The organism is Microbacterium sp. HJ5 (assembly GCF_054824025.1).
Genome location: NZ_JSYE01000029.1, coordinates 1 through 57,671 on the forward strand (window position 1 = coordinate 1; position 57,671 = coordinate 57,671).

The window sequence follows — 57,671 nt, forward strand, 5'->3', positions numbered from 1 at the left end:
CCAACGTCCCTGCCAGGTACAGCTAGAGCTGGTACTCGTCCGGGACGTTCGACGGGCCGGCGTCCTCGGAGGCGGGCGCGTCGGCCACCTCGATCTGCGACCACGTCACGGGCATGCCCGGCGAGAAGAGGATGTCGATGCCCGGGCCGCCGCGCAGCGGGGGGATCGTCACGTAGCCGCCGCCGTCCTTGATGGCGTTGAGGATCGACTTCTTGAGCTCGCTGACGGGCTCGGGGAGGAAGTAGTCACGTCCGTCGACGGTGAGCCGGTTCACGATAGCCATTGGCCCAGCGTACCCGCAGAGTCCGCGACCGCCCGTAGGATCTTTCCGTGGGCACACTTCACTATGGCTCGCCGGCCACCGGCTTCCCGCTCGACGACCGCACGCTCGCCCACGTGGAACTGGTCATCATGGCGAAGCTGCGCCGGCAGGAGAGCCTGGCATTCGCGATCACCGACGACAAGACGCAGGTCCGTCAGGCCATCTGGATCTCGCCGGTCTCGGCACTGCGGTTCGAGTACGAGGCGCCGATGCCCGAGATCAACCGGCTCTGGCTTCAGGAGCTGGTCGACACGGCGAACTCGCCGGGCGGCCTCAAGCTGGTTCCCGAGCCGGACCCTGCTGCCTCACGCTGAGACGCGCCCGCCGCCTTCGCGCTTCGAGCGGTACATCGCCGCGTCTGCGGCGTCGAGCAGATCGGATGCCGACATCCCGTCCTCCGCTGCGACCACCCCCGCGCTCGCGCTGACGGTGAGCACGGCGGCATCCACGGCGATGGGCTCGCCCACGGCGGTGATCGCGCGGCGCGCAACGTACTCGGCGTCGCTCTGTCCGGCGCCCACGCAGACGATCACGAACTCGTCGCCACCGAGGCGGACGACCATGTCCGACGACCGCGCCACGCCGGCGAGCCGTTTCCCGATCGCCGCGAGCACCGCGTCGCCGACCTCGTGCCCGCGGGTGTCGTTGATGACCTTGAAGTCGTCGAGGTCGAGGAAGATGACTGCCAGTCGAGGAGTCGGCCCCGCCATCAGGGCGTCGAGGCGGTCGCCGAGGAACCGCCGGTTGTGCAGGCCCGTCAGGGCGTCGCGCAGCGCCAGTTCGGCGAGTTCGGCCTGCCTGCGGGCCGCGAGGGCGGCCTGGATCTCGGCGCCCAGCTCGGCGGCGTCGAGCCGATGGTCGTCCCAGGGCAGGCTCCGGCCCGTGACGCTCTCCCTCCACGCCGAGAAGGAGCGTCGCGGCGAGAGGTCGTCGTCGCGGTTGTCGGCGCGCTGGTCGCCCAGCCACTGCATCTCGCGGGCCACCTCCGACCGCACGAAGACGAGGCGGTCGCCGCCGGAACCCAGCGGCACGTCGAGCAGCCCGGCGACGCCGGGGATCTCCACCGCGAGGTCCGGCCGGTCCAGCGGCAGGGCGTCCCAGTCGGGCCGCTCCGGCGGGAGCTCGTCGACGACGGAGAGCAGCACATCCGCCGGCGGCACGGTGCCGAGCGCATGCACCGCACCGCCGACGCGCAGGAGCACGCCGTCGGCCGGAACGAGGTCGAGAACGGTCCGCTCGCCGCGCAGCAGCACGTCGGCGGCATCTCGACGCCCGTAGAGCGGTGCCACGATGGCCACGCGGCGCTCCCGCGCCTCGAGCCGGCGCCGCAGGGCGTGGATCTCCTGCGCCGCCGTCAGCTGCATCGCGACCTGGCTGGCGAGCACCTCGAGCGCGCGCCGCAGCAGGACGGGCAGTCGCCGAGGCGTGCGGTGCGCGCAGGTGAACATGCCCACGAGACGCCCGTCGGACACGATCGCGAGCGAGAGCGTCGCGGCCTGGCCCATGTTGCGCATGAACTGGAGGTGATGCGGCGAAGCCGCTCGCAGCTCCGACGGCCCGAGATCGAGCGGGACCTGATCGGCGAGCACGGTCGACATCGCGACACCGGGGTCGTCGGTGTCGACGATGACGCGCGAGCGCTTCTCGATGTAGAGCGCGCGAGCCTGGGCCGGGATGTCCGACGCAGGGAAGTGCAGCCCGAGGTACGGCTCCATGCCGGGCTCGCGCTCGTCGGCGACGATCTGCCCGTGGCCGTCGTCGTGGAAGGCGTAGCAGAGCACCCGGTCGTAGCCGGTGACCGCCTTGATCTCGGCCGCCGCCTGCACGCGGAGCGCATCGGGGTCGGTCACCGAGGCGAGACGCTGGATCGCGCTCACCACCCCTGAGCGGGCGTACTCGAGCTCCGGGTCGACGGGCTCGAGCTCCACGAGGAGAGGGGAGCTGCCGCGGTGCACGATGATGTCGTGGATCCCGCCGCCCACGTCCGCGCGGACGGGGTCCACCGCGGCCGCGTGCGTCACGGCCCACGCCAGCGTGTCGCTCCCGATGTCGGCCGCGCTGCGCCCCAGCCAGCCGCTCGCGTTGTCGCTCGCGGCCACGATCCGGCCGTCGGACTCGTCGACGGCGAGCAGGATTCCGTGGGACTGGATGCGCCCGATGAGCCGGATCGGCTCAGCCGCGCACTCCTGCAGTCGGAGGGCCTCGGCGTCGTTCCGCGCGCGGGCGTCGTCGATGGGCAGGACGGAGATTTCGGTCAACGCGCCTCCTCGGGCGTCTCCCTCGATCGATCGGGTGGCGGGGGGCGAGGGGCACCCATCCTACGTCGCCGCCATCCGAGGGACGCACTGCGGCGTGCGCAGGGCGGATCATCGGTGCGTGCCGCGGTCGGCGTACCGGACCGCCGCGGCTCGCGCAAGGGCTTTGCCGGGCGGCATCCGATCGGGTTTCGTGCCTAGTGTGCGCCATGGCACCCCCCCCGCCGGCGCACGGAGGAGGAACGAGCCATGGATACCGCTGTCCTGATCTGGATCATCGTCGGCGTCATCGTCCTGGCGATCATCGTGGTCGTCACGCTCGCGCTCACTGCGAAGGGGCGCACCGAGAAGAGGCGCCGCGCCGAGCATGAGAAGGCCGAGAAGCTGCGGGCCGAGGCCCGCGAGACCGAGCTGGCCGCGCGCGAGAGCGAGGCGCGCGCCGCTCAGACGAGAGCGGATGCCGCGTCCGCCGCCGCTGCCGCGCAGCAGGCGCAGGCGCAGGCCGCACAAGCCGACGTCGATGCCCGACGACTCGCCGACAGCGTGTCGGAGCACGACGCCGAGGCGGCCAAGCGGCGCGAGGAGCAGCAGGAGACGCTGCGCAGGGCCGACGACGTCGACCCGTACGTGACGACGGATGCCGGTCGCGACGAACGCGGGGCGCGGGACGCCGACCGCGACGGCGTGCCCGACCGAGACGAGGCCGCCGCGCACAGCGCGCGCGACACGGACCGCGACGGCGCGCGCGACACGGACCGCGACGGCGTGCCCGACCGAGACGAGCGGGTCGCGGCGAACGAGGTGCCGCCCGCGCCCGACGGCGTCACGGGTCGTGCCGCCGGCACGACCGGCGAGCGGAGCGGACACGACGAGCCCGCGATCACCCGGCCGCGCGCCACGACCGGCGAGGTGCGCACCGACGCCGCGACGGACACGGCACCGCCGCGTCGACGCCCCGACAACGTCTGATCCAGCCCGCCGTCTGCCCGGCGAGACATCCACGCCCTCACGTGAGTGTCGCGCCTGGCGGGCGGCTTTAGGCTTTAGGGCATGGTGACCGACCCTTATCAGGGGGACACCGACCTCACGGCAGCCGGCGACGACCTCGCTTCGCGCGCCGTGGTGCTGGCGCAGCGGTGGATCACCGAGAGCGCCGAGGTCGACGTGGACCCCGCCGCCGAGCGACTCGCCGGCGTGCTGAAAGACCCCAACGGACTTCCGTTCACGATCGGCTTCGTCGACGGCGTGATGCGGCCCGAGAGCCTCACCGCCGCGGCATCCAATCTCAGCCGTGTCGCGCCGCTGGTGCCGGGCTTCCTGCCCTGGTATCTGCGCGGGGCGGTGCGCGTGGGGGGCGCCGTCGCTCCCGTCCTGCCCTCGCCGGTGGTGCCGATCGCACGGCGCGTGCTGCGCGAGATGGTCGGCCACCTCGTCGTCGACGCCCGCCCCGACAAGCTCGGTCCCGCGATCGCGGCCATCCGCGAGTCTGGCGCCCGGCTCAACCTGAACCTGCTCGGCGAGGCCGTGCTCGGTGAGCAGGAGGCGCTGCGCCGGCTCGAGGGCATCCACGACCTCATCCGCCGCGACGACGTCGACTACGTCTCGGTGAAGGTCTCGGCCATTGCGAGCCACATCTCGATGTGGGCCTTCGACGAGGTCGTCGCCAAGGTCGTCGAGCGCCTCACGCCGCTCTACCTGACTGCGGCGACCGACGGCACGTTCATCAACCTCGACATGGAGGAGTACCGCGACCTCGACCTGACGATCGCGGTCTTCACCCGCATCCTCGAAGACCCCCGCCTGCGCGACCTCGAGGCCGGCATCGTCCTGCAGGCGTACCTTCCCGACGCGCTGCCGGCGCTACAGCAGCTGACCGCGTGGGCGCAGCAGCGCGTCGCGCGGGGAGGCGCGCGCATCAAGGTCCGCCTCGTGAAGGGCGCGAACCTCGCGATGGAGCGCGTCGACGCGATCATGCACGACTGGTCGCTCGCGACGTATGGCACCAAGGTCGACTCCGACGCCAACTACGTGCGCTGCCTCGACTTCGCGCTGCGCCCCGAGAACGCCGCCGCGGTCCGCGTCGGCGTCGCCGGGCACAACCTGTTCGACATCGCGTACGCGTGGCTGCGCGCCGGCGAGACCGGGGTGCGCGAGCACCTCGAGTTCGAGATGCTGCTCGGCATGGCGCAGGGCCAGGTGGCCGCGGTCGCCCGCGAGGTCGGCCACGTGCTCCTCTACGTGCCGGTGGTGCGCCCCGACGAATTCGACGTCGCCATCAGCTACCTCGTGCGCCGGCTCGAGGAGAACGCGTCGAGCGACAACTTCCTCTCCGCCGCGTTCGAGCTGGCCGATGTGCCCGCCATGTTCGACCGGGAGCGCGACCGCTTCCTCGCGTCGCTCGAGCGCGCCGGCGATGCGGGGCTGGCCACCGGCCCTCACCGCACCCAGGATCGGGGCGCGGCACCGACCGAAGCCCCGGTCACGCGCGCCGGCCTGCGAGGCACCGGTCCGATCGCCGACGACACCGGACTCACGCAGGCCGTCATCGGCATCGCCCGTTCCGCGGCCGCAGAGCCCGCCGAGACCACGCCGATCGCGCCGTCCGCCGAGGAGCAGCTGTTCGCCGGAGAGGCCTTCGTCGAGACCGCGGTCTTCGCGTCGCGCGAGTCGTCGGAGCGCGCCCTGGGCGCCCCCGGCTTCCGCAACGCACCCGACACCGACCCCGCACTGCCCGCCAACCGCGCGTGGGCGCGCGGCATCCTGCGGCGCATCCACACCTCGCGCGCCGGCGACGACACGATCGTGGCGGCGCGCATCGACGACGCCGAGTCGCTCGAGACCGTCGTGAAGACAGTGACGGATGCCGCGGAACGGTGGGGGTCCCTTCCGGCGGCCGAGCGCGGCGCCGTGCTCGCCGCGGCCGGACGTGCGCTCGAGGCCCGTCGCGGCGAGCTCATCGAGGTCGCCGCGTCCGAGACCGGGAAGATCTTCGCCGAGGCCGACGTCGAGGTCAGCGAGGCCGTCGACTTCGCCAACTACTACGCGGCGACGGCGCGCGAGCTCGACCGGGTGAGCGGCGCGGTCTTCGAGCCCGCGAAGCTCACGGTGGTGACGCCGCCGTGGAACTTCCCGGTCGCGATCCCCGCCGGCGGCGTGCTCGCGGCGCTCGCAGCGGGCTCCGGCGTCGTCTTCAAGCCGGCGCCCCAGGCCCGCCGCTGCGCGGCGGTCGTCGCCGAGGCGCTGTGGGAGGCCGGAGTGCCACGCGACGTGCTCGCCCTCGTCGACATCGACGAGGGCGGACTCGGCAAGGCGCTCATCTCGCACCCGGCCGTCGACCGGGTGATCCTCACCGGATCGTTCGAGACCGCCGCGCTGTTCCGTTCGTGGCGCCCCGAGCTGCCGCTGCTGGCCGAGACCAGCGGCAAGAACGCGATGATCGTCATGCCGTCTGCCGACCTCGACCTCGCGGCATCCGATCTCATCAAGAGCGCGTTCGGCCACGCCGGCCAGAAGTGCTCAGCGGCGTCGCTCGCGATCCTCGTCGGACCGGTCGGCCACTCCCAGCGGTTCGCGCGCCAGCTGGTCGACGCGGCGCAGTCGCTCCGCGTCGGGTCGCCGATCGACCCGCTGTCCGAGGTCGGCCCGGTCGTCGAGCCGCCGCAGGGCAAGCTCGAGTGGGCGCTCACGACCCTCGACGAGGGCGAGAAGTGGCTCGTCGAGCCGAAGCCCGTCGACGCCGGCCCCGACTTCACGGGTCGCATGTGGTCGCCGGGCATCCGCACCGGCGTGCAGCCGGGCTCGCGCTTCCACCACGAGGAGTTCTTCGGTCCCGTGCTGGGCGTCATGCACGCGAGCTCGCTGGCGCACGCCATCGAACTGCAGAACGCCGTCGCCTACGGCCTCACCGCCGGCCTGTACACGCAGAACCCCGACGACCTGGCGACGTGGCTCGACCGCGTCGAGGCCGGGAACCTCTACGTCAACCGCGGCATCACCGGCGCGATCGTGCAGCGGCAGCCCTTCGGCGGCTGGAAGCGGTCGTCGGTGGGTGCGGGGACCAAGGCCGGCGGTCCCAACTACCTCGTGGGGCTCGGATCGTGGCGGCCCACCTCGGGCGGAGCCTCGTCCGCGACGCTGCACCTGCGCGGCCTCGACTCGCGCATCACCTCCGTCATCGAGGCGGCCCAGCCGTCGCTCGACTACGAGTCGTTCGAGTGGCTCCGTCGCGGCGCCCTGTCGGACGCCATCGCATGGGACCGCGAGTTCGGTCAGGTCAAGGACGTCTCGGCGCTCGGCGTCGAGCGCAACCTCTTCCGCTACCGGCCGATCTCCGAAGTCGCCCTGCGCGCGACGGGCGACGCGTCATGGCAGTCGGTGCTGCGCGTGGCGATCGCGGGCATCCGCGCCGGGTCGGCGCTCACGCTGAGCGCGCCGGTCGGGCTCCCGGCCGCCGTGCGGCGCGCGCTGAGCGACGTCGACGTCACGGTGTACGTCGAGACCGACGAGCAGTGGCTGGAGCGCATGGCCCCGGCGACGCCGGACGTCGTCGCCGAGGCGGCGGGCGAGGCATCCGCTGCCCGTCCGCCACGCGTGCGACTCATCGGTCCGCGCGAATCGGTCGCGGCGATGCACGCGGCGCTGTCGATCGCGATCGGCGGAGACCCCGACCTCGCCGTGTACGACAACGAGGTGACGACCGCCGGACGCCTCGAGCTGCTGCCCTTCCTGCACGAGCAGTCGATCACCATCACGGCGCACCGCTTCGGCAATCCCGACCGGTGGTCGGAGGACGTGATCTGACCGGTCGCCTAGAGCCCGTCCGCGTCGAGGTGGGTGACGGGCTCGGGCGGCGCGGGATGCACCTCGGCGTGGTGGGTCCGAAGTGCGCTGAGGACGGCGGCGCGGACGACGACGAAGAGGACGTAGAAGCCGACGGCCGCGATCACGACGGTCACGACGAGCGAGGTGACGGGATCCATGGCGCGAGCCTAGCGGCGAGGCATCCGCTCTCGATCGCCGGCTCTGCATCTGTGGGAAACCGACCTTCGCGGCCCCGCCGAACGTCGATTCCGCACAGATCGAGGGGGCGCGCGCATCCCGGTGTAAAGAATTCTTGACACGGATGCCGCGGGCGGCGTACGCTCGCGATGTCAAAGATTCTAGACATCGGAGGGTGAGATGGTCTACGAGGAGCGCAACGTCTGGGCGGGCCTGATCATCAGCGTGATCGGCATGGCCGTCTACACGGTGATCGTGCTGCAGCAGGCGGCAGGCGGTCCGGTCGACGAGATCGACTGGGTGCCGCTCATGCTGTGGACGATCGGCCTGAGCATCGTCGCCGCGATCGTCGTGAGCATCGTGTGGGGGATCCTCGCCAACTTGGGCGACCCCGACGGCGTCGGGAAGTCCGACCAGCGCGATCGCGACATCAGCCACATGAGCACGCGCGTCGGGCAGGCGTTCCTGGTGATCGCCGGACTCGGCGTGATCGTCGAGTGCGCGTTCCGGCTCGACTGGTTCTGGATCGCCAACACGATGTTCTACGGCTTCGCGTTGTCGTCGATCGTCGGCGGCGTCGCGAGCGTCATCGCCTACCGCCGGGGGCTCGTCTGATGGTCAAGCCCACGAAGGTGACCAACTCGATCCGCGCCGTCCGCGAGGCGGCGGGCATCACTCAGGCCGACCTCGCGCGGCAGGTGGGCGTGACGCGCCAGACCCTCATCGCGATCGAGCAGGGGCGCTACTCGCCCACGCTCGAACTCGCGTTCCAGCTCGCCCGCGCGTTCGGCGTGGGCCTCGACGACCTGTTCCAGTACCCGGAGGCATGACATGACCGCTGCATCTCACGACGCGCATGCCGCGTCGCTGTCCACCGACACGATGCCCGCGTGGCGCCAGCGCGAGTACGGCGGCCCCGACGTCCTGCGGCTCGAGAGCGCCGACGTGCCTGCGCCCCGACGCGGCGAGGTGCTCCTGCGCCTGCGCGTCGCCGGGCTCAACAACGGCGACGTGCGCGTGATGCGCGGCGAGCCCCTCCTGGTGCGCACCGCGTTCGGCTTGCGTCGCCCGAAGCAGGCGGTGAGGGGGATGGATGCCGCGGCCACCGTCGTCGCGCTGGGCGAGGGCGTCACGGAGTTCTCGGTCGGCGACGAGGTGATCGGCGAGCTGCCCGGCGGCGGGGGTCTCGCAGGGTATGCCGTCGCGCCGGTGAAGCGCCTGGTGCGCCGGCCCGCGGGCCTCGACGCGGCGACCGCCGCCACGCTGCCGGTGGCCGGCGGAACCGCGTGGCAGGCGCTCGAACGCGGGGGCGCGGCATCCGCTCATCGTGTTCTGGTGATCGGGGCCTCCGGCGGCGTCGGCACGTTCGCCGTGCAGCTCGCCGTGCTGCGGGGTGCCGAGGTGTGGGCGCTGTGCGGCGAGCGCAACCGCGCGCTCGTCGAGGGGCTCGGGGCGACGCGAACGTTCGACTACCGGTCGGTGCAACCCGGCTCGCCTGAGCTCGGCGCGGGCGAGTTCGACGTCGTGATCGACATCGCCGGCACGGCTCGGCTGTCCGCGCTGCAGCGTCTCGTGCGCGACGGCGGATCGGTGGTGCTCGTGTCGGGGGAGGGCGGTCGCGTGCTCGGCCCCATGGGGCGCATCCTCTCGGCCGTGGTGCGCTCGATCGGGTCGAAGCGTCCGCTGCGTCCGCTGGCCGCCGTCGCGAAGGCCGACGTGCTCGCGCAGCTGGTGGCGCTCGCCGCCGACGGCTCGCTGAAGCCCGTGATCGAGAAGACGTACCCCTTCGCCGAGGCGGGCGCCGCCCTCACGCACCTGGCCGGCGGTCACGTGGCCGGCAAGCTGGTGGTCCTCGCCCCGCCCGCCTGACCAACGCCTCCCGGGCCCGACGTCGGCGCCGCGGCGCTGAGGCTGGGGCCGGGGCGGCGCTGCCAGCCGGTTCCCAGGTCGCATGAGACAATGGATGCGGCGTGCCCGGTTGCCGGCTTCCGCAGCTCCGCCGGGCCACAGGACAGCGTCCGCCGCCCCTTCGCTAGGAGCAAGATGTCCACGCAGAACACCGCGCCCGCCCCCGCCGCCGAGGCATCCGTCACGCGCATCCAGCAGCACCGCAGCTACCTGATGTGCCGTCCCGAGCACTTCACCGTCAGCTACACCATCAACCCCTGGATGGAGCCGGCGAACCCGACCGACACGGCCAAGGCGGTCGCGCAGTGGCAGACGCTGTACGACACCTACATCGCGCTCGGCCACGACGTGCAGCTGATCGACCCCATCGAGGGCCTGCCCGACATGGTCTACACGGCCAACGGCGGCTTCGTCATCGACGGCGTCGCGTACGGCGCGAAGTTCCGCTTCCAGGAGCGCGTGCCCGAGGGGCCGGCGTTCATGGAGTGGTTCGCCGCGAACGGCTTCGAGGTCGCCGCGCCGGTCGAGGTCAACGAGGGCGAAGGCGACTTCCTGCTCGTGGGCGACACGATCCTCGCCGGCACCGGCTTCCGCTCGACCGGCGACAGCCACCGCGAGCTGGGCGAGGTCTTCGGCAAGGAGGTCGTGAGCCTCAACCTCGTCGACCCCCGCTTCTACCACCTCGACACCGCCATCTCGGTGCTCGACCCGGTGCAGGGTCCCGGCGGCGTGGAGAAGGCGAACATCGCCTACCTGCCCGGTGCGTTCGACGACGAGAGCCGCCGCGTCCTCGAGGAGCGCTACCCCGACGCGATCCTCGTCGCCGACGAGGACGGCGCCGTGTTCGGCCTGAACTCGGCCAGCGACGGCCTCAACGTCATCATCTCGCCCCGTGCCAAGGGCTTCGAGGCCCAGCTGCGCGAGCGCGGCTACAACCCCGTCCTCGTCGACCTGTCCGAGCTGCTGCTCGGCGGCGGTGGCATCAAGTGCTGCACGCTCGAGCTGCGTCGCTGACAGGAGAACCGTCATGACCTCCACCTCGCCGGACGTCGACACCGCGATGGCCCGCATCATCGCCGACGAAGAAGAGCACGTCGCCCACAACTACCACCCCCTCCCCGTCGTGATCTCGCGCGGCGAAGGGGCCTGGGTGACCGACGTCGAGGGCAAGCGCTACCTCGACCTGCTGTCCGCCTATTCGGCGCTCAACTTCGGGCACGGGCATCCGGCCATCCTCGCCGCCGCGCAGGAGCAGCTGAACCGCCTCACGCTCACGAGCCGCGCCTACCACAACGACCGGCTCGGCCCCTTCGCCGAAGCGCTCGCCGCGCTGTCCGGCAAAGACCTCGTGCTGCCGATGAACACGGGCGCAGAGGCCGTCGAGACGGGCATCAAGGTCGCGCGGGCGTGGGGTTACCGAGTGAAGGGCATCGAGCCGGATGCCGCGACCGTCGTCGTCGCACACGGGAACTTCCACGGCCGCACCACGACGATCGTCGGCTTCAGCGACGACCCGCAGGCTCGCGACGGCTTCGGACCGTTCACGCCGGGGTTCGTGCACGTGCCGTACGGCGACGCCGACGCGATCGCCGCAGCGATCACGCCGTCGACGGCCGCCGTGCTCATCGAGCCGATCCAGGGCGAGGCGGGCGTCGTGCTGCCGCCGGAGGGCTATCTCCGCGCGGTTCGCGAGATCTGCACGGCGAACAACGTGCTGTTCATCGCCGACGAGATCCAGTCCGGCCTCGGCCGCGTGGGTGAGACCTTCGCGTGTGATCGCGAGGGCGTGACGCCGGACGTCTACCTGCTCGGGAAGGCGCTGGGCGGCGGCATCCTGCCGCTGTCGGCCGTCGTGGCCGACCGTGACGTGCTGGGCGTGATCCGCCCGGGCGAGCACGGCTCGACCTTCGGCGGCAACCCGTTGGCAGCCGCTGTCGGCCTCCGCGTGGTCGAGATGCTGCAGACCGGCGAGTTCCAGACGCGCGCGAAGGCGCTGGGCGAGCACCTCGAGACGCGACTGGCCGCGCTCGTCGGGCACGGCGTCACCGGCGTCCGCGTCGCCGGGCTGTGGGCGGGCGTCGACATCGACCCCGCGAGCGGGACCGGGCGCGAGATCGCGGAGAGACTCATCGCCCGCGGCGTGCTCGTCAAGGACACGCACGGCCAGACGATCCGCATCGCGCCGCCGCTCGTCGTGCGCGCGACCGAGCTCGACTGGGCCGTGGAGCAGCTGCGGGTGGTCCTCGCCGGCTGACGCGGACGGGTCAGGACGCCGCGCGCTCCCGCGCGGCCTTCACCGCCGCGGCGTCCGACTCGGCGATCCCGAAGTGCCGGCGCATCGCGAAGCGCGCGGCCTCGCCGTCGCCCTCGGCGATCGCGTCGACGATGTCGGCGTGCGAGCGGTCGAACTCGATGGCGGATCCTTCGCGCGCGACGGCCTCGCGCCGCGCGCGCATGTCGTCGGCGAGGGCGCGCCGAAGGCCCTCCATGAGGAACTGCAGCACGGGGTTGTCGACGATGCGCAGCAGCTGCTGGTGGAAGTCGGCGTCGGCCTCGTGCGCCTCGTGGAGGTCGTCGGACTCCTCGGCGGCGTTCATGCGATCGAGCGACTCGCGAAGCGCGCCGATCTGCTCGGCGCTCGCCTTTCGAGCGACCGCTTCGGCGACGGCTTCTTCGATGAGCACGCGGGCCTCGGAGACATGCACCCCGGTGATGTAGCCGAGCTCGCGAGCGATCGTGAAGTACGTGCGAACGAAGCCGAACGACGGGGTGTCGAGGTACGTGCCGCGGCCCTGCGTGCGGTGCAGGAAGCCCAGCCGCTCGAGCACGGCCAGCTGCTCCCGCAACGCGCCGCGGCTCATGCCCAGCGCGTCGCCGAGCTCGCGCTCCGGCGGCAGGCGGCGCGCGCCGGTCTCCTCGTCGACGGTGGCCAGCTCGAGCAGGCGCGTCACGAAGCGGTCGAGGGGTTCCGACACCGGACCTCCGGGAGAATGGGTTTCCCGGCATGCTACCGGTCGACGCCGTCCGGTCAATCGCCCTTTCCAGGTGACCTGCCGCCGCACGGGCGTCAGGCGAACACCGTGAGGAAGCGTTCGTGCCACCCCGACGCGCCATTCGGCGCGGGGTGTGCACGCTCCGAGGTCTGCTGCTCGCCCGTCCTGCTCGTCGCGCGGCACCGCAGCAGGTGATCGCCCGCCTCGGCCGTCCACGGCAGGCTCCACTGCACCCAGGTGTCGTCCGAGATGGCGGGTGCCAGCGCGGCCTGCAACCACGGGCCGTCGTCGATCTGCACCTCGACGCCCTCGATGCCGACGCCCTGCTGCCAGGCCACCCCGGCGATGATCGTCTCCCCGGCCTTCAGCCCTTGACCCCTGCGCGGCACGTCGATGCGGGACTGAAGCTTGATCGGCCCGCGCTCCGACCAGCCGCGCGGTGTCCAGTACGCCTCGTCGTCGGCGAACGTCGTCACCTTGAGCTCGGTCAGCCATTTCGTCGCCGAAACGTAGCCGTACAGCCCGGGCACCACCAGGCGCACCGGGAACCCGTGCTCGGGTGGCAGCGGCTCGCCGTTCATGCCGACGGCGAGGATCGCGTTGCGTTCGTCGGTGAGCGCTTCGAGGGGAGTGGATGCCGTGAACCCGTCGATCGAGCGCGACAGCACCATGTCGGCGCCGGCGGTCGGGCGCGCACGTGCGAGCAGCTCGCGCACCGGGTAGCCGAGCCACAGGGCGTTGCCGATCAGCTCGCCGCCGACCTCGTTCGACACGCACGCGAGAGTCGTGTGGCGCTCTTCGAGCGGCAGGTCGAGCAGCTCGTCCCAGGTCAGGGTGAGCTCCTCCGCCACGAGGCCGTGCACGCGGAGCGACCAGGTCGCGGGGTCGATCTGCGGCACGATGAGGGCGGTGTCGATGCGGTAGAAGCTGTCGTTGGGTGTCACGAGTCGCGCGAGGCCGGGAAGATCGAGCTCGGCCCCCGCCGGCACGGGCGGCGCGGGCTGCGCGGGGCTCGGGAGCCCGACGGCCTTGATGGCGGTGAGGGCGGTGCTGCCCGCCCGCATCGCCGAGCCGGCGGCCGCGGCGAGGAGTCCTGCGGCAGCGGCTGCGCCGCTCCACAGAAGGAAGCTCCGCCGGTCCGGCGCCGCCGATGCGGGGTCGGGGGCCGTCGCGGGCAGGGCAGCGGTGGGGCGCAGGCGCCGGATCAGCCACCACAGTGCGACGGCCGCGACCACGCCCGCCACCGCGGACGGCAGCCACGAGAGCGGGCCTGAGTCGGGACGCAGCATGCCGGCGACGGCGCCCACGGCCCCGAAGCCGAGCACGATCGCGCGGCCCCACGGCGGACGGCGCGCCTCGAGCCACCCTGCCAGGGCGGCGAGCACCAGCACGACCAGGGCGATGCCGGTGAGCAGGGCGAACTTGTCGGCGGTGCCGAACAGTGCGATCGCGGCATCCTTCGCCCACGTGGGCGCGAGGTCGATGAGCGTGTTCCCGACCACGACGAAGGGGCCCGAGGTCGGCGCGATGATCGCCGACAGCAGCTCGCCCAGTCCCGCGCCGAGCGCGACGGCGGCCACTCCCGCGGCCCACGTCAGGGGCGACGGGATGCCGCGTTCCCCGCGCGACCTCGTCACCGTGCCAGCGTACGTCCGCCCGCACCCCACAGGGCGGCCTGCGCGAAACACTTCGGCAACACCTCGCCGACTAGGCTCTTCGCATGGGAGATCTGTTCGACGGCTACGGCTCCACTCTGGCGCCGCGCAAGACGGCCTCCGGGGTCCCCGCGTACGACGAGATGTTCGGCAGCCCGGCCCACCCCGGAGCGCTCGCCGAGTCGCGCGACGCCTACCGCGAGCTCTACCAGGCCCTCGCGCAGATGACGCAGGAAGAGCTGCGCGGTCGCACCGATTCGCTCGCCAGCTCCTACCTCGCCCAGGGCGTCACGTTCGACTTCGCAGGCGAGGAGCGCCCGTTCCCCCTCGACGCCGTTCCCCGCGTCATCACGTACGACGAGTGGTCCCGCGTCGAAGCGGGCGTCAAGCAGCGGGTCAAGGCGCTCGAGGCGTTCCTCGACGACGCGTACGGCCGCCAGCACTGCGTGCGCGACGAGGTGCTGCCGGCCGGGCTCATCGCGTCGTCGCAGTACTTCTATCGTCAGGCCGCCGGCATCCACTCGGCGAACGGCGTGCGCATCCAGGTGTCGGGCATCGACCTGATCCGCGACGAGCACGGCGAGATGCGCGTGCTCGAAGACAACGTGCGCGTGCCGTCCGGTGTCAGCTACGTCATCTCGAACCGCCGGGTCATGGCGCAGACGCTCCCCGAGCTCTTCGTCTCGATGCGCGTCCGTCCCGTCGGCGACTACCCGAACAAGCTGCTCGCCGCGCTGCGCGCGTCGGCGCCGGCGGGCATCGACGACCCCAACGTCGTCGTGCTCACGCCGGGCGTCTACAACTCGGCGTACTTCGAGCACACGCTCCTGGCCCGGCTCATGGGCGTCGAGCTCGTCGAGGGCCGCGACCTCCTGTGCGTCGGCGGCAAGGTCTTCATGCGCACGACCCGCGGTCCGAAGCGCGTCGACGTGATCTACCGCCGCGTCGACGACGAGTTCCTCGATCCGCTGCAGTTCCGCGCCGACTCGATGCTGGGCGCTCCCGGCCTCATGCTCGCCGCCCGCCTCGGCAACGTCACGATCGCCAACGCGGTCGGCAACGGCGTCGCCGACGACAAGCTGCTCTACACCTACGTGCCCGACCTCATCCGGTACTACCTCGCCGAAGAGCCGATCCTCAAGAACGTCGACACCTGGCGGCTCGAAGACCCGAACGCGCTCGAGGAGGTGCTCGACCGCCTCGACGAGCTGGTGGTCAAGCCGGTGGACGGGTCCGGCGGCAAGGGACTGGTCGTGGGGCCGGATGCCTCGCCCGCCGAGCTCGAGAAGCTGCGTCAGCGTCTGCTGGCCGACCCCCGCGGCTGGATCGCTCAGCCCGTGGTGATGCTGTCGACCATCCCGACCCTCGTCGAAGACGGCATGCGTCCCCGTCACGCCGACCTCCGCCCGTTCGCCGTCAACGACGGTGAGGACGTGTGGGTTCTCCCCGGCGGCCTGACCCGCGTCGCCCTCCCCGAGGGTCAGCTCGTCGTGAACTCCAGCCAGGGCGGCGGGTCGAAGGACACGTGGGTCATCGGCGGAGCCGCACCTTCGCACGTCGAGTACGGGCAGGGTCACGGCGTCTCGGGTCTCGTCGCCGATCAAGCCGCCACCATCACCGCGGCGATCCCGATCATCTACGACGGTCAGCCCGAACCCACGCACTCGCCGCAGGACCGCCCCCGCACCCGCACCGAGCAGCAGGAGCAGCAGCAGCAGCAGTCGAGCGCAGCATCCATCTCCCATGTCCCGCTTTCTGTCGCTCAGGGGCGGCCCAGCCGACAGAAATCGGGACACGGCGACGGTGGGGAGGGCCTGTCGTGCTGAGCCGCATCGCCGAGAGCCTGTTCTGGATCGGGCGCTACATCGAGCGCAGCGACGGCACGGCGCGCATCCTCGACGTCCACCTGCAGCTCCTCCTCGAAGACCCGTGGATCGACGAGGACACCGCGTGCAGGTCGCTCCTCAGCGTCATGGGCTCGTTCCCCCCGGACGGTGTCGAGCAGGTCCGCCGTGAGGACGTGCTCGCGCGGCTCGCGGTCGACCGCATGAATCCGTCGAGCATCGCGTACGCCCTCACCGCGTCACGCGAGAACGCCCGCCGTGCCCGCGAGATCGTGTCGACGGAGCTGTGGGAGACCCTCAACACCACGAACACCCGAATGCCGCGCCGGCTGCAGGCCGATCGCGTGCACGAGTTCTTCCAGTGGGTGCGCGAGCGCGCGGCGCTCGCCGTCGGCATCGTCGACTCGTCCACGAGCCGCGATGAGGCGTGGCAGTTCTTCACCCTGGGGCGCAGCATCGAGCGCACCGACATGACGGCGCGCCTGCTCGCGACGAGGTCGCTGACCGAGGCATCCGGCCCCTCCTGGACCACGATCCTGCGATCGTGCGGAGCCTACGAGGCATATCTGCGCACCTACCGCGGCATGCCGAGCGCGCGCAACGCCGCCGAGTTCCTGCTGCTCGACCGGCTCTTCCCGCGGTCGATCATCTACTCGATCCAACGCGCCGAGGAGTGCATGAGCGCCATCGACCCGCGCGCCGACCGCGTCGGCCACTCGAACACGGTGCTGCGCGCGCTCGGGCAGATCCGCAACGACCTCGAGTACCGGCCGATCGGCGAGATCCTCGGTGAGCTGCCGCAGCACATGGATCGTGTGCAGAAGGTCACGCGCGAGGCGTCCGAGGCGATCCGCGGCAGGTTCTTCCCGACGCAGGCCGAGCCGAGCTGGATCGGAGAGATCTCATGAAGAGACTGCGCATCGAGCACCAGACCGGGTTCAGCTACCAGGGCGACGTCTCGGCGTCGTACAACGAGGCGCGCATGCTGCCCGGCTCGACCGACAGCCAGTTCGTGCTCAACTCGTCGCTCGACATCGAGCCTTCGACGTCGGTCAACCAGTACGTCGACTACTTCGGCACCCGCGTGGCCGCCTTCGACGTGCTGTCGCCCCATGCCGCGCTGACCATCACCGCCAAGTCGCTCGTCGAGGTGCGGCCTCGGCCGCTCGAGCACGTCGACGTGACGTGGCACGGCCTCGCCCGCGAGTCGAGCCGTTCGATCGAGACGGTGGAGCAGCTCGTGCAGACCGGCCGGACCCGGCCGCATCCCGAGGTGGCCGAGCTCGCCCGCTCGATCGCGTCCGGCCACGATCATCCCGGCCGCGCCGCCCACGCGATCGCGACGGGCATCGGCGACGCCGTCGAGTACATGCACGGCATCACGGGTGTGCACTCCACGGCGCACGAGGCGTGGGACGCCCGCAAGGGCGTCTGCCAGGACATCGCGCACATCACGCTCGGCGCGCTGCGCGAGGTCGGGATCCCCGCGCGTTACATATCGGGGTACCTCCACCCGCGCCCGTCGGCCGAGGTGGGTGTCGCCGTCACGGGGGAATCGCACGCGTGGATCGAGTGGTTCGCGGGCGAGTGGCAGGGCTTCGACCCGACGAACAACATCGAGATCGGCGACCGCCACGTGCTCGTCGGCCGCGGCCGCGACTACGGCGACGTGCCGCCGCTGCGCGGGGTGTACGCCGGGCCCTTCAAGAGCCACCTGCACGTGAAGGTGACCATCACACGCGAAGCGTGACCCGTCGGCCCCCGCACGCCGCAGCTCAGGCGGGCGGCGCGTCGGGGTCGAGGGTCTTGAGCGTTTCCTCCTCGGCGGGATTGTCGGCCTCGAGCTGCTCCTCGGTCGTCTCGTCACCGCCGACCGGGGCGTCCTGCTCGATCGGCACATCCTCTGCGTTGCGTTCCTCGTCCATGGGCCTCACCGTAGGCGCGGCGCATCCGGCGGCGACAGGGGTTGACGCGCGCACGAGGTTCGTCTCCGTCGAACCGTCGCGTCGGACCGCCGCGAAGGTTGGATCGACGGAGATGACCGGAGAGGGGACGGATGCCGCAGCATCCGACCGGCCACGTCAGAGCGCGGTGATCACCGCGTTGTCGAGCTCGTCGGGGTTCACCGGCGCGTCGACGCGGTTGGTCAGCAGTACCCAGGCGATGCCGGCGCCCGGGTGGATCCAGAGCTGGGTTCCCGCCCAGCCGGCATGACCGTACGCGTCGCGGTCGATGAGGCTGGGCGCGCGCGTGCGGAGGTTCCACGTGAAGCCCCAGTCCTGTCCGACCATCGCCGGGTACGGATCGAGCCGTGGGATGTCACCCGTCAGCGGGCGCAGCATCATCTCGAGCGTGCGCGGATGCAAGACGCCGCCCGCCTCACCGCGCCCGATCCGCAGGAGCGCGGACGCGAGCGCGAGCAGGTCGCCCGCCCGCCCGATCAGTCCGGCGCCGGGGTGACGCAGCGCGGCGAAGGCCTCGATGTCGACGCCGTTGGCGGCGGCATCCGTCACCTCATGCGGATCGGATGCCTCGTCGAGGGTCAGCCCGCCGGCGCCGAGCGCGGGCGCCCATTCGGCGAGGTCGGCGTCCCACGTCCGTCCGGTGGCGTGCTCGGTGAGAGCGGCGATGCCTTCGAAGGCGATCGTCGAGTAGCGCGACATCGTTCCCGCGGCGAAGTCCCGGCCGCTGTTCACGAGGAGGTCGCGCAGGCCCGGGGCGTCCATCGCCGGCTCTGAGATGCCGGACGTGTGACTGGCCAGGTGCCGCAGTCGCACGAGGTCGTCGCGGTGGTGACCGAACTCGGGTACCGCGACCGCGAGCGGTGTACCGGGAACGAGCAGTCCCCGCTCGATCGCACGCGCCGCGACGAGTCCGACGATCGGCTTCGTGATCGAGAAGAGCCGGTAGTGGTCGTCGACCTTCGCCCGACGCCCGGCCGTCGCGCCGAACGCGTCGAGCGCGATGACGCCCTCGGCGGTCGCGATGCCCAGCACGGCGGTGGGCAAGCGGTCCGCCTCGACCGCACGGCGGGCCCAGTCGAACGCGGCCGCGTACTCGGTCATGCGCACTCCTCTCGAGCGGGAGGTTCCATCCTGCCTTCTTCCGGGGGAGTCGATCGAGTTGCCGCCTGCAGCGAGTCGCCTCAGACTGGAGGCTTCGACGAGGAGCACACCATGACCCGGAACTGGGCCGGCACCTACGACTACACCGCCCCGGCGATCACGCCGATGTGGAGCGAGGCCGATATCGTGCGCGCCGTCGGGACGGGCACGGATCGGGTGCGCGCGCTGGGCACCCGGCACTCCTTCACCGACCTGCCCGACACGACGGGCACCCTGCTCGACATGGCAGGCCTCGAAGGCGGCTTCGCGCTCGGTGACGGCGAGGTCCGCGTCGCCGCGGGCACGCGGTACGGCGTGCTGGCGTCGTGGCTCGACGAGCGGGGCCTCGCCCTCCACAACCTGGGGTCGCTGCCGCACATCTCGGTCGCCGGCGCCACGGCGACCGGCACGCACGGCTCGGGCGACGCCAACGGGACGCTCACCACGGCGGTGCGAGGCATCCGATTCGTCGGCGCGCACGGTGAGGTGCGAACGGTCCGCCGCGACGACCCCGGTTTCGCGGCGCTCGCGGTGGGCCTCGGCGCCTTCGGCGTCGTGCTGTCGCTCGACATCGAGACCCGCCCGTCGTATCGCGTGCGTCAGGACGTCTACAGCGGGGTGTCGTGGGACGCCGCGCTCGCCGACCTCCCGGCGGTCACGGCCGCCGGGTACAGCGTGTCGGTGTTCACCCGCTGGGAGCAGCCGTCGGTCGGGTGGGTGTGGGTCAAGACACGCGTCGGCGCCGACGACGACGCGGTGGCGACGAATCTCCTCGACGGGGTGCTCGACATCGACGCCGAGCCGCTCGGCGGTCTCGCCGATGTGACGGAGCTGCGGGGCTCACCCGGTCCGTGGATGCTGCGGCTGCCGCACTTCCGGCTCGACGGCACGCCGTCGTTCGGCGACGAGATCCAGAGCGAGTACTTCGTCGCCCGTGAGGACGCGCCCGCCGCGCTGCGCGCCGTGCTCGCGCTCGGGGACGCGATCCGTCCCCTGCTTTTCGTGAGCGAGTTGCGCACGGTCGCCGCCGACGGGCTCTGGCTGAGCCCCGCGTACGGGCAGGACGTGCTCGCCATCCACTTCACCTGGCACAACGACCCGGCGGGGGTAGGGGCGGTGCTCCCGCTCGTCGAGGAGGCGCTCGCGCCGTTCGGCGCGCGGCCGCACTGGGGTAAGCGGCACGGGTTCGACCGCGCGGAGATCGAACGCGTGCACCCGCGACTGGCGGACGCCCGCGCGGTGTTCGAGCGGCTCGATCCCGGCGGCCGGTTCTCGAACGCGCACCTCGAGCGGGTCGGGGTGCGCGAAGCGCGCTGATCCGGGTGCGGGGGCCCTCGGGCCGCATAGACGTCCGGCGGTGTCTTGGCAACCCCCGCCCGGAAGTCCTCGAGCTGCCTCATGGTCGGGCAATGACGCTGTTTGCACCCGACGCCCGGCCTGCCGGGCGCAGCGAGTTGGAGACGTTCCCCGGCGCACGCGTACGGCGCGATTTCATCGGCGCGTTCGAGACGACGTATCTTCCCGACGCCGATATCGACGTGGGCGAGAGCACGGAGGTCTCCGCCCGATGGGCGACGCACCTCGATGCGCTGCAGGAAGCCGGTGTGACCCGGCTGCGCTACGCGCTCCCGTGGCACCGGATCGCTCAGGACCCGGACGCGTTCGACTGGTCGCGATGCGACGCCGAGATGGACGAGATCAGGCGCCGGGGTCTCGAACCCATCTTGGATCTCGTGCATCACACCAGCTATCCGCGACGACTCGCGGGAGGCTTCGCCGATCCGGCTTTCGCTGGGGAGTTCGTGAGATTCGCCGAGGCTGTGGCGACGAGATACCCGTGGATCTCGGCGTACACCCTCTTCAACGAACCCTTCGCCACGCTGTTCCTCGCTGGCCATGAGTCGCTGTGGCCGCCGTTCGGGACCGGGATGGAGGGGTTCGTGAAGCTCGCCGAATCCGTGCTGCCCGCCATCGTTTCCGCGTGGCGCATCTTCGATGAGCGCCTTCCGGACGCTGAGCACGTGTGGATCGACACCTGCGAGTCACACGCCGGGTCGCCGGGAGGGCCGGCCGATTACGCCGCCTTCGCGAACGATCGCCGGCACTTATTGCTCGACCTCGTGCTCGGCCATGACCTCGACCCGCGCCGCCCGGCGCTCGCGGCATTGGTGGAAGCAGGAGGCGGCGCGCTGCTCACTCTCGAGCCGATCCGCATCGACGTGCTGGGCCTCGACTACTACCCTCACTCCGAGTGGTGGTACGTCGAGGACGGACCCGTGTCGCCGGCCCCCGCGCCGCGCGGGTTCGCCGCGGTCGCGTCCGACTACCACCGGCGCTACGGGCTTCCTATGCTCCTCGCCGAGACGAACGTGCGGGGGCTGCCTTCGGACCGCGCGACGTGGCTGCGCTACATGCTCGATCAGTATGAGCGGGCGGTGAAAGACGGGCTTCCTCTTTCCGGATTCACGTGGTTCCCTCTGGTCGACTCGTGCGACTGGGACTCCCTGCTCGCGCTCCCCATCAACCATCGCGACCCCGTTGGGGTCTACGACCTCACTCGAGGCGGTCGTGCGAGGGTCAACGAGCTCACGGCCGCGTGGGAGCTGGCGGCCGCGGGCGCGCCCGTCGACGAGCTTCCCGCCTACCGACTCCAGTCGCCGTGCGACGAGGACCTTCGCGGGTTCTTCGCCGCACTCGATTGGCAATGGCAGGATCCGCCCAATCCGGAGCCGGCGATCCCTGTCTTCCCCATCGCGCGTGACCTCGTCGTGCTGTCGCACCTGCGCTGGGACTGGGTGTGGCAGAGGCCGCAGCACCTCGTGACGAGGTTCGCCCGGGAACGCGGAATCCGCGGCGGTCGCACGTGGTTCGTCGAGGAGCCGATCACCGCGGACGTGCTCAGTCCGGAACTGTGGACCGATCAGGTCGGACAGGTGACGCGAGTGCGCCTGGTCGTCCCGCTGGCGTCGGCAGAGGGCAGGCCGGCCATCGGCTTCGACCATCCCGCGGCGGCGCCGTATCGCGAACTCCTCGCGCGGCTGTTCGCGGAGGAGGGCGTGCCGCATCCGGACCTGCTCGTGTACACGCCGATGGCCGCCGATATCGCCACGGCTCTCAGCCCGCACCGCATCGCGTACGACGTCATGGACGACCTGGCATCTTTCGCGGGGGCGCCTCCTGGCATGAGAGAGGCGCAGGCGCGGCTCCTGGCAGCCGCCGACGTGGTGCTGGCGGGCGGCCGGTCACTGCATCGGAGCGTGGTCGGCTCCCGTCCCGACTGCCACCTGTTTCCCAGCGGCGTCGACGTCGCCCATTACGCCTCGTCGCGATCGCTGCGCGCGGGGGCAGGTCGCCGGGACGGCGTGGGACGTCGGCCCGTGGCCGGGTATGTCGGCGTCATCGACGAGCGCTTGGACCTCGATCTGGTCGGGGCGCTCGCGGACGCGCTGCCGGACTGGCTGGTGCGGATCGTGGGCCCGGTGGCGAAGATCGATCCGGCACAGCTCCCGATCAGACCGAACCTCGACTACCCCGGCATGGCCGACTACGCTGAACTCCCGGCGGTGATGGCCGACTTCGATGTCGCCATCATGCCTTTCGCACTCAATGACGCGACCCGTTCGATAAGCCCCACCAAGACGCTCGAATATCTGGCCGCGGGTCTTCCCGTGGTGTCTACGCCGGTCGCCGACGTGGTGGCCGACTACGGCGAGGTGGTCGCCGTCGTCGACACGGCCGAGGGGATGGCGGCTGCGTGCCGTGCGGGTCTCGTCGAAGATGCCGAGGGGCGCGAACGCCTCGTGAAGGTGATTGAAGCGCACCAGAGCTGGGATGCGATCGCGCAGTCGATCGGAACGCTGCTAGAGGTGCCCGTCGAGCGCCTCACCGTCCGGACAGTCGCGTCGCATCGCGCCGCGACGCGGGCGGCGATCGCCGGGCTGAGGGACCCCGCGCTGGGGTCGGCGCGCCTGACCGGCCCGCTCGTCGAGATTCTGGCGGACGCCGCGGTGGCGTCCGCGACGCCGTTCATCCGCGGGCCGCTGCTCGCGCGGCTCGCCGCGGTGGAACGGCTGCATCCGTACGCCGGGGACGAGACGGGCTCGTGCCCGAATTGCCGTGTTCCGGCACCGTGCGTCACAGCACTCGACTGCGCGTGAGCGGCTTGTCGCGGGCCCGTTCGGGCCGGCCGCTTTCGCGCGGGGCCGGCCGCTCTCGCGCAGGGCCGGCCGCTCTCGCGGCGGGCCGGCTCAGCTCGCGCGCGTGTCGAGCTCAGCTCGCGCGGCGCTGGCGCACGTCGTCCGGCACGCGCACCGGCGTGGTCGACGCGACCTCGTCGCTGAACTCCTCCGGTGTGGGCTGCACGACCGACAGGGGACGCGTCTCGTCGATCGTGAGCAGGAAGCGCTTCTCCTCGCTGCGGTGCAGACGGCCCGAGACGATGAGCCAGGTGGCGCCGATCGCGAACGCGACGAGAGCCGCCCCTGCGCCGAGGAGGATCGCGATGCGTGGACCGAACTCGGCGGCGACCCACCCGACGATGGGCGCGCCGATCGGCGTGCCGCCCATGAGGATCGCCATGTAGAGCGCGAGCACGCGGCCGCGCAGCGCCGGGTCGGTGGTCGTCTGCACGTAGCCGTTGGCGGTCGTGAGCATGGTCACGACCGCGAAGCCGGTGAACATGAGCGTGACGGCATACAGCCAGTAGGTCGGCATCGCCGCGGAGACGGTGGCAGCCACCGCGAAGAGCAGGGTTCCGCCGATGACGACGCGGATGCGGGCGCGATCGCGGCGCGCGGCGAGCAGCGCGCCGGCGAGCGAGCCCACCGCGAGGATCGAGCTGAGCAGGCCGTAGCCGTCGGCGTTCTGCCCGAACTCGAGGGCCATCGTCGACGCGAAGATCGGGAAGTTCATGCCGAACGCGCCGACGAGGAAGACCATCGAGAAAGTCACCATCAGGTCGGGACGTCGGGCGACGTAGCGGAAGCCGTCGGCGAGGCGCGACGCGCCGGTCGCCTTCACGCGCGGGATCAGCTCGTCGGTGCGGATCAGCATGAGCGCCACGATCATGCCGAGGAACGTGATGCCGTTCACGAGGAACACCCAGCCGGTGCCGACGGCGACGATCACGATACCGGCGACGGCGGGGCCGATCATGCGGGCGCCGTTGAAGGACGCGGCGTTGAGCGCCACCGCGTTCGACGCGATCTCACGCGACACCAGGTCGGAGACGAACGCCTGACGGGCCGGATTGTCGAACGCGGCGACCACGCCGAGCGCGAGGGCGAACGTGTACATGATCGGCAGCGTCATCACGCCGAGCAGGAGCAGGATGCCGATCGCGACGCCGAGGAGCAGCAGCAGCCCTTGCGTCACGACGAGCAGCCGGCGCCGATCGAAGCGGTCGGCGACCCAGCCCGTGACGCCGACGAGCAGCAGCGGGGGAGCGAACTGCAGCGCCATGGTGACGCCCATGGCTGCGGCGTCGTTGTCGGTGAGCTCGGTCAGCACGACCCAGCTGAGGGCGGTCGCCTGCATCCACGCGCCGACGTTCGACACGAGCGCGCCGATGAACCAGACGCGGTAGTTGAAGATCGAGAACGATCGGAACATGGCGCTCATCGGGCCACCATCCGCTGCATGAGCTCGGCTGCCGCGTCGAGCGTCTCGCGCTCTGCGGGAGTGAGGTCGGCGAGCGCCGCCTCGACCCACGCGTCGCGGCGGCGGGCGGTCTCGTCCACGACCGCGCGGCCGGCGTCGGTGAGCGAGATCACGACCTTGCGCCCGTCGGACTCGTCGGCGGCGCGGCTGACGTAGCCCGACTCCTGAAGGCAGTTGACGGTGCGGTTCATCGACGGAGCCGAGACGCGCTCACGCTCGGCGAGTTCGCCCAGCGTGTGCGAGCCGTGAACCCAGAGCGCCGCGAGCACGGCGAACTGGCCGTCGCTCATCGAGTCGACGGCCCGCTGCGTGCGCATGCGGCGGGCGAGGCGGAAGGTGGCGATGCGCAGCCGCGAGGCCGCCGCCGAGTGGTCGTCGAGGTGGTCTGCCGAGGTCGTCAAGGGTTTCGTATCGCTGCTCATCCGGTTCCTTAGCATAGCTCATTAGTTTTGCTAAAGGAATTTCGGATGCCGCCACCGCGGTCGCGGCATCCGTCGCCTTAGACTCTGCGCATGCCCGAGTTCATCGATGCGCACGGCATCTCGATCGTCTACGACGTTCATCCCGCGAAGGCGACGCCTCGGGCGGTGGTGCAGCTGCTTCACGGCGTCGGTGAGCACGCCGGCCGCTACGGCGCGCTGATCGACGCCCTCACGGCCCATGGATACAGCGTGTACGCGGCCGACCACCGCGGTCACGGCCGCACCGGAATGGGGCAGCACCGAGGCGACGTCCCGCGTCTCGGCCGTCTCGGTCCCGGTGGCCTCCGAGCCGCGCTCGCCACGATGTGGCAGTTCACCGAACAGCTCCGAGACGAGCACCCCGCGCTCCCGCTCGTACTGCTGGGGCACTCGGGAGGGTCGGTGCTCGCGCAGATGCTGGTGAATCTCCATCCCGACGCGTACGACGGACTCGTCCTGACGGGCTCGGCGCTGCGCATGCCGGGTTCGATCCGCACCAGTGGTCTGAACAGACCTTGGGACGGACCGGAGGCGACGGGGACGGAGTGGCTCTCGAGCGACGCGACGGTCGGGCGCGCCTTCCTCGACGATCCCCTGACCACGTCCGAGGACCCCATCAAGCTGATCGGAGTGATCGACTCCCTCCGCATGTACGGTCGGCCCCGTCGCAATCTGGGCCGCGACATCCCGACGCTCCTGATGGTCGGTCGCGACGACACGGTAGGCGGACCGCGCAGCGTGCACCGCCTCGCCGACGCGTACCGCACGCGCTCCGGATTCACCGACGTCACCACGCTGGTGTATCCCGGTGCACGTCACGAGATCTTCAACGAGGTGATGCAGGCCGACGTACGCGCCGATCTGCTGGCGTGGCTCGATCAGCGGTTTCCCGTCCGGGTCTGACCGGAGTTCCGGACGCACCCGTTGACTCACGGTGCCGGATTGCGCCATCCTGTCAGCAATGACCGCCGTGGGAGCGCTCCCACAGCCTCACCGGCGGTCTATCGCGACGACGCCGCCGCGATGACGATCGATGATGATCAGAGGAGCACCCCCATGTCCCACTCATCCCCCCGACGATCGCGACGGGCGGTCGCGCTCGGCGCAGCCGCCGTACTGGCCGCCGGCCTCGCCGTGCCGCTCGCGTCGGCACCTGCGGCCGCGGCCGACGGAGACCTCCCCGGCTCGGAGCTCTACCTCAACCCCTGGAGCACGACCCTCGAGGCCGCGCAGTCCCTCAGCGGTCAGGCGCGCGCCGACGCCCAGCTGCTGGGCTCGATCCCGTCGGCGGACTGGTTCACCGACGGCACACCCGCCGAAGTGCAGGCGGCGGTCGACGACGTGGTGTCCGCCGCCGATGCGGAGGGCCGGATGCCGGTGCTCGTCGCCTACAACCTGCCGTTCCGCGACTGCGCCCAGTACTCCGCCGGCGGCGCGCTCGACACCGTCGCTTACCAGGCGTGGGTCGACGGATTCGCGGCGGGCATCGGAGACCGCGCCGCGACGGTGATCCTCGAACCGGACGGCCTCGGCATCATCCCGCACTACACCACGCTCGACGGTCAGCTCGAGTGGTGTCAGCCCGCCGAGGTGCCGGCCGGGACCGCGGCATCCGATCGCTATGCCCAGCTCAACCACGCCGTGGACGCCCTGGGCGCGCTCGCGAGCACCTCGGTCTATCTCGACGGCACGGGCGCGAGCTGGCTGAACGTCGGCGAGATCACCGACCGCCTGCTCAAGGGCGGCGTGCAGCGGGCGGACGGATTCTTCCTGAACGCATCGAACTACCAGTTCACGACGAACTCGACCTGGTTCGGCACGTGGATCTCGTCCTGCATCGCCTACGTGACGGAGGTGAATCCGGGCGACTTCGGCTCGTGCGGCAACCAGTACTGGAACGGAGGTCCCGCCACCGACTGGCAGGGCACGGCGATGTCTCCGTACGGGGAGTGGACCCCGGGCAACGCCGATCTCGCGCTCAACGTCGACGGCGTCCAGTCTCGGTATGCCTCGATCCTCGGCGGCGTCGAGCCGGCCACGAGCTTCGTCATCGACACCAGCCGCAACGGGCTCGGCCCCTGGGACTACCCCGAGGGCGTCTACGCGGCGCACGAGGACTGGTGCAACCCGCCGGACCGCGGTCTCGGGCTGCGTCCCACGACCGAGACCGGGGTGCCGCTGGTCGACGCCTATCTGTGGATCAAGGTGCCCCGCGAGTCGGACGGCAAGTGCTTCCGCGGCACCGCCGGACCACTCGACCCCGAACGCGGCATCGAAGATCCGGCCGCTGGTCAGTGGTTCGCCGAGCAGGCGCGCGAGCTCGTCGCGCTCGCGAACCCGCCGATCGCGCCGCTCGACTGCCACGTCAAGGTCGTCGGCACGAAGGTCGGCAAGGGCTTCGTCGCCACGCTGACCGTGCGCAACGGCTCGTCGGCCACGCTCGCGCCCTGGACCCTGTCGTGGACCTTCGACGGCACTCGGAAGGTGATCAAGGTCGTCGGCGGCTCGTTCGCGCAGGACGGAGCGACCGTCGATGTGACCGGCGCGAGAGCACTGCGACCCGGCAAGACGGCGGCCCTCGCCGTCACCGGCACGGGCGCGGCGGTCGAGCCGTGGCAGTTCCACCTGAACGGGCGGGCCTGCACCTCGTGAGATCAGCGGCGGCGCCGGGATGCTGACACCCGGCGCCGCTGCCGTGCGCGGGCGGCCTGCGCGGCTCGCCGTCGCGCTGCGGCAATAGGCTGAACAGCATGCACGGCGAATACAAGGTGCCCGGGGGAAAGCTGGTCGTCGTCGACCTGGAAGAGCGCGACGGCCGCATCGCCGACTTCCACCTCGCGGGCGACTTCTTCCTCGAGCCCGACTCGGCCCTCGACGACATCGACGCCGCCGTCAACGGCCTGCCGATCGAGGCCGACGTCACGACCATCGCCGCTGCGGTGCGCTCCGCGCTCCCTGACGGCGCCCAGCTGCTCGGCTTCACGCCCGAGGCCGTGGGCACCGCGGTGCGCCGCGCGCTCGTGACGGCGCCAGGATGGCGCGACTTCGACTGGGAGATCGTGCACGAGAAGCCGGTCTCGCCGCGCATGAACCTCGCCCTCGACGAGGTGCTCACCGGGCGCGTGGGCGACGGCCGCCGGCGCCCCACCCTGCGCCTGTGGGAGTGGGACGAGTCCGCCGTCGTGATCGGCTCGTTCCAGTCGCTCCGCAACGAAGTCGACCCGGACGGGGCGCAGCGGCACGGGTTCGACGTGGTGCGTCGCATCTCCGGGGGCGGCGCGATGCTCATGGCCGCGAACTCGATCGTGACGTATTCGCTGTACGTGCCGGCATCCCTCGTCGCCGGTCTCACCTTCGCCGACTCGTACGCGTTCCTCGACGACTGGGTGCTGCAGGCGCTGCGCTCGCTCGGGATCGAGGCGACCTACCAGCCGCTCAACGACATCGCCTCGCCGCAGGGCAAGATCGGCGGCGCCGCGCAGAAGCGCCTCGCGAACGGCGGGGTGCTGCACCATGCGACGCTGAGCTACGACATGGACGGCCAGATGATGACCGAGGTGCTGCGCATCGGCCGCGAGAAGCTCAGCGACAAGGGCACGACCTCCGCCGCGAAGCGCGTCGACCCGCTGCGTCGCCAGACCGGGCTGCCGCGCGAGGCGATCATCGAGCGGTTCAAGGAGACGTTCGCGAAGCTCTACGGCGCGGTGCCGGGGAATATCACCGAAGAGGAATACGCCGAGGCCGAGGCGCTCGTCGAGTCGAAGTTCGCCACCGACGCGTGGCTGCGCCGGGTGCCGTGAGGATCGCCGGGGGAGGGCGACAGTGAGCGAACCCGCGCGGGCGGGCGCGGCATCCGGAACCGTCGAGATCCACGAAGGGGACAACCTCGACGTGATCCGCGGCTTCGCGGACGGCTCGTTCACGCTCGTCTACCTCGACCCCCCCTTCAACACCGGTCGCACGCAGGAGCGCGCGCTCGAGACCGCCCGTGCCCCCGGCGACGAGCGCGCGGTCGATGCGGTGATCCGCAAGGGCTTCCATGGCCGGGAGTACGAGCGGCTGCGCGGAGACCTTCGCGCATACGGTGACCGGTTCGACGACTACTGGGGCTTCCTCGAGCCGCGACTGCTCGAGGCGTGGCGCCTCCTCGCCGACGACGGCACCCTCTACCTCCACCTCGACTACCGCGAGGCGCACTATGCGAAGGTGCTGCTCGACGCCTTGGTCGGGCGCGACAGGTTCCTCAACGAACTCATCTGGGCATATGACTACGGGGCGAAGACGCGCAAGAGGTGGCCCACGAAGCACGACACGATCCTCGTGTACGTGAAGGATCCCGAGCGGTACTGGTTCGACTCCGACGCCGTCGACCGCGAGCCCTACATGGCACCCGGGCTCGTCACCCCCGAGAAGGCAGCGCGAGGCAAGCTGCCGACCGACGTCTGGTGGCACACGATCGTGCCCACGACCGGACGTGAGAAGACCGGCTACCCGACGCAGAAGCCCGAGGGGATCCTTCGGCGCATCGTGCAGGCGTCGTCGCGCCCCGGCGACCGCGTGCTCGACTTCTTCGCCGGAAGCGGCACCACCGGAGCGGTGGCATCGGCGCTCGGCCGCGACGCCGTGCTCGTGGACGACAACCCCGACGCGGTCGCGGTCATGGGCGAGCGGATGCCGCACGCCGCCGTCATTCGCCATGGGGGCGCCGCGCGAACCTAGGCTGGGGGAATGCGCTTCGGAACCTTCATCCCCCAGGGCTGGCGATTCGACCTCGTGGGCATCGAGCCCGCCGACCAGTGGCGGGTGATGGCGACCCTCGCCCAGCTCGCCGACGAGGGCCCGTGGGAGTCGCTGTGGGTCTACGACCACTTCCACACGACGCCCGTCGCATCGGAGGAGGCGACCCACGAGGCGTGGACGCTCATGGCCGCGTTCGCCGCGTCGACCTCGCGCATCCGCCTGGGCCAGATGTGCACGTGCATGGCCTACCGCAACCCCGCCTACCTCGCGAAGGTGGCCGCGACCGTCGACGCTGTGTCGGGCGGGCGCACCGAGATGGGCATCGGCGGCGGCTGGTACGAGCACGAGTGGCGGGCGTACGGCTACGGCTTCCCCGAGGTGAAGGATCGGCTCGGGATGCTTCGCGAAGGCGTCGAGATCATGTCTCAGGCGTGGCGAACCGGATCGGCGACACTCGACGGCAAGTACTACCAGGTCGACGGCGCGCTGGTGCGCCCGCTGCCCCTGCAGGAGGGCGGCATCCCGCTGTGGGTCGCCGGCGGCGGCGAGAAGGTGACGCTCAAGATCGCGGCGAAGTACGCCGCGTACACGAACTTCAACGGGACGCTCGCGGAGTGGGACCACAAGAGCGAGGTGCTCCGCGGCCACTGCGACGCCCTCGGCCGCGACTTCGGCTCGATCACGAGGTCGGCCAACTTCAACACCATCGTGGGCGAGACCGAGGCCGAGGCATCCGATCGTCTCGCGGCGGTCAAGGCGCGGCTGCTTCCCCACGTCGGCCAGGAGCGCGCGGACGCGATCGAGGCCGAGTACCGGCGCTCGCCCGGGTTCGGCACACCCGAGCAGGTCGCCGAGCGCCTCGCCGAGCGCGAGCGCCACGGCCTCGGGTACGCGATCCACTACTTCCCCGAGGCAGCGTACGACCGGTCGGGCGTGCAGCTCTTCGAGCGCGAGGTCGTCGCCGCGCTGGCCTGAGCCCGGCCGCTCGGTTCGGCGCCTCAGCGCCTCCCCGGTGGCTCCAGCTCCGGCGTTCGCGCGACGGTGCGCTGCATCTTCCTGCGAGTGCTGCGCCGATCGACGCAGCACTCGCAGGAAAGCGCAGCAGTCGGGCGCACGGCGCGAGTGCTGACCGCCGGCGGGCGCGTCAGAGCAGCGCGCGCACGCTGCGGTACCCGTCGGCCACCACGTCGGGGAGGGATGCCTCGCCGCCGAAGACCCGCGTCGTGCCAGGGTGCGCGGTCCAGGCCGGCCAGCCGGGCTCGCCGTCGCGGATCAGCCCCACCGCGGCGCCGTGGACGGCGTCGGCGAGTCGCCGCGGCGGCGCGGAGCCGGCGATCGCCGTGACGCCGTCGGCGTCGAGGCAGTCGAACCAGAAGGGCACGTCGAGGCAGTGCAGGGCCCACTTCCGCACGGGCGACGGCCATGCGAAGCGGTACACCCAGGTCGGCGCGTTGCCGCGCGCCTCGGCCGCGCGCACCACCGTCGAGCGGAACACCGCGTCGGTCACGAACCGGCCGAGCACCGCCGCGGTTCCTTTGCGGCGCTGCGCCGCGTTGTCGGCCAGGTACGCCCGTCGCGTTGCGCGCGGCAGCTTGAGCTGGGCGAGCGCCAGCGAGACCGGCACGAGCCGCAGCTTCCCCCGTGCCGAGTCGGTCACCATCGTGAACTCGTCGTCGGTCGTGCCGAGCACGAGCGGCTTGTCGGCGCCGATGCCCGCCGCGAGGGCCGCAAGGGTCGGCTGCGTGATCAGGTCGCCGTCGACGGTCGGCCCCCACGAGAGGCCGTCCTCGAGCAGTAGGTGCACGGGCGCCAGCCGATCCTTCGACTCCGGCGTGGCGGCCTTCTCCTGCAGCGAGGTCAGCGTCTCCTCCGGCACCGACGAGAAGCCGTCGCGCGACGGCGCGACGCCGGCGAGGTGGGCGAGCTTCGCCGACAGGGTGCGGGCGCGCTCGGGCGAGACGTCGGCGAGCGCTGCCGACATCGCCCACACCGCGTGGAAGAGGTGCTGCGCAGCCGGCATGCCGAGGAGCGCCAGCACGGCGCCGCCGCCCGCCGACTGCCCGGCGATCGTCACGCGCGACGGATCGCCGCCGAAGCCCGCGATGTTGTCGCGCACCCACTCGAGCGCGGAGAGCCAGTCGCGCACGCCGCGGTTCGACGGCGCTCCCGGCACGTGCCCGAAGCCGTCGAAGCCCAGGCGGTACGAGATCGTCACCGTCACGACGCCATCGCGGTTGAACGCCCGCCCGTCGTACCAGGGGCTCGCGGGCGATCCGGCGATGTACCCGCCGCCGTGGATGTAGACGAGCACCGGCAGTCCCGCGGCCCGCTCGCCTGGCGCGGGCGTGAACACGTTGACGTTGAGGGTCGCTTCGCCCGCGACCGACGGCTCCGGGATCAGCGTGGTCCCGGCGTCGCCGCGCTGCGCGGTCGCACCGTATCCGGTCGCGTCGCGCACGCCGTCCCACGGCTCCGGCCGCTCGGGTGCGGCGTAGCGCAGCTCGCCGATCGGTGCGCGTGCGAACGGGATCCCGAGGAAGGCCGCCGACGCGTTCGAACCGCCGGGGTCGCCCCGCCATACGCCGCGGACGTCGCCCGATTCAACGCTGACGACAGGACCGTCAGGATGCTTCGCCACCGCGCGCTCCGTTCCGGTCGGCGTCGGATCGCGGGTCGAGCGCGGCGAAGAGCGCGTCGATGGTGCCCGCCATGTCGACGTCGGGTTCCAGCATCCACTGCACCTGCAGTCCGTCGGCGACCGCTTGGAAGACCCGCGCGAGCACGTCGGGGTCGATGCGGTCGGTGACCTCGCCCGCGGCCTGCTGCTTCGTGATCACCGCCGCGAACACCTCTCTCAGCGTCTGGCCGCGCGACACGAAGAACTCGTGAGCGGCGTGGTCGGGGTCGCTCGCGTCGACCGACAGCCGTGCGAACAGATGCACGAGGCCGGGGACGTCGGCGTTGTGGCGGATCACCCCGAGGTAGCCAGCGCGCAGGTCGCCCGACGACACCGACCCATCGGGCTGGTAGAGCCCGAACCCTGCGGAGTCGATCTCGTCGCGCTTGCGGAGGATCGCCGTGAACAGCTCCTCCTTGCTGTCGAAGTAGTGGAGGAGCCCGGCCTGGCTGAGGCCCACCGCGTCGGCGAGCTCCTTGATCGAGGCACCTCGGTACCCCTCGCGGGCGATGACGTCGAGTGCGCGCTCGAGGATCTCCTCGCGCTTCGCGACGCCCTTCGCGTAAGAACCCCGGCGTTCCTTGCGGCTGTCTGCCATGGGGACAGTAAACCGAACGATGCTTGATTTCCCAAAACCAAATGGCATATGGTTTCTGCCAGCGCTCGACGAGGAGCGCCGACCCACCCGATAGGACCGTCCCATGACACAGCCGTCTGACGCCGCGATCGCGCCCGAGCCGAACCCCGGTCCGCCCGCACCCATCACCGAGAACACGTTCGTCGCCACGGCGGCCGGAAACGACGATCCGCCGCCGCCCATCAAGGGCCTCCGCAGGCTCCTCGCCTGGATCATCCCCGCAAACCTCGGCATCTACCTCATCTGGGGCGCCGTGCCCGGCATCCTTCTGCCGCAGCAGATCACCCTGCTCTTCGGCGAGGCAGACAAGGTCGCCAACCTCGCGATCGTCGCCACGATCGGCGCCTTCGCGGCCATGATCGCGCAGCCGATCGCCGGGCAGATCTCCGACCGCACCCGCTCGCGCTTCGGCCGTCGCGCCCCGTGGATGATCCTCGGCGCGCTCGCCGGCGGCCTCGCGCTGGTCGGCCTCGCGTTCGCGGACTCGCTCGTGGGCGTGGTGATCGCGTGGACGCTCGTGCAGATCAGCTACAACTTCGCGCAGGGTCCGCTCTCGGCGGTCATGCCCGATCGCGTGCCGCTTTCGCGCCGCGGCCTGTTCGCCGCACTGTCGGGCATCGGCCTCATGGTCGGCGCCATCGGTGGACAGGTGGTCGGCTCGCTGTTCTTCAACAGCCTCACCGCCGGATACGTCACGTTCGCCGTCGTCGCGCTCGTCATGATGGCGCTCTTCAACGGCTTCAACCCCGACTACTCCAGCGCGAAGCTGCAGCCCGAGCCGTTCCGCCTCGGTGATTTCCTGCGCACCTTCTGGGTCAACCCCGTCAAGCACCCCGACTTCTTCTGGGCGTTCACGGGACGACTGCTGCTCTACACCGGGTACTTCGCGGTCACCGGCTACCAGCTGTTCCTGCTCACCGACTACTTCGGCGTCGAGAAACCCGAGGCGGTGATCCCCGTGCTCGGCCTCATCAGCCTCGCCGGCATCCTGATCTCGACGGTCGTGTCGGGCCCGCTGTCGGACCGCTTCGGCCGCCGCAAGCCGTTCGTGTTCGCGTCCGCCGCGATCACCGGACTCGCCCTCGTGCTGCCGTGGGTGTGGCCCGACCTCACGGCCTGGATGATCATGACCTTCCTCGCCGGACTCGGCTTCGGCATGTTCCAGGCCGTCGACACCGCGCTCATCAGCGAGGTGCTGCCGTCGGCGAAGTCGTTCGCGAAGGACCTCGGTGTCGTGAACATCGCCGCGACGCTCCCGCAGACGCTCGCCCCCGGCGTCGCCGGCGCCATCGTGCTCGCGTTCGGCTACGCCGGACTGTTCCCCGTCGGCATCGCGCTGAGCCTCCTGGGCGCGTTCGCCGTCTGGCCCATCCGCTCCACCCGATGACATCGACGGATGCCGCGGCCCGAGGTCGCGGCATCCGTCATCGAATCCTCACCACGACGAAAGAGAAGGCTGCAAGATGACTGATGTGACCACTGCTGATCGCACGGCGACGATCGCCGATCTCACCCTCGAGGAGAAGGTGTCGCTCACGAGCGGCGCGAGCTTCTGGTACACCAAGCCCGTCGACCGGCTCGGCATCCCGGCCGTCATGGTGACCGACGGCCCGCACGGCCTGCGCAAGCAGCGCGAGGGAGGCGACCACCTGGGCCTCGGCGACAGCGTGCCGGCGACATGCTTCCCGCCGGCGGTCGGCCTCGGCTCGTCGTGGGACGTCGACCTGGTGCACCGCGTGGGCGAGGCGCTGGGTGTCGAGACGTCGATCGAGAACGTCGCGGTGCTGCTCGGTCCCGGCATCAACATCAAGCGCTCGCCCCTGTGCGGCCGCAACTTCGAATACCTCTCGGAGGACCCGATCGTCTCGGGCGTGCTCGGCGCCGCGATCGTGAAGGGCATCCAGTCCATGGGCGTCGGCACGTCGCTCAAGCATTTCGCCGCGAACAACCAGGAGGACGACCGCATGCGCTCGTCGTCCGACGTCGACCCGCGCCCGCTGCGCGAGATCTACCTGCGCGGGTTCCAGCGCGTGGTCGAGGACGCCCAGCCGTGGACGGTGATGTGCTCGTACAACCGCATCAACGGCGTGTACGCGTCGGAGGACCCGTGGCTGCTCACCCGGGTGCTGCGCGACGAGTGGGGCTTCGAGGGTCTCGTGGTCTCCGACTGGGGTGCCGTGAACGAGCGCGTGCCGGGTCTCGCGGCGGGCATGGACCTCGAGATGCCGTCGTCGAACGGTGTCACCGACGCGCAGATCGTCGCCGCGGTCCAGAGCGGGGAGCTCGACGAGGCCGTCGTCGACACCGCCGCGGGCCGTGTGCTCGACCTCGTGGGCAAGGCGCAGGCGGGGGCGGGCGCCGTCTCCGGTCCCCTCGACGTCGATGCCCACCACGCACTCGCGCGGGAGGCGGCCGGCCGCTCGATCGTGCTGCTCAAGAACGACGACGCGATCCTGCCGCTCGACAAGGGCGCCCGCGTCGCTCTCATCGGCGAGTTCGCCGAGAAGCCGCGTTACCAGGGCGCGGGCTCCTCGATGATCAACCCGACCCGCCTCGACACCGCGCTCGACGAGATCCGCGCGCTCGCCGCGGGCGACGTCGCGTACGCCAAGGGCTTCAGCGTCGCACCGCACGTCACGGCCGACCAGACCGCGGCGCTGCGCGAGGAAGCGGTGGCCGCGGCATCCGCTGCCGAGGTCGCCGTGCTGTTCCTGGGACTTCCCGCCCGCCTCGAGTCCGAGGGCTACGACCGCACCGACATCGACCTGCCGGCGGAGCAGCTCGCGCTCCTCGACGCGGTGCTGGAGGTCAACGGGAACGTGGTCGTCGTGCTCTCGAACGGCGGCGTCGTGGCGCTTCCGTTCGCGGACCGCGTGCCGGCGATCCTCGAGGGCTGGCTGCTCGGGCAGGCCGGCGGCGGTGCCGTGGCCGACGTGCTGTTCGGCGATGTGAACCCGTCGGCGAAGCTCACCGAGACGATCCCGCACCGGCTCGAGGACACCCCGGCGTTCCTCGACTTCCCGGGGGAGTTCTCGCACGTGCGCTACGGCGAGGGCCTGTTCGTCGGCTACCGCTGGTACGACGCGCGCCGCATGGAGGTCGCGTTCCCCTTCGGCCACGGCCTGTCGTACACGACCTTCTCGTACGGCGACGCCACGGCGAAGGTGAACGCGACCGGCGACATCGTCGTCACGCTCACGGTCTCCAACACCGGTGACCGCGGGGGGCGCGAGGTGGTGCAGGTGTACACGTCGCTGCCCGGCGGAAAGGTGCAGCGCCCGACCCGCGAGCTCAAGGCGTTCGCATCGGTCGCGCTCGAGGCCGGCGAGATCGCCGAGGTCACGCTCACCGTCCGCCGCCAGGACCTCGCGTACTGGGACATCCGGCTGGACGCGTGGGTCGTCGAGGGCGGCGACTACGTCGTCGACGTGGCGGCGTCGAGCCGCGACATCCGCTCCACCGTCTCCGTCGCCGTCGAGGGCGACCCGGTCGTCCTGCCGCTGTCGCGCACGTCGTCGATCGGCGAGGTGATGGCGCATCCGGTCGTCGGGCAGATGGTGCAGGCCGCCATCGCACAGATGATGGGCGGCATGGAGGGCGTCGAGGCGATCATGCCCGAGGGCGTCGATGCGTCGAAGATGATGGAGTCCTTCCCGATCGGCCGTGCCGGGATGTTCGCGGCGGGCGACTCGAACGGCGCGATCAACCCCGAGATGATCGACGGCCTCATCGCGATGGCGAACGCTCCGCAGCAGGACTGACAGACGGAGAGCGGATGCCTCGGCCCCACGTGGGCCGGGGCATCCGTCGTCTCTGCACGCGCACCCGCCGGTCGTCGGGCGGCAAGCCGTGGGACATCGGCCGTTCACCCGCCGGTCGCCGGGCGCCACGACGCTGAGGCGAAACCCGACCCTCGTCCGAAGGTGCATCGATGCGTTCCCGCATGCCGTTCCTCGCGCGCTCCCGCGCGCCCCTCGCCGCCCTGGCGGCGTTGTCCGTGCTCATCGTCCCCGCCGTCGTCGCAGCCCCCGCGATCGCCGCGGACAACCCGGCGATCGTCGTCAACGAGGTCGAGACGGCGGCCGACTGGATCGAGCTCACCAATGCGGGAACCGAGTCCGTCGACATCTCGGGATTCCAGGTGCGCGACAGTGCCGACGACCACATCGCCGTGATCCCCGCGGGCACGACCCTGGCCCCCGGCGCCTTCCACACCGTCGACACCAACGTCGGCGCCGACGGCTTCGGGCTGGGTGCCGCCGACTCGGCGCGCGTCTTCGCCGCTGACGGCACGACGCTGCTGGACACGCACTGGTGGACCGCCCACCCGGCGCCGAGCTCAGGCCGCTGCCCCGACGGCACCGGCGCCTTCACGACGACCGTGGCCGCGTCGAAGAACGCCGCGAACGTGTGCACGATGAATCCAGCCGAAGTCGTCGTGGTGAATGAGATCGAGTCGAGCGACGCCGGCGGTGACTGGGTCGAGCTCTTCAACACGGCGACCGTCTCGGTCGACGTCGCGGGCCTGCGGCTGCTCGACAACGACGACACGCACGTCTACACCGTGCCCGCGGACACCTCGATCGCGGCGGGCGGCTACGCCGTGTTCACCGAGGCGGACCTCGGGTTCGGGCTCGGCGGCGCCGACTCCGTGCGCCTCACCGACGCCGCCGGCACGACGATCGACACGTACTCGTGGACCGCGCACGCCGGGACGACCTACGGCCGCTGCCCGAACGGCGTCGGAGAGTTCGCCGCGACCGCGGCCCCGACGAAGGCCGGTGCCAACGACTGCGCGCCGCCCGCGGCATCCGCTTCGATCGTCGTCAACGAGGTCGAGAGCAACGGCGACGACACGGACTGGGTCGAGGTCGTCAACATCGGCGCCGAGGCGGTCGATCTGTCGGGCTGGCTGTTCCGCGACAACGACGCGACGCGCGTGCCGTGGGCGCTCCCCGCCGGCTCGACCGTCGCGCCGGGCGCCTTCTTCGTGATCGATCAGGCCAGCGCCTCGAACCCGATCGGCTTCGACTTCGGGCTCGGCAACGCCGACGAGGTGCATCTCTTCCTGCCCGATGGCGTGACAGAGGTCGCGACCTACAGCTGGTCGGTCCACGCGCCGTCGACGAGCTACGGCCGCTGCCCCGACGGCACGGGTGCGTTCGCGTCGACGACCGTCACGACGAAGGGCGCGCCGAACAACTGCGCGCTGCCCGTCGTCATCAACGAGGTCGAGAGTCAGCCGGCGGACGGCGAGGACTGGGTCGAGCTCGTCAACGTCGGCACGAGCGCAGCGGATGCCTCTGGCCTGGTCATCCGCGACAGCGAGAACGACCACTCGTACGTCGTCCCGGCCGGCACGACCATCGCGCCCGGCGCGTACTTCGTTGCCGACGCGCTGGGCTACGGCCTCGGCGGAGCCGACGCGGTGCGGCTCTTCGCCGCAGACGGCACCACGATGCTCGACGAGTACTCGTGGACCATCCACGCCGCGCACACGTACGGCCGCTGCCCCGACCCGAAGGGCGCATTCGAGTCGACCACGGGTGCCACCAAGGGCACGCAGAATCTGTGCGAGGGTGTCGTCATCGACGAGGCGTGGCCCGGCGGCACCGCGGTGCGAGTGCTCGACGAGGAGGCGACCTTCTCGGGCGACCTCAGCGGACTGGATTACGAGCCGTCCGGATCGAGTGCCTTCGGCACGCTGTGGGCGGTGCAGAACGGCGACGGCCTGCTCTACAAGCTCGTGGCCGATGGTCACGGCGGCTGGGCGCCCGCCGCGACCGAGGGCTGGGCCGGCGGCAAGACGCTCCGGTACCCGGGCGGCACCGGCGCAGTCGACGCCGAGGGCGTGACGGTCGCGGGCGACGACTCGGCGGGCGGTGTCTACGTCTCGAGCGAGCGCGACAACGACGCGAGCTCGGTCAGCCGCCCCGCGGTGCTGCGCTACGACGTGAGCGGCACGGGCAGCACGCTGACGGCGACCGGCGAGTGGAACCTCGCCGCCGACTTCGCCGGGCTGGGGGCGAACGCCGGCCTCGAGGGCATCACGTGGGTGCCCGACGCCGACCTGCTCGCGGGCGGCTTCGTCGACGCCGTCACCGGCAGCGCCTACGACCCGGCCGATTACCCCGGCCACGGCGGGGGCCTCTTCTTCGTGGGGGTCGAGGGCACGGCATCCGTCTACGCGTACGCCTTGCTCGCAGGCGGCGGCTTCACCCGGATCGCCACCATCGCCACGACCTTCGCGCTCGTGGCCGACGTGCAGTGGGACGCCGACCGCGGCGGCCTGTGGATCGTCTGCGACGAGGCGTGCGACGGCCGGATCGCGTTCGCCGAACTCGAACCCGAGGCCGGAGTCTTCACGACGACCCGCGTGTTCCAGCGGCCGAGTGGCATGGCGAACATCGCGAACGAGGGTTTCGCCGTGTCCGACGACGCCGTGTGCGCCGGGGGAGTGAAGCCCACGTTCTACGCTGACGACGCCGACACCGACGGCTTCTCGCTGCGCTCGGGCACGCTCCCGTGCGAGGCGACGGGCGGTCCGGGCGGACCGGGAGAGCCGACCCCGTCGCTGCCCGCGACCGGCGGACCGGGACCCGTGGGCGACGACGAGCTCACCGACACGACGCGCGGTGAGGTGGATGCGCCGGACACCGCGGCGCCGGGCGCGACGGTGACGATCTTCGTCGGCACCCGGTACGCGGGCGACACGGTGTGGGTGTGGCTGCACTCGACGCCGGTCTCGCTCGGCGCGCATGTGGTGGCCGCCGACGGCACCGTCACCGTCACGCTGCCCGCAGGCGTCGCGGCCGGCACCCACCGCCTCGTGGTGCTCGACGCCGACGGCGATGTCATCGGATGGACGGAGATCGCGGTCGCCGACGCGCTCGCCGCGACCGGCTCGGAGTTCGGGCGGGCGCTGGGGGCGGCGGGCACGGCGCTGGCCATGGTGGCCGCGGGGGCGGCGCTCCTGCTGGTGCGACGCCGGGCGGCGCGCGCCTGAAAGACGAGCGGATGCCTCGCCCCGTCGTGCGGGTCGAGGCATCCGTCGTCTGCGCTCCAAACCGCGCCCAGCGCGCGCCCGGCCCACGCACCGTCTGCGCCCGAGGTCGGTTCTACCCGCCGAGCTCTGCCGGATGGGTGAGTCGCCACCAGTCCGTCGGCGGAGTGATGTCGCCGCGCAGCTCGACGGCGACCGTCTCGGTGCGGGGGCCGGCGGTCCACGTGAGAGTGCCGACATCCTCGCCGTCGGCATACTTCTTCGGGGTGGTGGTCTCCATCTCGACGGTGATGGGGGTGTCGGACCACGTGAAGATCGACGCGTCGCCGGCCACGACGAGGCGGGCGCTGGAGCCCCACGGAGTCGTGTAGGTGCCGAGCTCCTGGCCGCGCGTCGCGACGGGGATCTCGTGGAAACCCGCCCGGATGGAGTCGAGGAGCAGCAGCACGTCGGTGTTGACCGACTGCCGCGACGAGCCGCCGAGCATCACTCCGACGACGCTCAGCGGTTCGCCCAGGCCCACGTCGAGCGACGCCGTGTAGAGCAGGTTGTAGGTGCCGGCGCCCAGGTTGCCCGTCTTGAGGCCGGTGACGCCGCTGGTCCCGAGGAGGGTGTTCGTGTTCGCGAACGGGTTGTGGCCGGGCACACGGACCGAGGACTTGCCCACGAGGTCGGCGATCACGGGGTCTGCCGCAGCCAGCCTGGCGAGCGCCATGAGGTCGGCGGGGGTGCTGGTGTTCTGCGGGCTGATGCCGGTCGGCTCGACGACCGTCGTGCCCGTGAGCCCGTGCTCGGCGAGCCATCGGCGGGTCGCTTCGAGGAACGCCCACTGAGACCCGAAAGCCCACGTCGACACCGCCTCGGCGTAGTTGCTCGCCGACGGCACGAGCATCGTCGCCAGCGCGTCGCGCTGCGACATGGAGCTGCCGGTGGGCATCGACACGATCGTCGCGCCGAGGACGTAGTACTTGTCGTAGAGGTCGTGGGCGGCCTTGGTGAAGGTGATCGTCGGTCCGGGATCGGCCGGACCCGCGAGCGGCTTGGCGTCGAGGATGACCAGCGCGGTGATGAGCTTGGTGAGGCTGGCGATGGGGCGGGGATCGCCCGAGCCGGCCGTCGCCCAGATGCCGCTCGCCTGGTCGCCGAGATACTCGTCGGCGCCGGAGACGCTGATCGCCGCGGCGCCCTCGACGGGCAGGGCGAGGTCGGCGGGCGCCCCGGCCGGGACGGGCGGCTGGTGCGATGACGCGTCGGGTGCGGGCAGCGGGGCGGTCAGCGCCCAGCCGGTGTACCCGCCGACGACCCCGACGATGAGCGCGATCACGATGACGGAGACGAGCAGCGCGCGTCGTCGTCGGCGCCGGCGCAGCACGGGGTCGACCTGCGAGCGGGAGGAGGGGAACTCCTCCTCGTGCTGCAGGAGCTCGGTGAACTCGGCCAGCTCATCGGGCGACTCCCGCTGCGTCGTCATGTGGACACCCTGCCACGACCCGTGCCGCAGACGCGGGACCCTCTGCCGACTGTGGATAACCGCTTTCCCGCACCGCCGTCGAGTACCATCCCCGCCATCCCATCCGGCCTGAGCGTGAAGCCGCCGCCGCATCCGATGTCGGGCCCCGGGCATACGCTCATCCCGTGGCCACCCTCGACGACATCCGCCGCACGGCGAGCGGTCTTCCCGGCAGCGAGGAGCGCGCGACGAGCGGCGGCGCGGCGTGGTTCGTGCGCGGCAAGCTGTACGCGTGGGAGTGCCACCCGTGGCCGAGCATCCCCGAAGACATGCGCGAGATCATCGCCCGCGAGCTGGTCGTCGGCGTGAAGGTCGGCGACCGGGTCGACGCGCTGGCCCTCACCGAGATGGCGCCCGACGTGTTCCTGCGCACGACCACGGCGTGGAACGAGCCCAAGGTCGCGTTCCGCATGGCGTCGATCGACGACGACCACCTCGCCGAACTCGTGACCGAGGCCTGGCGCGTGCGGGCGCCGAGGTATCTGCGACGCGAGTACGACGACGTGATCGCGCCGGCCGGGCACCCGCAGGTGCCGGCCGACGCGCCATGACGACCGCTGTCAGGTCCGCAGGAACGCGAGCAGCGCCTCGTTGACCTCGGCGCCGTGGGTCCACAGCAGACCGTGCGGTGCGCCCTCGATCTCGACGTACGTCGCGTCGGGAAGCATCGTGCGGAACCGGCGCGCGGTCGCGTCGATCGGCAGGATGTTGTCGGCCGTGCCGTGCAGGATCAGCGTCGGCACGTCGACCGAGCCGATGTCGCCACGGAAGTCCGTCGGCCACGTCAGCGGCGCCGCAGAGATGCCGGCGTTGCTCGCCTGGTTCGCGACCTGCACGCTCGCGTCCAGCGCCTCCTGCGAGATGCGCGAGCCGAGGTTGTCGTCGAGGTTGTAGAAGTCCTTGAAGAACCCGGCGATGAAGGCGTAGCGGTCCTCGCGCACCGACGCGGCGATGCCGTCGAAGAAGTCCTGCGGCCCGGCGCCGTCGGGGTTGTCGTCGGTCACGAGCAGGTAGGGCTCGAGCGAGCCGAGGAACGCCGCCTTCGCCACACGCGAGCTGCCGTAGCGGGAGAGGTAGCGCGCGATCTCGCCGGTGCCCATCGAGAAGCCGACGAGGACGGCATCCTTCAGATCGAGATCCTCCATGAGGGCGTGCAGGTCGGCGGCGAAGGTGTCGTAGTCGTACCCCGAGCCCGCCTTCGACGAGGCGCCGAAGCCGCGCCGGTCGTAGGCGATCACGCGATAGCCGGCGTCGAGGAGCGCCGCCTGCTGCTTGCCCCACGACTCGCCGTTCAACGGGAAGCCATGGATCAGCACGACCGGCTGGCCCTCGCCCTGATCGGTGTAGTAGAGCTCGATGTCGGCCGAGTTCTCGGTTCCGACGGTGATGTACGCCACGTGTCGCTCCTTCCGTGCCGAGGCGAGCGGATGCCACGGCCCACGTTCGAACGTAGGGCGAGGCATCCGTCATCGCCAGGGGTTGACGAGGACGGGGCGGTGAACTCGCGGGTCAGGCGTCGCGGGCGGCGCCTGCTGACGGGGTGACGGTGAAGATCGAGGGGCGAGCGAAGCCGGATGCCGCGAACGCGGCGGTCACCGCATCGGTGAGCCGCTCCACCCGGTCGCGGGCGATGAGCGCGATGGCGGCGCCGCCGAAGCCGCCGCCGGTCATGCGCGCACCGATGGCACCGGCGGCCAGCGCCGTGTCGACGGCGGTGTCGAGCTCGGGGACCGAGATCTCGAAGTCGTCGCGCATCGACGCGTGCGATGCCACGAGCAGGTCGCCGATGGCCGCGGGACCCTCCTCGCTCAGCAGTCGCACGGTGGCGAGCACGCGCTGATCCTCGGTGACGACATGGCGGACGCGGCGGAACGTGACGTCGTCCATGAGCTCGGCCGCGCGCGCGAGGTCGGCGACCGAGAGGTCGCGAAGGGCGGGCACGCCCATGATGGCGGCGCCCCGCTCGCACGCGGCCCGGCGGTCGCCGTAACCGCCCGTGGAGTGCGAGTGGGAGACGCGCGTGTCGATCACGACGAGGTCGAGACCTGCGGCCTCGAACCCGAGGTCGACCACCCGGGTGTCGAGCGAGCGGCAGTCGAGGAAGATCGCGGCGTCGGCGCGGCCGAGCATCGACGCCATCTGGTCCATGATCCCGGTGGGGGCGCCGACGGCTTCGTTCTCGGCGCGTCGGCCGGCCTGGGCGAGCGCGACGCGGTCGAGCTCGAGTCCCCAGTTCTCGGCCAGAGCGACCGCGGTCGCGCCCTCGATGGCGGCCGACGATGAGAGGCCCGCGCCCACCGGCACGCCCGACGCGAAGGCCAGGTCGACGCCGGCGACCTCGTCCGCCGGCGTGCCCGATGCCGCGAGCAGCGCCCACGCGACCCCGAGCGGGTAGCGCGCCCACTCGACGACCTCGTCGCGTCGCGTCGGGAAGAGTGCGTCGAGGTCGGACAGCGGCACCTCGACGGCCGAGTCGTCGAAGGTCGAGACGACGCGGATGATCCCGTCGCCCCGCGGTGCGAGCGCCACGTGGGTGCGGTGCTGGATCGCGAAGGGCAGGACGAAGCCGTCGTTGTAGTCGGTGTGCTCGCCGATGAGGTTGGCGCGGCCGGGCGCGGACCAGGTGCCGACGGGTTCGGCGCCGTAGCTCCGGCGGAAGAGGTCGCGGGCGGAGCCGGCGGTGTCGGGCGTGGTCACAGGGCCTCCGCGCTGATCGAGCCGACCGCTTCGCGGAGGCGTTCTGCGGCGGTCTCGGGGGAGACGTCGCCGATCCAGGCGCCCATGGCGGCTTCGGATCCGGCGAGGAACTTCAGCTTGTCGACGGCGCGGCGGGGCGAGGTGAGCTGCAGGTTGAGCCGCACGGCGTCGCGCCCGCGGTTCACCGGTGCCTGGTGCCACGCGGCGATGTACGGCGTGGGGGAGTCGTACAGCGCATCCACTCCACGCAGGAGTCGCAGGTACAGAGGAGCGAGCTCGTCGCGCTCGACGTCGGTCGTCTGGGCGAGGTCGGGCACGTGGCGGTGGGGGAGGAGGTGCACCTCGAGGGGCCAGCGCGCGGCGAACGGCACGAAGGCGGTCCAGTGCTCGCCCTCGAGGATCACTCGGTCGGACGCGCGCTCGAAGTCGAGGATCCGGTCGAACAGGTCGGCGCCCTCGCGGTCGATCGAGGCGAGCAGGGTCGACGTGCGCGGGGTGATGTACGGGTAGGCGTAGATCTGCCCGTGCGGGTGCGGCAGGGTGACGCCGATCGCCTCGCCGCGGTTCTCGAACGGGAACACCTGCTCGATGCCGGGCAGTCCCGACAGCGCGGCCGTGCGGTCGGCCCAGGCTTCGATGACGGTGCGGGCGCGGGTGACGCTCTGCGTGCCGAAGGATCCCGAGTGCTCGGGGCTGAAGCACACGACCTCGCAGCGTCCGACCGAGGTGCGCGTGCGGCCGAGGCCCGGGGCGAGCAGGTCGTCGAGATCGCGGGGCGCGTCGACGCCCGCGGGCGCCTCGCCGTGGGCGACGGCGAGGGCGGGGCCGAAGGACGGCGACTTGTTCTCGAAGACCGCGACGTCGTAGAGCGACGGGATCTCCGAGGGATTGGTGGGCGTCTGCGGGGCCAGCGGGTCGAGCTCGGCGGGCGGGAGGAACGCGCGGTTCTGGCGCGCGGCGGCCACGGAGACCCAGTCGCCGGTAAGGACGTCGCGACGCATGGTCGCCGTCTCGGGTCGCGCGCCGAGGTCGCGCGTGTCGATCGCGCGCTCGGCGGCCAGCGATGTGCCGGGGTCGTCGTAGTAGATCAGCTCGCGTCCGTCGGCGAGGCGGGTCGATCGTTTCACGACGCCCGCTCCGAGGGTCTCGGCGGTGGGGCGCAACTCCGGCATGTTCACGTCAACACGGTAGCAAGGGGCCGTGGTAACGTCAACATCGAGCAGGCTGCAGGAGTTATGCGCGAGCGGAGGGTGGGTCATGCAACGACGGGTGTCGATGGCCGACGTCGCCGCCGTGGCCGGCGTCTCGGGGCAGACGGTCTCGCGGGTCGTGAACGGCAGCCCGCGGGTCGATCCCGGTACCCGTGCGCGCGTCGAGGCGGCGATGACGCAGCTGGGCTACCGCCCCCACCGCGCCGCCCGCGCCCTGCGCACCGGTCGCACGCAGACGATCGGCCTGCTCGTGTCCACGCTGGCGACCGTGGGCAACTCGCGCATGCTGCAGGCGGTGGCGGATGCCGCGGCCGCACGCGGCTACGCCCTCACCGTCGTCACGCTCGGCGCCCACCCCGACGTCGGAGCCGCCTTCGAGCGGCTGAGCGAGCAGGGCGTCGACGGGGTCGTGGTGCTCAACGAGGCGACCGCGGCCGCGAGCGAGACGCCCGCCCCTGCCGGCCTCGGCCTCGTGGTCGTCGACGCGCCGCCCGGCGCCGGCTCGGACCGTCGATTCGGCATCGTCCAGTCCGACCACGCCGCCGGCGCCCGCGCGGCGACCGAGCACCTGCTGTCGCTCGGTCACCGGACTGTGCACCACGTCACCGGTCCTGCGGGGTCGTTCGCGGCATCCGAGCGCGAGAACGGCTGGCGCGCGGCGCTCGCGGCAGCCGGAGTCGACGCACCGCCGACCATGCCCGGGGACTGGACCGCGGCATCCGGTCACGCGGCCGCCGCTCGCCTGCTCGAGCAGCCCGGCATGACCGCCGTCTTCGCCGCGAACGACCAGACCGCGCTCGGCGTGGTCCGCGGGTTGGCGGACGCGGGTCTGCGCATCCCCGGCGACGTCAGCGTCGTCGGGTTCGACGACATCGCCGACGCCGCCGACTACCGACCGCCCCTGACCACCGTGGGTCAGGACTTCGACCGTCTCGGCGAGGTCGCCGTCGCCACGCTCATCGCGGGCATCGAAGACGGCGAGGCCGGCTTCGTCCTCGTACCTACGGCCCTGCGCGTGCGCGAGAGCACGGCGCCCCGGCCGGCCTGACCACCCGAGGAGAATGTCCGCATGCACACCGTCGTGATCGCGCCGGACTCGTTCAAGGGCACCATCGGCGCCGCCGACGCGGCGGCCGCCCTCGGCGAGGGGTGGCACCGCGTGCGTCCGCACGACCGCGTGCGCCTCCTGCCCATGGCCGACGGCGGCGAGGGCACGCTCGACGCGTTCGCGACGGCGGTCCCCGCCGCCACCCGCATGCCCGTCACCGTGACCGGGCCCGAGGGCACGCCGGTCGAGGCATCCTGGCTCCTGCTGCCCCCGGACGGGAGCGCACCGCGCGGCACCGCCGTCGTCGAGCTGGCCGGCACGAGCGGGATCGAGTTGCTGGGCACCCCTGCGCGCCTCCGGCCTCTCGATGCCGGAACGCGCGGCTTCGGCGAGGCCGTCGCCGCTGCTCTCGCCCACGGCGTCTCGCGGCTCGTTCTCGGCATCGGCTCGAGCGCGTCGACCGACGGAGGCACCGGCCTGCTCACCGCGCTCGGCGCCCGCTTCACGGACGCCGAGCATCGGCCGATCGCGGAGGGCGGGCGGGGCCTCGCCCGTCTCGCCCGCGCAGACCTCTCCGGGCTCCCGCCGCTCCCGCCCGGCGGGGTCACCGTGCTGAGCGACGTCACCAACCCCCTGCTCGGGGCGTGGGGTGCGGCGGCCGTCTTCGGGCCGCAGAAGGGCACGTCGCCCGATGGGGTGATCGCCCTCGATGCCGGGCTGGGGCGACTGGCCGGGCTCCTTCCCGCCGACCCCACCACCGCCGGCGCGGGCGCCGCCGGGGGCGCGGGGTTCGCGCTCCTCGCGTGGGGCGCGACCCTCGTGCCCGGCTCGGCGGCGGTCGCCGAGCTCGTCGGCCTCGCGGCGGCGGTGGGCGAGGCCTCCGTCGTCATCACGGGCGAGGGCTCCTACGACGCGCAGTCGGCGGCGGGCAAGGTGCCCGCGCACGTCGGTGCGGTCGCCGCAGCACGGGAGGTGCCCGTCGCGCTGGTCGCCGGCCGGATCGCCGGGGGCACCGACGTCTCGGCGTTCGCCGCGACCGCGTCGCTCACCGACCTCGCGGGCTCGCCGGGCGCGGCGATGGCCGACCCGGCGCGCTGGCTGGCCGCCGCGGGATCCGCCCTCGCGTCAGCGCTCGGCTGAGTCGCGGGTTCACGTGCGAGGGGGAGTGCTCCCGCGGACGATGACCTCGAGGGGCAGCGGCGTCTCGGCCGCGGCATCCCACTCCTTCTCGACCACCGCGCGCAGCGCGCGATAGCCGAGCTCGTCGAGCGGGGCGCGCACCGTCGTCAGCCCCGGGCCGATGTCTCGGCCGTTGGGGATGTCGTCGAAGCCGGCGACGGCGATGTCGGCCCCCACGGTGCGCCCGGCGTCCCGCAGCGCCGAGGCGACTCCGATGGCCAGCAGGTCGTTGACGCCGAAGACGAGCGTTCCCGAGGGAAGCCCTTCGGAGAGCAGCTGCCGGGTGGCTTCGTAGCCGGAATCGCGGCTGACGCCGCCGCGGCGGACCTCGCGGATGCTCCCGCCGCCGCGGGTGAACCCCTCGGTGAAGCCGTCGATGCGGTCGTCGGACGTGCGGACACCCTCGGCCGCGCCGACGATCACGGCGTCGCGGTAGCCGATGCCGGCGAGCTCCGCGCCCAGAGCCTCGGCTCCGACAGTGTTGTCGAAACCCACCGAGCGCCGTGCGGGGTCGCCGCGGTCGAGGAGGACCACTTGGCCCCCCATGCCCGCGAACGCCTCGAGCTCGGCTTCGAGTCGCGCGGCCTCCGGTCCGTCCGTCCTCGAGGCGGCCAGGATGAGTCCGCGCGGTCTCTGCCCGCGAAGGGCGCGCACGATGCGCACCTCGCGCTGCGGATCCCGCGCGGTCACGGCGACCGTCACGGTCAGACCGGCCTCGTCGGCGCCGCGGACCACCCCGGCGGCCAGCTGCCCGAAGGACGGGTCGGCGATGTCGGCGACGAGCAGGGCGATGACCGCCGATGATCCTCGCGCGGTCGCCTGTGCGGACAGGTTGGCGGTGTAGCCGAGGGTCTCGGCCGCGGCCTCGACCCGCTCGCGGTAGCTCTCGGCCACCTTGCGGGTCGATCCGTTGAGCACGCGGGAGGCGGTCGCCAGCGACACGCCGGCCTCGCGCGCGACGTCATGCAGTGTTGCTGCGCCTCGGGCAGGCGCGTGCGTCTCGCTCACGAGGCTGATTCTAGGACCTTTGTCCGGTTCGCGGCCCTGACGCGCGTCCCCATCACGCGGTAGCATCGGCCCGTCGCGCGGGTGTGGGAGGCCGCGCGCGCCTGGTGATCGCGAGGTCGGGCGTCACGCCCCGCCGACGGCCTCCGTCACGACCGCGCGGGCCTCGGCCTGCACCTCGGCGAGGTGCTCGGGACCGCGCAGCGACTCGGCGTAGAGCTTGTAGACGTCCTCGGTGCCCGACGGGCGCGCCGCGAACCACGCGTGCTCGGTCTGCACCTTGAGGCCGCCGATCGCCGCGCCGTTGCCGGGGGCGTGCGAGAGCTTGGCGGTGATGGGCTCGCCGGCGAGCTCGGTCGCCGAGACCGCCTCGGGGGCGAGCTTTCCGAGCGCCGCCTTCTGCGCGGGGCTCGCCGGCGCATCCACGCGCTGATACGCCGACGCGCCGAACTCGGCCTCGAGCTCCGCGTAGCGCTGCGACGGCGTCTTGCCCGTCACCGCGAGGATCTCGGCAGCCAGCAGGCAGAGCAGGATGCCGTCCTTGTCCGTCGTCCACACCGTGCCGTCCTTGCGCAGGAACGACGCGCCGGCCGACTCCTCGCCGCCGAACGCGACCGAGCCGTCGAGAAGTCCGGGGACGAACCACTTGAAGCCGACGGGCACCTCGAGCAGCCGGCGACCGAGCGACTCGGCGACGCGGTCGATGATCATCGACGACACCAGGGTCTTGCCGATCGCGGCATCCGCCGGCCAATCCGGACGGTGCGAGTAGAGGTAGTCGATCGCGACCGCGAGGTAGTGGTTGGGGTTCATGAGGCCTGCGTCGGGCGTGACGATGCCGTGCCGGTCGGCATCAGCGTCGTTGCCGGTGAGGACGTCGTACTCGGCGCGCCGCCCCACGAGCGAGGCCATGGCCGACGGCGAGGACGGATCCATGCGGATCTTCTCGTCCCAGTCGAGCGTCATGAACCTCCACGTCGGGTCGACGTCGGGGTTGACCACAGTGAGGTCGAGGCCGTGCACCTCGGCGATGAGCGCCCAGTACTCGACCGATGCGCCGCCCAGCGGGTCGGCGCCGATGCGCACGCCGGCCGACCGGATCGCGTCGACGTCGATGATGCTCGCCAGGTCGCGCACGTAGGCGTCGCGGAAGTCGTAGTCGCCCAGCGCATCGCCGTCGATGTCGGCGAACGGCGTGCGCGCGATGCCCTCGAGCCCCGCCGTGATGAGCTCGTTCGCCCGGTCGGCGATCCAGCCGGTCGCGTCGGTGTCGGCCGGTCCGCCGTTGGGCGGGTTGTACTTGAAGCCGCCGTCGCGTGGCGGGTTGTGGCTGGGCGTCACGACGATGCCGTCGGCGCGGCCCGGGTCGGCGGCATCCCGCCCCTTGTTGTAGGCGAGGATCGCGTGGCTCAGCGCCGGCGTCGGGACCCAGGAGTCGCGGGAGTCGACCCGCACCTCGACACCGTTCGCGACGAGCACCTCGATCGCGCTGCGCTCGGCGGGGAGCGACAGGCCGTGGGTGTCGCGGCCGAGGAAGAGCGGGCCCTCGATCCCCTGCGCGCGGCGGTAGTCGACGATTGCCTGCGTGGTCGCGAGGATGTGCACCTCGTTGAAGCTCGCCGACAGCGACGACCCGCGGTGGCCGCTGGTGCCGAAGGCGACCCGCTGCTCGGGTACGGCGGGATCGGGCGCGATGTCGTAATAGGCGGAGATCAGCTCATCGATGTCGATGAGGTCGGATGCTTCGGCGGGCTGTCCTGCTCGACTCATGGGTCCAGTCTGCCCGTCCCGGCGACGGGGCGCACGGACTTGACGTTCGATGTCCGGCGGACCCCGTGCACAACTCCGCATGGATCGCGGAAGGGTGGGCATGCGGATGACGACTCCGAAGTCCTGAGGAGTTGTGCACGTGGCTAGGCTGGCACCCGTGACTTCCGAGGCTGCTCCCGTCCGCCGCACGTACAGCTACCTCGGGCCCGCCGGCACGTTCACCGAGGCGGCGCTCTCGCAGGTGCCCGAGGCGCGCGCTCAGGAGTGGCGTCCGGTCCGCAACGTCGGCGAGGCGCTGGCCGACGTCGTCGAGGGGCGGTCCGACGCGGCGATGATCGCGATCGAGAACTCCGTCGACGGCGGGGTGTCGACCGCGCAGGACGCCCTGGCCACGGTCCCCGGCCTCCGCATCGTCGGCGAGTACCTCGTGCCGGTCGAGTTCGTGCTCGTCGGCCGCCCGGGTGCGAAGCTCGACGACGTCTCGGTCGTCGCCGCGCACCCGGTCGCCTACGCGCAGTGCCTGCAGTGGCTGTCGCGCACGCTGCCCGCGCACGCGCACATCCCGGCGGCGAGCAACGTGGCCAGCGCGATGAGCCTCATCGACGGATCGAGCGACGCGGATGCCGCGATCGCCCCTCCCGGGATCCTCGAGCACCACGACCTCGAACTGCTCGCCTCGGCGATCGGCGACAACCCCAACGCGGTCACGCGGTTCGTGCTGGTGAGCAGGACGGTGGCGCCGCCGCCACCGACGGGCGCCGACAAGACCTCCCTCATCGCCGAGCTGCCCGACGACCACCCCGGCGCGCTGCTCGAGATGCTCGAGCAGTTCGCGACGCGCGGCATCAACCTCTCACTCCTCGCGTCGCGCCCCATCGGCGATGCGCTCGGCCGGTACCGCTTCGTCATCGACGCCGACGGCCACATCGAGGACGAGCGCATGGCCGACGCGCTGCTCGGCCTGCGGCGCTTCAGCCCGAAAGTCGTCTTCCTCGGCTCGTACCCCCGGGCCGACCGCGCCGTGGTGCACTACCCCGAACGGTATTCCGACGACGTGTTCGTCGAGGCCCGCGACTGGCTGCGCGGCCTCCTCAGCGGAGAGCCCGACGAGGCATGAGCGAGCCGTTCGCCTTCGACCCCGCGAACGACGTCCACGCCCGCGCCCTCGCGCGGCTCGAGGGCGAGCAGGTCGCGTGGCTCGGGACGGTCGGCCGCGACGGCTTTCCGCACGCCGTGCCGATCTGGTTCCTGTGGCGCGACGGGCGCGCGCTCATCATGAGCGAGCCTGCGACCGCGAAGGTCCGCAACCTCCGCGTGAACGACCGGGCGCTGCTGCACCTCGAGGCCGGTCACGACGGCGAGCAGCTGACGGTGCTGCGGGGCACCGCGACCATCTCGCCAGAGCCGTCGACCGCCTGGCTGCCGCGCATAGCCGATGAGTACACCGCGAAGTACGACGCCTGGCTCCGGCGGCTCGACCTCACCACCGAGACGATGGCCGACAAGTACTCCGTCCTGATCGAGGTCACCCCGCTCAAGCTCATCGCCTGGTAGGTACCCACGCCGCAGCGGGGACCGAGCCGCAGCGGGGACCGAGCCGCAGCGCGCCGGGCGACGGCAGTACCCTGAAGCATGCTCGACCACCCGGGCGCCCTCGCCGCCGGCCGCCGCGCCTACGCGGCCGCGGAGTGGGACGCCGCGCTGGCGCAGCTGAGCGCCGCCCGCGCGATCGCGCCGCTCGATGCCGCGGACGTGACGGCCATGGCACGCTCGGCCTGGTGGCTCGGCCGCGTGCCCGAGTCGCTGGCTCTCGCCGAGGAGGCCTTCCGCGCATTCTTCGACAGCGGCCGGTCGTCCGAGGCGGCGATGACGGCGCTCCAGCTCGCGATGCTGTGGATCACCCGCGGCGACCTCACGATCGGGTCAGCCTGGGTGCACCGCGCGAGGCGCCTGCTCGACGACCTGCCCGACGACGTCGCCCACGCATACCTCGCCTACCTCGATGCGACGTTCGCGCTGGTGAGCGGCGAAACCTCGTGGCACGACGAGGTCGACCGGCTGGCCGACCTGGCGCGCCGGTTCCCGGATCCCGCGGTCGAGTCGCTCGCGCTCGCGGTGCGAGGACTCGCCGTCTTGCGCAGCGGTGACTCGGCGAGGGGGTTCGCGCTCCTCGATGAGGCGATGCTCCCGGTGCTGGCCGGTCACCTCGCGGCCGAGTGGGCCGGAGACATCTACTGCACGATCATCCACGTCTGTCACGAGCTGGCCGATTTCCGGCGCATGGAGGCATGGACGCGTGCGACCGAGCAGTGGTGCCGGCAGTTCGGGAGCGAGGCCATCTACACCGGCATCTGCCGCGTTCATCGCATCGAACTGCGCAGCGCCCGCGGCGAGTGGACCGATGCCGAGGCGGCGATCTCACGCGAGTGCGAGGACCTCGCGGGCGGCAACCCCTGGGTGGCGGGAGAGGGCTTCTATCAGCTCGGCGAGCTGCGCCGCCGCCGAGGCGATGCGGCCGGGGCGCGGGAGGCGTTCGCGCTCGCCCGCGCGTCGGCCATCGACCCCCAGCCCGGCGAGGCGCTCCTGCTCGTCGCGGAGGGGCGCGCCGCCGACGCCCGCTCGATGCTGTCGATCTCGCTCGCGGGACGCGATGCCGTCGCGCGCGTCCGGCTGCTGCGCGCGGTGGTCGAGACCGCGCTCGCGTGCGGCGATCGCGACGGCGCCGATGCCGCCGCCCGTGAGCTGCAGGATGCGGCCGTGCGCTTCGGCAGCGAGGGCTTCGCGGCGTGGTCCGCGCACGCCGACGGCATGCGGGCGCTCGCCGCAGGGGACGACGCGACGGCGATCGCGGCACTGCGGCGGGCCGAGGCGTTCTTCCGTTCCGATCGGCAGCCGTACGAGCTCGCGCGGGTGCTGCTTCTCGAGGCCGGAGCGTATGAGCAGTCGGGGGATGCCGCGGCCGCGACGGTCGCAGGATCGGAGGCGCGCAGCATCCTGGTCCGGCTCGGCGTCGAGGAGGAGGACTCCGCCCCCACCGCGCCGACGCACGGACCGCTCACGCCCCGCGAGCGCGAGGTGCTCGCGCTGGTGGCCGAGGGTTCCGGCAACAGGGAGGTCGCGCAGCGCCTCTTCATCAGCGAGAAGACGGTCGGCCGTCACCTCGCGAACGTGTATCTCAAGATCGGCGTCGGCACCCGCACGGCCGCAGCCGCCTGGTGGCACGCGCAGCGCACCTGACCGCGGATCATGCAGCCGCTCGCCCGCCGATCTGCATGATTCTCCCGATTCGGCGGGCGCGGGTGCACCTCTAGCGTCTGACGTGCGAGCCCGCCGCGGGTATCGCCCACGAACCGAAGGGAACGTCCGATGACCACCGTCCAGCCCACCGAGAGAACCGCGACCGCCGAGGAGTTCGCCGAGCGGATGCTGGGGTCCGTGCTCGGCTGCATCGACATCCTGTCCGCGTATCTGGGCGACCGTCTGGGCTGGTACCGCAGCCTCGCCGACGACGGTCCCGCCACGGCGACCGAGCTGGCCGACCGCACGGGCACCCAGCCGCGCTACGCACGCGAGTGGCTGGAGCAGCAGGCCGTCTCCGGCGTGCTCGTGCTCGACGCCGACGCCGGCGGACACGCAGAGCGCAACCGGTACTCGCTCCCGAGCGGCGCGGCCGAGGTCCTGACCGATACCTCCAGCCTCAATTACATGGGGCCGATGTCGAGGCTCTTCGCGGCGGCCGGAGGGGCTCTTCCTGAGTTGCTCGAGGCCTACCGTCACGGCGGTGGCGTGAGCTGGGAACGACTCGGCGCCGATGCGCGCGAGGCCCAGGCCGATCTCAACCGGCCCTGGTTCGGCGAGCTGCCGTCGGCCTTCGCCCGCGTCGAAGGCCTCCAGTCGGTCCTCACGCGACCCGGCGCTCGCATCGCCGACGTGGGGATGGGCGCCGGCTGGTCGTCGATCGCTCTCGCGCAGGCATATCCCGGCCTCCGGGTGGACGGCTTCGACATCGACGAGCCCTCGATCCAGATGGCACGGGCGAACGCCGCCGAGGCGGGCGTCGCCGACCGCGTGCGCTTCCACAACGCCGACGGCGACGGACTCGCGGTGCACGGCCCCTTCGACGCCGCGTTCGCGTTCGAGTGCATCCACGACATGCCCCGGCCGATGGACGTCCTGGCGGCGATGCGGCTCGCCGTGCCCGACGGGCCGGTCGTGATCATGGACGAGGCTGTGGGCGAGCGCCTCGCCGCGCCGGGCGACGAGCTCGAGAGGCTTATGTACGGCTTCAGCCTCCTGTGCTGCCTTCCCGACGGGCTGTCGCACCAGCCGAGTGTGGGCACCGGCACGGTGATGCGACCCGACACGCTCCGCGACTACGCGCAGGCGGCGGGCTTCGCGGACCTCGAGATCCTGCCGATCGAGGCCTTCGGCTTCTTCCGCTTCTACTCGCTCGTCAGGTGAGGCCGAGCTCGGCCGCGAGCAGCTCGAGGGTCTGCACGCGGCCGGGCGCGGCATCCATCGGCTCGTTCTCGTACGATCCCGCGATCGGCGAGATCATGACCTCGTCGACCCCGTGCTGCGCGGCGAACGCCCGCAGGTCGGCCGCGACGGCATCGGGCGTGCCGACGAACCAGTTCGCGCGGGCGGACGCCATGAACGAGTCGCCGAGCCCGTCGAAGTCGGCCGCGCCGGCGATGGACTGCTCGACCGTCTCGAGCGGGGTGAGCGGCTGGTTGGTGCGCAGGCGCGCGGTCATGCGCAGGTTGGGCAGGGCGCGGGCCTCGGCCTCGTCGGCGGACGGCGCGGCGAGGACATTCGCGGTCAGGAACGTGCGCGGCTCGGGGTGCGCCTCGCTCGGCTGGTACGCCGAGCGGTACAGGTCGAGGGCGCGTTCGAGACCCTGCCCCGAGAAGTGGTTCGCGAACACGTAGGGCAGGCCGACGGCGGCGGCGAGCTGGGCCGAGTAGTCGCTCGACCCGAGCAGCCACACCTCGGGCACGGTCGCCGCAGCCGGGGTCGCGTGCACGTCGTAGGTCCCGCCCGACGTGAAGCGCACGCTCGCCCCGTCGGGCGAGACGAGCGACACGATGTCGCGCACGTGGTCGGGGAACCGCTCGACGTCGCTCGCCGTGCCGCTCTGGCGCAGAAGCTGCGTGATCACCGGATCCGAGCCCGGCGCGCGACCCAGGCCGAGGTCGATCCGACCCGGCGCGAGAGCCTCGAGCGCCGCGAACTGCTCGGCCACGACGAGCGGGGAGTGGTTGGGCAGCATCACGCCGCCGGATCCGAGCCGGATGCGCGACGTGCGGGCCGCCGCGGCCGCCGCCAGCACGGGCGGCGTCGTCGAGGCGACGGCGGGCATGTTGTGGTGCTCGGCGAACCAGTAGCGCCGGAACCCGAGCTCGTCGGCGCGCGCGACGAGGGCGAGGGATGCCGCGACCGCCTGGGCGCTGGTCTGGCCGGCGCGCACCGGCACGAGGTCGAGGACGGACAGGGCCGGGGTCGCAGTGCTCATCGTGGACTGCAACCCCGGCCCGTGTGCGGGCATTCCGAACACGCGGGCCTGTGAACGTGCACATGGATAAGCAGCCGTCGTTGCGGCGGCAGTCCGGACGGCGCATCGGACACGAACTCCGCCTGAGCGCGGCGGCGCGCGGCGTGTCGGCGGCGTGTCGGCCCGGTCAGGCGGAGTTGGTGCCCGAGAGGTCCCGAGTCGGCGTACCGTTCGCAGGAGGAACCGGCGTCCGCCGCCCCCGCCGCGGCGTGTCGCATGCGACCGGGTCGATCGGTACAAGGGCGCCGGGTCAGGCGGAGGCGCGCCAGACCACCGGGCACTCCAGCACCCGGCCGCCCGTCTCGGGGTCCTCGCCCCGCAGCTGACGCAGCACCGACTCGGCGGCGGCTCGCCCGAGCTCGGTCGCGGGCTGGTGCACGGTCGAGAGCGGGGGATCGCACCGCAGCGCCCACGAGCTGTCGTCGAAGCCGACGACACCGACGTCGTGCGGGATGCTGCGCCCCGCCGCCTGCAGCACGTCCATCGCGCCGGCGGCGACGGCGTCGCTCGAGGCGAACACCCCGTCGATCTCGGGCGCGCGGTCGAGCAGGGCCCGCATGCCGGCCTGTCCGTCGGAGTACGAGTACAGCGGCACCCGCTCGACGAGCTGCGGGTCGAACCGGTTGCCGAGGGCGTCGACGAAGCCGGCCAGGCGGTCCGAGCCGGAGTCGCGGTCGAGGGCCGAGGCGATCATCCCGATGCGCCCGCGCCCGGTCGCCGCCAGGCGGGCCGTGATGTCGCGGGCGGCGCCGCGGTTGTCGATCGCGACGTAAGCGGCGTCGCCGATGTCGCGCGGGTGCCCCACGAAAGCGGCGGGGAGGCCAAGATCCGCGACGGCCTTCGTGATGGGGTCGCCGACGCGCGCCGAGACGATGATCACGCCGTCGATGAGCCCGCCGCTGAGATAGCGGGCCAGACGCTCGATGTCGCGGGGCGAATCGGCGATGAGGAAGGAGAGCTGGTAGTCGGCCTCGGAGAGAGCCGCGTTCGCCCCGAGCAGGATCGACCCGATGTTCGGGTCCTCGACGAACAGCGAATGCGGCTCGTGGACGATGAGGCCGATCGCCTGCGAGCTCTGCATGACGAGGCTCCGGGCGGCGCGATTGGGCACGAAGCCGACCTTCTCGATCGCCGCGTCGATCGCCGCGCGCGCCTCGTCCGACACGTATCGCTGGCCGTTGAGGACGCGGCTCACCGTGCCCCGGGAAACGCCCGCTTCGGTCGCGACATCCTTCACGGTCGCGCGTCGTCGTCGGCCTGTGGTCTCCACGCGGACCATCGTATGTGCACGAGCACACTCGATGCGGGAATGTTGACAGAGGGGTCGAGCGTGCATACTCTGTACACGTTCACAGAACCTCGACGCGGAGGAAACCGCTCGAATCTGTGCACGTTCACAGATTCGAGGAGAACATGACGGCCCCCGCCCGCCCCTTCGAGCA

48 protein-coding genes (1 of these 48 running past the window's edge) are annotated in these 57,671 nt (G+C 71.8%); 29 read left to right on the top strand and 19 right to left on the bottom strand.

Going from position 1 to position 57,671, the window contains the following annotated elements:
- Positions 1-22: 22 nt before the first annotated feature.
- Positions 23-283, bottom strand: coding sequence for a hypothetical protein (locus OB08_RS13330; protein WP_461475505.1), 261 nt, complete (start codon positions 281-283; stop codon positions 23-25).
- A 47-nt stretch (positions 284-330) separates the two neighbouring features.
- On the opposite strand from OB08_RS13330, the gene OB08_RS13335 reads away from it, so the two are divergent.
- Positions 331-636: a DUF7882 family protein gene (locus OB08_RS13335; RefSeq protein ID WP_461475507.1), complete on the top strand. Its 306-nt coding sequence runs from the start codon at positions 331-333 to the stop codon at positions 634-636.
- Here OB08_RS13335 and OB08_RS13340 read toward each other — a convergent pair.
- Positions 628-2,580 carry a bifunctional diguanylate cyclase/phosphodiesterase gene (locus OB08_RS13340; protein ID WP_461475509.1) on the bottom strand — a complete coding sequence of 651 codons (1,953 nt, stop codon included), beginning with the start codon at positions 2,578-2,580 and terminating at the stop codon, positions 628-630. The two genes, OB08_RS13335 and OB08_RS13340, sit on opposite strands and share 9 nt — an antisense overlap.
- A 246-nt stretch (positions 2,581-2,826) precedes the next feature.
- Between OB08_RS13340 and OB08_RS13345 the strand changes: the two genes are divergently transcribed.
- Together OB08_RS13345 and OB08_RS13350 are read left to right on the top strand one after the other, a co-directional pair.
- Positions 2,827-3,546, top strand: a complete 720-nt coding sequence (locus OB08_RS13345) for a hypothetical protein (RefSeq protein WP_461475511.1) — start codon at positions 2,827-2,829, stop codon at positions 3,544-3,546.
- Positions 3,547-3,627: 81 nt separating this feature from the next.
- Positions 3,628-7,377: a bifunctional proline dehydrogenase/L-glutamate gamma-semialdehyde dehydrogenase gene (locus OB08_RS13350; RefSeq protein ID WP_461475512.1), complete on the top strand. Its 3,750-nt coding sequence runs from the start codon at positions 3,628-3,630 to the stop codon at positions 7,375-7,377.
- Positions 7,378-7,385: 8 nt separating this feature from the next.
- On the opposite strand, the gene OB08_RS13355 is transcribed toward OB08_RS13350, so the two are convergent.
- Positions 7,386-7,556, bottom strand: a complete 171-nt coding sequence (locus tag OB08_RS13355) for a hypothetical protein (RefSeq protein WP_461475514.1) — start codon at positions 7,554-7,556, stop codon at positions 7,386-7,388.
- A 199-nt stretch (positions 7,557-7,755) separates the two neighbouring features.
- Here OB08_RS13355 and OB08_RS13360 point away from each other — a divergent pair, with 199 nt between their 5' ends.
- From OB08_RS13360 to rocD, 5 genes are all read left to right on the top strand, one after another.
- Positions 7,756-8,190, top strand: coding sequence for a hypothetical protein (locus OB08_RS13360; RefSeq protein WP_461475516.1), 435 nt, complete (start codon positions 7,756-7,758; stop codon positions 8,188-8,190).
- Complete coding sequence (locus OB08_RS13365) at positions 8,190-8,405, top strand: helix-turn-helix transcriptional regulator (protein ID WP_461475518.1); 216 nt, start codon at positions 8,190-8,192, stop codon at positions 8,403-8,405. The genes OB08_RS13360 and OB08_RS13365 overlap by 1 nt, the downstream gene beginning before the upstream one ends.
- Position 8,406: 1 nt before the next feature.
- Entirely contained in the window at positions 8,407-9,444 is a 1,038-nt protein-coding gene (locus OB08_RS13370) for an NAD(P)-dependent alcohol dehydrogenase (RefSeq protein WP_461475519.1), read from the top strand.
- A 174-nt stretch (positions 9,445-9,618) separates the two neighbouring features.
- Positions 9,619-10,497, top strand: coding sequence for a dimethylargininase (ddaH, locus tag OB08_RS13375; protein ID WP_461475521.1), 879 nt, complete (start codon positions 9,619-9,621; stop codon positions 10,495-10,497).
- Between the two features lie 13 nt (positions 10,498-10,510).
- On the top strand, positions 10,511-11,737 hold the full coding sequence (rocD, locus tag OB08_RS13380; protein WP_461475523.1) for an ornithine--oxo-acid transaminase: 1,227 nt from the start codon (positions 10,511-10,513) through the stop codon (positions 11,735-11,737).
- Positions 11,738-11,747: 10 nt separating this feature from the next.
- Here rocD and OB08_RS13385 read toward each other — a convergent pair whose 3' ends face one another.
- Both OB08_RS13385 and OB08_RS13390 read right to left on the bottom strand, forming a co-directional pair.
- Positions 11,748-12,458 (bottom strand): FadR/GntR family transcriptional regulator, encoded by a 711-nt coding sequence (locus OB08_RS13385; protein WP_461475524.1) that lies wholly within the window; start codon positions 12,456-12,458, stop codon positions 11,748-11,750.
- A gap of 92 nt (positions 12,459-12,550) precedes the next feature.
- Positions 12,551-14,113: a molybdopterin-dependent oxidoreductase gene (locus OB08_RS13390; RefSeq protein WP_461475526.1), complete on the bottom strand. Its 1,563-nt coding sequence runs from the start codon at positions 14,111-14,113 to the stop codon at positions 12,551-12,553.
- 83 nt (positions 14,114-14,196) lie between these two features.
- Between OB08_RS13390 and OB08_RS13395 the strand changes: the two genes are divergently transcribed.
- The 3 genes from OB08_RS13395 to OB08_RS13405 are packed head-to-tail and all read left to right on the top strand — an operon-like array spanning position 14,197 to position 17,725.
- Positions 14,197-15,957 (top strand): circularly permuted type 2 ATP-grasp protein, encoded by a 1,761-nt coding sequence (locus tag OB08_RS13395; protein WP_461475528.1) that lies wholly within the window; start codon positions 14,197-14,199, stop codon positions 15,955-15,957.
- Complete coding sequence (locus tag OB08_RS13400; protein WP_461475529.1) at positions 15,951-16,883, top strand: alpha-E domain-containing protein; 933 nt, start codon at positions 15,951-15,953, stop codon at positions 16,881-16,883. Before OB08_RS13395 ends, OB08_RS13400 begins: the two co-directional genes overlap by 7 nt.
- The gene (locus tag OB08_RS13405; RefSeq protein ID WP_461475531.1) at positions 16,880-17,725 is read left to right on the top strand and encodes a transglutaminase family protein; all 846 of its coding nucleotides are present in this window, start codon (positions 16,880-16,882) and stop codon (positions 17,723-17,725) included. Before OB08_RS13400 ends, OB08_RS13405 begins: the two co-directional genes overlap by 4 nt.
- A 25-nt stretch (positions 17,726-17,750) precedes the next feature.
- On the opposite strand, the gene OB08_RS13410 is transcribed toward OB08_RS13405, so the two are convergent.
- Positions 17,751-17,900 (bottom strand): hypothetical protein, encoded by a 150-nt coding sequence (locus OB08_RS13410; protein WP_461475533.1) that lies wholly within the window; start codon positions 17,898-17,900, stop codon positions 17,751-17,753.
- Between the two features lie 156 nt (positions 17,901-18,056).
- Entirely contained in the window at positions 18,057-19,040 is a 984-nt protein-coding gene (locus OB08_RS13415; protein WP_461475534.1) for a serine hydrolase domain-containing protein, read from the bottom strand.
- Between the two features lie 111 nt (positions 19,041-19,151).
- Here OB08_RS13415 and OB08_RS13420 point away from each other — a divergent pair, with 111 nt between their 5' ends.
- Both OB08_RS13420 and OB08_RS13425 read left to right on the top strand, forming a co-directional pair.
- Positions 19,152-20,396: a D-arabinono-1,4-lactone oxidase gene (locus OB08_RS13420; protein WP_461475536.1), complete on the top strand. Its 1,245-nt coding sequence runs from the start codon at positions 19,152-19,154 to the stop codon at positions 20,394-20,396.
- A gap of 92 nt (positions 20,397-20,488) precedes the next feature.
- Positions 20,489-23,236, top strand: a complete 2,748-nt coding sequence (locus OB08_RS13425; protein ID WP_461475538.1) for a family 1 glycosylhydrolase — start codon at positions 20,489-20,491, stop codon at positions 23,234-23,236.
- Between the two features lie 112 nt (positions 23,237-23,348).
- On the opposite strand, the gene OB08_RS13430 is transcribed toward OB08_RS13425, so the two are convergent.
- Both OB08_RS13430 and OB08_RS13435 read right to left on the bottom strand, forming a co-directional pair.
- Positions 23,349-24,698, bottom strand: coding sequence for an MFS transporter (locus tag OB08_RS13430; RefSeq protein ID WP_461475540.1), 1,350 nt, complete (start codon positions 24,696-24,698; stop codon positions 23,349-23,351).
- Positions 24,695-25,159: a MarR family winged helix-turn-helix transcriptional regulator gene (locus OB08_RS13435; protein ID WP_461475542.1), complete on the bottom strand. Its 465-nt coding sequence runs from the start codon at positions 25,157-25,159 to the stop codon at positions 24,695-24,697. Before OB08_RS13435 ends, OB08_RS13430 begins: the two co-directional genes overlap by 4 nt.
- 90 nt (positions 25,160-25,249) lie before the next feature.
- On the opposite strand from OB08_RS13435, the gene OB08_RS13440 reads away from it, so the two are divergent.
- The 5 genes from OB08_RS13440 to OB08_RS13460 all read left to right on the top strand — a co-directional run bounded on the left by OB08_RS13440 (position 25,250) and on the right by OB08_RS13460 (position 30,913).
- Positions 25,250-26,101 carry an alpha/beta fold hydrolase gene (locus OB08_RS13440; protein ID WP_461475544.1) on the top strand — a complete coding sequence of 284 codons (852 nt, stop codon included), beginning with the start codon at positions 25,250-25,252 and terminating at the stop codon, positions 26,099-26,101.
- 153 nt (positions 26,102-26,254) lie between these two features.
- Complete coding sequence (locus OB08_RS13445; RefSeq protein WP_461475546.1) at positions 26,255-27,850, top strand: glycoside hydrolase family 6 protein; 1,596 nt, start codon at positions 26,255-26,257, stop codon at positions 27,848-27,850.
- Positions 27,851-27,948: 98 nt separating this feature from the next.
- Positions 27,949-28,998 carry a lipoate--protein ligase family protein gene (locus OB08_RS13450; RefSeq protein WP_461475548.1) on the top strand — a complete coding sequence of 350 codons (1,050 nt, stop codon included), beginning with the start codon at positions 27,949-27,951 and terminating at the stop codon, positions 28,996-28,998.
- A 22-nt stretch (positions 28,999-29,020) separates the two neighbouring features.
- Complete coding sequence (locus tag OB08_RS13455) at positions 29,021-29,917, top strand: DNA-methyltransferase (protein WP_461475550.1); 897 nt, start codon at positions 29,021-29,023, stop codon at positions 29,915-29,917.
- A 9-nt stretch (positions 29,918-29,926) separates the two neighbouring features.
- Entirely contained in the window at positions 29,927-30,913 is a 987-nt protein-coding gene (locus tag OB08_RS13460) for an LLM class F420-dependent oxidoreductase (protein WP_461475551.1), read from the top strand.
- A 169-nt stretch (positions 30,914-31,082) separates the two neighbouring features.
- Here the strand turns inward: OB08_RS13460 and OB08_RS13465 are convergent, their stop codons facing one another.
- Both OB08_RS13465 and OB08_RS13470 read right to left on the bottom strand, forming a co-directional pair.
- Complete coding sequence (locus OB08_RS13465) at positions 31,083-32,576, bottom strand: carboxylesterase/lipase family protein (protein WP_461475553.1); 1,494 nt, start codon at positions 32,574-32,576, stop codon at positions 31,083-31,085.
- A complete protein-coding gene (locus OB08_RS13470; RefSeq protein ID WP_461475555.1) occupies positions 32,560-33,213 on the bottom strand; it encodes a TetR/AcrR family transcriptional regulator in 654 nt (217 codons plus the stop codon). The genes OB08_RS13465 and OB08_RS13470 overlap by 17 nt, the downstream gene beginning before the upstream one ends.
- A 103-nt stretch (positions 33,214-33,316) precedes the next feature.
- On the opposite strand from OB08_RS13470, the gene OB08_RS13475 reads away from it, so the two are divergent.
- The 3 genes from OB08_RS13475 (at position 33,317) to OB08_RS13485 (ending at position 40,258) form a co-directional block, all read left to right on the top strand.
- The gene (locus tag OB08_RS13475; RefSeq protein WP_461475557.1) at positions 33,317-34,639 is read left to right on the top strand and encodes an MFS transporter; all 1,323 of its coding nucleotides are present in this window, start codon (positions 33,317-33,319) and stop codon (positions 34,637-34,639) included.
- Between the two features lie 76 nt (positions 34,640-34,715).
- Positions 34,716-37,013 (top strand): glycoside hydrolase family 3 C-terminal domain-containing protein, encoded by a 2,298-nt coding sequence (locus OB08_RS13480; RefSeq protein ID WP_461475558.1) that lies wholly within the window; start codon positions 34,716-34,718, stop codon positions 37,011-37,013.
- Positions 37,014-37,183: 170 nt separating this feature from the next.
- Positions 37,184-40,258, top strand: a complete 3,075-nt coding sequence (locus tag OB08_RS13485; protein ID WP_461475560.1) for a lamin tail domain-containing protein — start codon at positions 37,184-37,186, stop codon at positions 40,256-40,258.
- A 112-nt stretch (positions 40,259-40,370) separates the two neighbouring features.
- On the opposite strand, the gene OB08_RS13490 is transcribed toward OB08_RS13485, so the two are convergent.
- Positions 40,371-41,726 (bottom strand): D-alanyl-D-alanine carboxypeptidase family protein, encoded by a 1,356-nt coding sequence (locus OB08_RS13490; RefSeq protein WP_461475562.1) that lies wholly within the window; start codon positions 41,724-41,726, stop codon positions 40,371-40,373.
- A 164-nt stretch (positions 41,727-41,890) separates the two neighbouring features.
- Between OB08_RS13490 and OB08_RS13495 the strand changes: the two genes are divergently transcribed.
- Positions 41,891-42,316 carry an MmcQ/YjbR family DNA-binding protein gene (locus OB08_RS13495; protein ID WP_461475564.1) on the top strand — a complete coding sequence of 142 codons (426 nt, stop codon included), beginning with the start codon at positions 41,891-41,893 and terminating at the stop codon, positions 42,314-42,316.
- 9 nt (positions 42,317-42,325) lie between these two features.
- Here the strand turns inward: OB08_RS13495 and OB08_RS13500 are convergent, their stop codons facing one another.
- From OB08_RS13500 to galT, 3 genes are all read right to left on the bottom strand, one after another.
- A complete protein-coding gene (locus OB08_RS13500) occupies positions 42,326-43,162 on the bottom strand; it encodes an alpha/beta fold hydrolase (RefSeq protein ID WP_461475566.1) in 837 nt (278 codons plus the stop codon).
- Positions 43,163-43,274: 112 nt separating this feature from the next.
- Positions 43,275-44,462 (bottom strand): galactokinase, encoded by a 1,188-nt coding sequence (galK, locus tag OB08_RS13505; protein WP_461475568.1) that lies wholly within the window; start codon positions 44,460-44,462, stop codon positions 43,275-43,277.
- Positions 44,459-45,634 (bottom strand): galactose-1-phosphate uridylyltransferase, encoded by a 1,176-nt coding sequence (gene galT / locus OB08_RS13510; RefSeq protein WP_461475619.1) that lies wholly within the window; start codon positions 45,632-45,634, stop codon positions 44,459-44,461. The genes galK and galT overlap by 4 nt, the downstream gene beginning before the upstream one ends.
- Before the next feature lie 103 nt (positions 45,635-45,737).
- On the opposite strand from galT, the gene OB08_RS13515 reads away from it, so the two are divergent.
- Both OB08_RS13515 and OB08_RS13520 read left to right on the top strand, forming a co-directional pair.
- Positions 45,738-46,721: a LacI family DNA-binding transcriptional regulator gene (locus tag OB08_RS13515; RefSeq protein ID WP_461475621.1), complete on the top strand. Its 984-nt coding sequence runs from the start codon at positions 45,738-45,740 to the stop codon at positions 46,719-46,721.
- 21 nt (positions 46,722-46,742) lie between these two features.
- Positions 46,743-47,861: a glycerate kinase gene (locus OB08_RS13520; RefSeq protein WP_461475570.1), complete on the top strand. Its 1,119-nt coding sequence runs from the start codon at positions 46,743-46,745 to the stop codon at positions 47,859-47,861.
- 9 nt (positions 47,862-47,870) lie between these two features.
- On the opposite strand, the gene OB08_RS13525 is transcribed toward OB08_RS13520, so the two are convergent.
- The gene (locus tag OB08_RS13525) at positions 47,871-48,908 is read right to left on the bottom strand and encodes a LacI family DNA-binding transcriptional regulator (protein ID WP_461475572.1); all 1,038 of its coding nucleotides are present in this window, start codon (positions 48,906-48,908) and stop codon (positions 47,871-47,873) included.
- 123 nt (positions 48,909-49,031) lie between these two features.
- On the bottom strand, positions 49,032-50,675 hold the full coding sequence (gene pgm, locus OB08_RS13530) for a phosphoglucomutase (alpha-D-glucose-1,6-bisphosphate-dependent) (protein ID WP_461475574.1): 1,644 nt from the start codon (positions 50,673-50,675) through the stop codon (positions 49,032-49,034).
- Positions 50,676-50,832: 157 nt separating this feature from the next.
- On the opposite strand from pgm, the gene pheA reads away from it, so the two are divergent.
- The 4 genes from pheA (at position 50,833) to OB08_RS13550 (ending at position 55,136) form a co-directional block, all read left to right on the top strand.
- Entirely contained in the window at positions 50,833-51,792 is a 960-nt protein-coding gene (pheA, locus tag OB08_RS13535; RefSeq protein WP_461475576.1) for a prephenate dehydratase, read from the top strand.
- Positions 51,789-52,229: a pyridoxamine 5'-phosphate oxidase family protein gene (locus OB08_RS13540; protein WP_461475578.1), complete on the top strand. Its 441-nt coding sequence runs from the start codon at positions 51,789-51,791 to the stop codon at positions 52,227-52,229. The genes pheA and OB08_RS13540 overlap by 4 nt, the downstream gene beginning before the upstream one ends.
- Before the next feature lie 78 nt (positions 52,230-52,307).
- A complete protein-coding gene (locus OB08_RS13545) occupies positions 52,308-53,912 on the top strand; it encodes a LuxR C-terminal-related transcriptional regulator (protein ID WP_461475579.1) in 1,605 nt (534 codons plus the stop codon).
- A gap of 129 nt (positions 53,913-54,041) precedes the next feature.
- The gene (locus OB08_RS13550; protein WP_461475581.1) at positions 54,042-55,136 is read left to right on the top strand and encodes a methyltransferase domain-containing protein; all 1,095 of its coding nucleotides are present in this window, start codon (positions 54,042-54,044) and stop codon (positions 55,134-55,136) included.
- Here OB08_RS13550 and OB08_RS13555 read toward each other — a convergent pair.
- Both OB08_RS13555 and OB08_RS13560 read right to left on the bottom strand, forming a co-directional pair.
- The gene (locus tag OB08_RS13555; protein WP_461475583.1) at positions 55,129-56,190 is read right to left on the bottom strand and encodes an LLM class flavin-dependent oxidoreductase; all 1,062 of its coding nucleotides are present in this window, start codon (positions 56,188-56,190) and stop codon (positions 55,129-55,131) included. The two genes, OB08_RS13550 and OB08_RS13555, sit on opposite strands and share 8 nt — an antisense overlap.
- A gap of 289 nt (positions 56,191-56,479) precedes the next feature.
- Positions 56,480-57,508, bottom strand: a complete 1,029-nt coding sequence (locus OB08_RS13560; protein ID WP_461475585.1) for a LacI family DNA-binding transcriptional regulator — start codon at positions 57,506-57,508, stop codon at positions 56,480-56,482.
- Positions 57,509-57,642: 134 nt separating this feature from the next.
- Here OB08_RS13560 and OB08_RS13565 point away from each other — a divergent pair, with 134 nt between their 5' ends.
- Positions 57,643-57,671 carry the beginning of a beta-galactosidase gene (locus OB08_RS13565; protein WP_461475587.1) on the top strand. 1,987 nt of this gene lie beyond the right edge of the window, so only the first 29 of its 2,016 coding nucleotides appear in the window; its start codon is at positions 57,643-57,645; its stop codon lies beyond the right edge, outside the window.

Bases quoted from the DNA above. Each gene is read 5' to 3' on its own strand.
- OB08_RS13330 (WP_461475505.1), bottom strand. From the start codon at position 283: ATGGCTATCGTGAACCGGCTCACCGTCGACGGACGTGACTACTTCCTC.
- OB08_RS13345 (WP_461475511.1), top strand. From the start codon at position 2,827: ATGGATACCGCTGTCCTGATCTGGATCATCGTCGGCGTCATCGTCCTG.
- OB08_RS13350 (WP_461475512.1), top strand. From the start codon at position 3,628: ATGGTGACCGACCCTTATCAGGGGGACACCGACCTCACGGCAGCCGGC.
- OB08_RS13355 (WP_461475514.1), bottom strand. From the start codon at position 7,556: ATGGATCCCGTCACCTCGCTCGTCGTGACCGTCGTGATCGCGGCCGTC.
- OB08_RS13360 (WP_461475516.1), top strand. From the start codon at position 7,756: ATGGTCTACGAGGAGCGCAACGTCTGGGCGGGCCTGATCATCAGCGTG.
- OB08_RS13365 (WP_461475518.1), top strand. From the start codon at position 8,190: ATGGTCAAGCCCACGAAGGTGACCAACTCGATCCGCGCCGTCCGCGAG.
- OB08_RS13370 (WP_461475519.1), top strand. From the start codon at position 8,407: ATGACCGCTGCATCTCACGACGCGCATGCCGCGTCGCTGTCCACCGAC.
- ddaH (WP_461475521.1), top strand. From the start codon at position 9,619: ATGTCCACGCAGAACACCGCGCCCGCCCCCGCCGCCGAGGCATCCGTC.
- rocD (WP_461475523.1), top strand. From the start codon at position 10,511: ATGACCTCCACCTCGCCGGACGTCGACACCGCGATGGCCCGCATCATC.
- OB08_RS13395 (WP_461475528.1), top strand. From the start codon at position 14,197: ATGGGAGATCTGTTCGACGGCTACGGCTCCACTCTGGCGCCGCGCAAG.
- OB08_RS13405 (WP_461475531.1), top strand. From the start codon at position 16,880: ATGAAGAGACTGCGCATCGAGCACCAGACCGGGTTCAGCTACCAGGGC.
- OB08_RS13410 (WP_461475533.1), bottom strand. From the start codon at position 17,900: ATGGACGAGGAACGCAACGCAGAGGATGTGCCGATCGAGCAGGACGCC.
- OB08_RS13415 (WP_461475534.1), bottom strand. From the start codon at position 19,040: ATGACCGAGTACGCGGCCGCGTTCGACTGGGCCCGCCGTGCGGTCGAG.
- OB08_RS13420 (WP_461475536.1), top strand. From the start codon at position 19,152: ATGACCCGGAACTGGGCCGGCACCTACGACTACACCGCCCCGGCGATC.
- OB08_RS13425 (WP_461475538.1), top strand. From the start codon at position 20,489: ATGACGCTGTTTGCACCCGACGCCCGGCCTGCCGGGCGCAGCGAGTTG.
- OB08_RS13430 (WP_461475540.1), bottom strand. From the start codon at position 24,698: ATGAGCGCCATGTTCCGATCGTTCTCGATCTTCAACTACCGCGTCTGG.
- OB08_RS13435 (WP_461475542.1), bottom strand. From the start codon at position 25,159: ATGAGCAGCGATACGAAACCCTTGACGACCTCGGCAGACCACCTCGAC.
- OB08_RS13440 (WP_461475544.1), top strand. From the start codon at position 25,250: ATGCCCGAGTTCATCGATGCGCACGGCATCTCGATCGTCTACGACGTT.
- OB08_RS13445 (WP_461475546.1), top strand. From the start codon at position 26,255: ATGTCCCACTCATCCCCCCGACGATCGCGACGGGCGGTCGCGCTCGGC.
- OB08_RS13450 (WP_461475548.1), top strand. From the start codon at position 27,949: ATGCACGGCGAATACAAGGTGCCCGGGGGAAAGCTGGTCGTCGTCGAC.
- OB08_RS13460 (WP_461475551.1), top strand. From the start codon at position 29,927: ATGCGCTTCGGAACCTTCATCCCCCAGGGCTGGCGATTCGACCTCGTG.
- OB08_RS13470 (WP_461475555.1), bottom strand. From the start codon at position 33,213: ATGGCAGACAGCCGCAAGGAACGCCGGGGTTCTTACGCGAAGGGCGTC.
- OB08_RS13475 (WP_461475557.1), top strand. From the start codon at position 33,317: ATGACACAGCCGTCTGACGCCGCGATCGCGCCCGAGCCGAACCCCGGT.
- OB08_RS13480 (WP_461475558.1), top strand. From the start codon at position 34,716: ATGACTGATGTGACCACTGCTGATCGCACGGCGACGATCGCCGATCTC.
- OB08_RS13485 (WP_461475560.1), top strand. From the start codon at position 37,184: ATGCGTTCCCGCATGCCGTTCCTCGCGCGCTCCCGCGCGCCCCTCGCC.
- OB08_RS13490 (WP_461475562.1), bottom strand. From the start codon at position 41,726: ATGACGACGCAGCGGGAGTCGCCCGATGAGCTGGCCGAGTTCACCGAG.
- galT (WP_461475619.1), bottom strand. From the start codon at position 45,634: ATGCCGGAGTTGCGCCCCACCGCCGAGACCCTCGGAGCGGGCGTCGTG.
- OB08_RS13515 (WP_461475621.1), top strand. From the start codon at position 45,738: ATGGCCGACGTCGCCGCCGTGGCCGGCGTCTCGGGGCAGACGGTCTCG.
- OB08_RS13520 (WP_461475570.1), top strand. From the start codon at position 46,743: ATGCACACCGTCGTGATCGCGCCGGACTCGTTCAAGGGCACCATCGGC.
- pgm (WP_461475574.1), bottom strand. From the start codon at position 50,675: ATGAGTCGAGCAGGACAGCCCGCCGAAGCATCCGACCTCATCGACATC.
- OB08_RS13540 (WP_461475578.1), top strand. From the start codon at position 51,789: ATGAGCGAGCCGTTCGCCTTCGACCCCGCGAACGACGTCCACGCCCGC.
- OB08_RS13545 (WP_461475579.1), top strand. From the start codon at position 52,308: ATGCTCGACCACCCGGGCGCCCTCGCCGCCGGCCGCCGCGCCTACGCG.
- OB08_RS13550 (WP_461475581.1), top strand. From the start codon at position 54,042: ATGACCACCGTCCAGCCCACCGAGAGAACCGCGACCGCCGAGGAGTTC.
- OB08_RS13555 (WP_461475583.1), bottom strand. From the start codon at position 56,190: ATGAGCACTGCGACCCCGGCCCTGTCCGTCCTCGACCTCGTGCCGGTG.
- OB08_RS13560 (WP_461475585.1), bottom strand. From the start codon at position 57,508: ATGGTCCGCGTGGAGACCACAGGCCGACGACGACGCGCGACCGTGAAG.